This is a genomic window from Synergistota bacterium, assembly GCA_021159885.1.
In the GTDB taxonomy this organism is placed as follows: Bacteria; Synergistota; GBS-1; order GBS-1; family GBS-1; genus AUK310.
In genome coordinates this window covers 1-51813 of sequence record JAGHDO010000087.1, presented here as the reverse complement: position 1 = coordinate 51813, position 51813 = coordinate 1, and the positions used below count along the sequence as shown (strand labels likewise).

Here is a 51813-nt window from a genome sequence, read left to right as displayed (position 1 = left end):
TTTCCTGCTTATTATTACAACCGTTGTGGGAATAATTGGAAGATACATCATTAAGAGGTTAAGCGTGGAGGAAGGAAGAAGCCTTGGATAGGAATGGTAATCTTAAGCTAAGATTGCTTAAAGATAAGCTCTTTAAGATATCGATAATAGCGCTTGCTCTTATATCTGTAGCTCCTTTGGTTCTCATTCTGCTTTACATAGCGCAGAGAGGTCTAAGCGTTATAAACTGGGAGTTCATAACCAGTCTACCAAAGCCTGTGGGAGAAAAGGGAGGAGGAATACTTAACGCCTTGGTTGGAACGGTAATAATAGTCGGTATAGCAAGCCTCTTATCCATACCACCAGGCATAGCAGCTGGAATATATATGGCGGAGCAGGAAAAAAGCAGAATTTCAAGCATAGCTAAGCTATGTATAGAGGTGTTGCAAAGCGTTCCATCAATAGTGATAGGTATTATAGCTTATGTGTGGGTTGTAATGCCTATGCGAGGTTTCTCAGCCCTTGCAGGAGGAGTAGCATTAGGAATAATGATGTTTCCACTCGTAGTACGCTCAACGGAGGAAACCATAAAACTTATACCAGAATCCTTAAAGGAAGCAGCTTTAGCGCTTGGAGTACCATATTATAGAGCCATATTAAGAGTTATTCTCCCCGCAGGATTAAGTGGGATACTAACGGGAATCTTGGTTGGAATAGCAAGAATAGCGGGAGAAACTGCTCCCCTACTTTTTACCGCCTTTGGCAGTCCATATTTGAACATCAATATATTTAAGCCCATGAGTTCACTTCCTCTGCTGATATTTAACTACGCCACAAGTCCATATGAAGAATGGCATAAAATAGCATGGGGAGCTTCCTTCGTACTTGTAATGATGATACTTATACTTAATATAATAGCGAGGGTGATGGCTAAAAGATGGAAAACGAGATTTTAAGGACGGAAAATTTAAAAGCATATTATGGGGAACAGCTGGTTTTGAAGGGCATTAGCCTATCCTTTCCCCAAAATAAGGTTACCGCAGTTATGGGACCGTCAGGATGCGGCAAGACAACTTTTATAAGATGTCTAAACCGTATGCATGAGCTCTCTCCTGACGCTAAGATCGAGGGAAGAGTTCTCCTTCAAGGCAAGGACATATATACCATGGACCCTATGCTTGTAAGGAGGAAAATAGGCATGGTATTCCAACGTCCAAATCCCTTTCCTACCATGAGTATATACGATAATGTTATCGCAGGATATAAGTTAAACGGTATAAAGCTTCCCAAAAGCGAGCTTGATAAAATAGTAGAAGAGTCTCTCAAAAAGGCAGCTCTTTGGGATGAAGTAAAGGATCATCTGCATAAAGTTGGCACTTTCCTCTCAGGAGGACAACAGCAGAGGCTATGCATCGCGAGAGCGCTGGCCATGAATCCAGACGTTCTTCTCTTGGATGAACCTACTTCCGCTTTGGATCCTATAGCCACTTCGAGAATAGAGGAGCTTATTATAGAGCTTAAGAATACTGTAACTGTAATTTTGGTAACGCATAATATAGCCCAAGCTGGCAGGGTATCCGATCTAACTGCTTTCCTTTACTTGGGGGAACTCGTGGAGTTTGGCCCTACGAAAGGCATGTTTACCGCACCAAAAGACAAAAGAACGGAAGAATTCCTAACGGGGAAATTTGGATAAAGATGGAATTCTCTGCTCTTTCATATAGATATCCCTCAAGAAGAAACGTCGTATATGCTAAAAAGGGAATAGTAGCAACATCTGTCCCTTTGGCAGCACAAGCAGGAATAAAGATTTTAGAACGTGGAGGCAATGCTATAGATGCAGCGTTAGCTACCGCAATATGCCTAACCGTGGTTGAGCCAACAAGCAACGGTATAGGAGGAGATGCCTTCGCTATAATTTACCAAGATGGAAAAATCCTTGGGATAAACTCAAGCGGTCCAGCCCCCATGCTTCTTAGCGCTCAGAGACTTCTCGATCTGGGACTGAGGAAAATGCCTAAGTATGGTTTTACACCGGTCACTGTTCCTGGAGCACCTGCAGGCTGGTTCTACATATCCAAAAAGTTCGGCAAGCTTCCTTTTAAAGACCTATTTGAACCTGCCATAGAATACGCTGAAGAGGGCTTTCCCGTATCCCCAGAAGTAGGAAAGGGATGGAAAAAAGCCTTCGATAACTACTCAAAGCTCTCTGGTGAGGAGTTTACCTTCTGGTTTAAGACCTTTTGTCCAGAAGGTAAACCACCGGAACCAGGAATGATAATTAAATTAAAAGATCATGCCAAAACGCTTAGAAAAATTGCCGAGAGTAACTCCAGAGATTTTTATGAGGGAGAGCTCGCTGAAAAGATAGTCTCATTCTCCGAAAGATATGGTGGTTATATAAGAAAGGAAGACTTGGCCTCTTTCAAACCTGAGGAAGTTAATCCCATAAGTATCAATTACAGAGGCTATGAGGTTCTTGAACTTCCCCCTAATTCTCAGGGAATAGTAGTCCTGATAGCTCTGGGAATACTTTCTGGTTTTGATCTTCCGCCAGCAGATACCCCGGAAGCTATTCACCTCCAGATAGAAGCTATAAAGCTCGCTTTTGAAGATGCCTTCACTTTTATATCAGACCCTCGCTTTAAAGAGATTCCTATAGAAGAACTCCTCAGTGAAGAGAGGCTGAAGGCCAGAAGAGCCCTTATAGGAGAAAAAGCTTATATTCCAAAAGCAGATAGGGTCAAGGAGTTCGGAACGGTTTACCTTGCTACTGCTGATTCTGAAGGAAATATGGTTTCATTCATACAAAGCAATTTTACGGGATTTGGCTCAGGACTTGTAGTTCCAGAAACCGGAATAGCCCTTCACAACAGGGGGTATAGTTTTAGTCTAAACCCCAAAGACCCTAATTTCTTAGAGCCAGGTAAAAGACCTTACCACACTATAATCCCCGGTTTTCTGATGAAGGATGAGAAACCTATTGGTCCCTTTGGAGTAATGGGAGCCTTTATGCAGCCTCAGGGACATCTCCAAATTCTATGTAGAGTTATTGATTGGAAAATGAATCCTCAAGAGGCTTTAGATGCCCCAAGATGGCAGTGGAAGGGAGAAAGAAAAATTTACATAGAGAGGGGCTTTAAAGAACACATAGCAGAAGCTCTTTTAAGTATGGGGCATGAGGTCTATTTCAGCGATGATGCCTCCTCCTTCGGAAGAGGACAGATGATCTGGAAGCTCCAAAATGGAGCCTTATTGGGCGCCACTGAACCCCGCGCTGATGGACACATAGCGGTAATTTAATTTTATTTCAGCCTCTATCCTCTATTGACAAAAAAACTTCTCTATGTTATCTTCTGTGCAGAAATTTTTGCAACATATGTGGAGGTGAAGCGTTATGGAAGTGGCTCTGAAAAAGCCCCCTCAGGATGTTGAGGAAATTAGGGAAGCTTTAGATACTCTCTGGAAGGAAAACCCCGAAATTAAGGAGATGCTCTCAGAAAGCAAAACTCTGGAAGAAGCACGAGGAAAGCTCCTAAGGTATCTTAAAGATCTGGAATGGAAGTATAGAAGCGGAGAAATAGAACTTCATAAGCTGGACTACGCACAAGCCCTCGAGAGCATAAAAGCTTTAACCAACATCATATCGCCGAGAAACGAGAGGTTGGCTGGATTTAGCACACTGGAGATACTCCGCAAGTTAGGTAAGGGAGAGCTTGTAGATGATCTGGAACCCGGCTTTGTCAAGGAATTTATATACGCTTTTAGAGGAGCAAAAGGAAGGGCTAACTTCAGCAAGGGATGGATATGGGAAAAGCTTGAGGAAAAGGGAGCCAAGCTCGTAGATTTCAGTAAAATCAAGGGGAGAGCAGCAGGAATAGCTCGCTCAAACTATCTTGATAAGCTTTCAGAAGCAGTTTGGGAGTTCATAAAAAGACACCCATCAGGTCTTGACGAAGAAGTAATAGAAAAAAGAAAGAAAAACAGAGAGAAAATATTAAGCTACTTTGGCGGCAGTGAGGAAGACTGGTACGACTACAGGTGGCACATAAAGCACATAATAAGAGGCAAGGATAGCTTAAAACACCTTAAAGCGCTCGTTCCTCTAACCAAGGAGGATGAAGAAGCGATAAGAATAGCTGTTGAAAACGATATTCCTTTCGGCATAACTCCATATTATCTTTCCCTTTTTGACTTCGAAAGAAGCGATAGAAAATATGACCACCAGGTCCGCTCACAGGTTATTCCTCCACTCCACTATGTAAAACTGATGTCAATGCACAAAGAAGATAGAGAATATTACTTCGATTTTATGGGAGAGCACGATACATCTCCCATCGAGCTTGTCACAAGAAGATATCCTATGATAGCTATACTGAAACCTTATGATACATGTCCTCAAATATGCGTATATTGTCAAAGGAACTGGGAAATAACTGGACCAATGATGCCGGGAGCCCTTCCTCCTAAGGAGGATTTAAACAAAGTCCTCGACTGGTATGAAAATCACCCCCATATAAAAGAAGTGTTAATAACGGGAGGAGATCCTTTCGTTCTTGGGAATTCTCTGATAAAATATTTATTAGATAGATTAGCCAAAATGAACCATATAATTGAAATAAGATGGGGAACCAGAACTCCAGTTACCCTACCTATGCGGATCACTGATGAGCTTGCAGATCTTATCGGTAGCTACATAGAGCCTGGAAGAAGAAATATTTGTGTCGTCACCCATGTTGAAAGCGCATACGAGATCACCCCAGAAACAGCCGAAGCGGTGATGAAACTCAGAAAGAGAGGGATATACGTTTATAATCAGCTTGTATATACGCTTGAAACCAGTAGAAGATTTCAAAATGTAGCAGCCAGAATAGCTATGAAGCTCGTTGGCATAGATCCATACTATACCTTCTATCCTAAAGGCAAGGAAGAAACCAAGGACTATCTTGTTCCAGTAGCAAGAATATGGCAAGAGAGAAAGGAAGAAGCTCGTCTCCTGCCAGGACAGTTTAGAACTGATGAACCAGTCTTTAACGTGCCTCGTCTTGGAAAGAATCATATAAGAGCATGGCAAGATAGAGAGCTTCTTGCTATATATCCTAATGGCAGACGCATCTATATGTGGCATCCTTGGGAAAAAGGCGTTGCGGAAGTTGAGCCGTTCATTTACTGGGATACATCTATAGACAGATATCTTAAAGAAATGGAAAAAAGAGGCGAGGATATCAAGGAATACGAAACGATTTGGTACTATTATTAAATAAGATACTTGGGGATCGATGTGAAAAAATGCATCGATCCCCCTCAGATAAAAGGAAAAGAAAATGTCTTCTTGTGAGATAAAGGCTGTTTTACTGTTCTCAGGCGGTTTAGATAGCATAATAGCAGCTCAGCTTCTTAGAAGTGAGGGAATACAGGTCTTTCCCGTCTTTTGTTCCTCACCCTTTTGGAAAAGCGAGAATGCTAAAAAGGCAGCAAAGGAACTAAATCTTAATTTAAGGATAATTGATGTTGGTGAGGATATCTGGGATAGGGTTAAAAATCCCAAATACGGCAGGGGTAAAGGCGTAAACCCATGCATAGATTGTAAAATTATGATGCTTAAGAAAGCTAAGCAATACATGAAAGAAATTGAAGCTCACTTCGTCGCAACGGGAGAGGTTTTGGGAGAAAGGCCTATGTCTCAAAGAATAGAAGCAATGAAAATTATATCTCGAGAAAGCGGACTTAACAACCTGCTATTGAGACCACTTTCAGCAAAACTACTGCCACCTACTATCCCTGAGGAGAGAGGCTGGATCAAAAGGGAAAATTTATTAGACATCAGTGGAAGATCTCGTAAAAAACAGCTGGAGCTAATAAAACTATGGGGTATCGATTTCTTCCCTTCACCAGCGGGAGGTTGTATTTTAACTGACCCTGTTTTCTCAAAAAGGGTTAGGGACCTTTTAAGACACGATCCTGAAGCTAATCTCAGTGAAGCAATATTACTCAAGTTCGGAAGACATTTCAGATTGATTGGAGATGTAAAGCTTGTTGTTGGAAGAAACAGGGAAGAGAATGAGAAGTTGATGGAGCTCCTTTTACCAGGGGATTTTCTTCTCAAAGTAGAGGGATTTCCAGGACCGATAGCTATCCTAAGAGGCAAGAAGATTTCTCCTTCCGTTCTTGAGTTAGCCTCTGGAATAACTTTAAGATATAGCGATGCTCCTGAAGACACGGTACAGGAAGTCAAGGTAACCAGTAATGGCAAAGAAGCCACCGTTATAACACGCAAGCTATCCCCTGAAGAAGTCAAAAGATGGATGATATAAGCATTCTTGACAAAAATTTCCCTTTATGGTATTTTGTTTGTAGAAAATTTTTCAGTAAAACCACTTTACAACCTCTAAGGAGCTGGATCAGTTGCAACATAAGGAAAAAGAAAAGGACTTACTCACAAGAATAAGAGAGAAGCTTCCAAAGCTGAGTCCCCGCCAGCGAGTTGTTGCAGAGTATATTCTTCAAAACTATACCAAAGCTGCCTTTTTATCAACGTCAGCCTTAGGAAGAGCCACGGGAACAAGTGAATCCACAGTAGTAAGATTAGCCGTGTCCTTAGGATATCCAGGGTATCCGGAAATGCGTGCCGCGATGCAGGACCTTGTAAAGGAAAGATTAACAACCTTGGATAGAATATACTCCCCCGTTGAAAGCAGTGAGGAAAATGTACTATGGGATGTTTTGCAAACAGATTTCGACACGCTGAAGAGAGCCTTTACTGAAATCTCGGAGGAAGATTTCCTTCAGGTTGTGAAGCTTATCCTCAGTGCTAATTCTATATATATTGTTGGACTACGAAGCTCCTATTCATTAGCACATTTCTTAGGATTCTACCTAAGCTGGTTTTTTAAGAATATACACGTTGTAGGGAGCAACATTGAGGGAACTTTTGAGGTAATGGCATCAGTTGAAAAAGGCGATTTGATAATAGCCTTTGGCTTTCCGAGGTATACCCGAAGAACATTAGAACTATTAGCACTGGGAAAGAAAAAAGGGGCTAAAACGGTAGTCATAACAGATGAACATTCCCCTCTCACTCAATACGCCGATATTTCTCTTATAGTCCCATTTGCTCAAATAAGCGTTGTTGATTCCTTCGTTGTTCCCTTTAGTGCGTTAAACGCTATAATTGCTCTTATAGCAGTGGAGTGCAGAGAAAAGATCAAAGGAAAACTCGAAGAGCTTGAGCACATTTGGCAAGAAAACAGGGTCTATTGGGTTGAAAAAGAGGAATAAGGAGGTGATGAGCTGAGCCGAGCACGGGCGTTTTTACTAAAATCAATATGTATATCATGTAAAACCTGAAACGGGAGGTGGGTTGTAGCATGAGGAAGATAGTAGGTATAGCGGTAGCAGTTGCTTTGCTCCTGGGTGCATTGATTCCATTTAGTTCCACTGCAATTGCAGCTTCTAAGTATGAGGTCACCATCTACACCGGATCTGGACCGGGTAGCGTCTACTTCGCAATAGGTTCCATGTTCGCCAAAGTCCTTAATAAGAAGAGTAAGATAATCTCCGCAAAGGGTGTCACGAGTGGAGCAAGCGTCGCGAATGCAAGAGCTATCGGAAAAGGTGAAGCTCAGGTTGCCATCATCCAGAACGATGTTACTTACTATGCGAGGAAAGGAATTGCACAGTTCAAAGGACATCCAGTTAAGGACCTTAGAGGTATTGGAACGCTTTATCCCGAGCCAGTCCAGATAGTCGTTAGAGCGGACAGCAACATTAAGACGCTTCAGGATCTCGTTGGTAAGAGAGTTGTCGTAGGAGCTGCCGGTAGCGGATGTGCGCAGACCGCCGAGAGAGTTCTCAAAGCCGCTGGAATATGGGACAAGATCAACAAGATTTACCAGACCTTTGAGGAAGCCGCTCAGAGCCTTGTGCTTGGCCAGGTGGATGCTGAATTTACCGTTATAGCCTTCCCAGCTCCTGCTATAAGCATGATAGCGGTGAAAGTTCCCGTGCGTCTTATACCCGTTCCCGATAGCGTCATCAACAAGCTCCATAAGCAGGGCTATCCCTTCTACGTAAAGGTAGTTATACCGAAGGGAACCTACAACGGCATGGAGGAAGATACTCCAACGATAGCGGTCAAGTCCACACTTGTTGTGGATAAGGACGTTCCCGATAATATCGTTTATGAGCTGACCAAAGTATTCTTTACCAGCATAGATGACCTTGCAAAAGCACACCAGGTCGCCAAACAGATAAAGATGAGCAAAGCTTTTGAAGGACTTATGATTCCGCTTCACCCCGGTGCCATAAAGTTCTATGAGGAACATGGCCTTAAGGTACCCGCTAACCTCAAGCCGTAAGCAAAAGTTTATAGTAATCTTAATTCTATCGCTCGTCATAATAGCGCTACTGCCAATAAGCGCTTTAAGAATCGAAACTAAAGAGGGGACGTTTTACTGTCCCCTCTTTAGTTCTACTATAACGATGATAATATCTTACACCCACAGCGTATCCCTTACGAAGGTGGTGGATATCTACAAAGTTAATAGCAAGGGAATCTGGGCGGTAGAAGAAAGATGGCAGCAGTTTGATGCAGGACAGCCTCTCGATTTTCAAAAAGCGGAAAACGGTTTTTTTATCAAAAAGCTCAACATGTTCATGGGAAAGGAATGGAAATACTGGTTTATTCCTCTCAATAATGTATCTATAAGAATGAATTCCGATTTTATTGTGCATGATATGAAAAGAGAGGGAATCGTAGACTTTGCGGTAGTCAAAGTCCCTCTTATTTCCATACTTGCTGGGGGGGATTGAAGTGGAAAAAGAACTGGAGAAAATAGAGAAAGCAGAAGAGAAAGTAAAGGTCATCCTTGAAAGAACAAGGACCTTACCGCCTAAGCTTGACTTCATCGTTAAGCTCGCTGCAGTAGCAATGGGAGTTTACGAAATCCTTTTCATTTTTAGATTTAACTTCTCCCTTTACGACCTTTTATCACGTTTAGGATTAAAAATTCAGATTCTCCAACATGGTTTTCAGAATAAGCAAGGAGAAGCTTTCGTTCTCGGAATGATCTTAGTTATAGCCTTTTTACTATATCCGTTCAGACGAAAGGAAAAGTATCTTAAAAAAGTTTATTTCTATGACTATCTCTTCATAATATTGGGTTTAGCAAGTATGTTCTACATGTTTGGCAGATATCCGACTTATATGGTCTACTACTTCGTCCACAAGTGGGATATAGTATTCGGTCTAATAGCTATAGCTCTGGTTCTTGAAGCAACAAGAAGAAGCTTAGGTTGGATACTTCCGACAATAGTTCTCGTCTTCTTAGCGATAGGAATAGATGACACAAACTACAACTGGTCAAGATTCGTTCAATACCTTTATCTTGATCAGGGAATTTTCGGAATTCCATTTTTTGTTATGACGATTTACGTCTTCGCCTTTATCTTCTTTGGTGCCTTTTTGCTTAAGATAGGAGTCAGCGACTATATAACCCAGCTTATGATCTCACTCTTTGGGGCCAGATCCGGAGGACCTGCAAAGGCAGCGGTAGTGTCAAGTGGTTTAATGGGAACAGTAAGCGGAAGCTCTGTAGCAAACGTCTTAACCACAGGGACTTTCACGATACCTCTTATGAAAAAAGCTGGCTATCCTCCGGAAACAGCCGGTGCCGTTGAACCAGTTGCTTCCACAGGTGGACAGCTTATGCCACCTATTATGGGAGCTGCAGCGTTCATAATGTCTCAGTTTTTGGGAATTCCTTATAACAGGATAATAATCGCTGCGGTTTTACCAGCTCTAATATATTATGCCGGTGTTTACATCTTCATAGATCTCGAGACTAAAAGGTTAGGGCTTAAAGGGCTTCCAAGAGAAAATTTAACTCCAGTATCCTATTTCATAAGAAAGCTTTATATACTTCTTCCAATCATAGTTATAACCGTAGCCCTCGTTTGGGGAATAGCTCCACACATAGCAGCAGTTTCTTCACTTGGCATAGCCATATGGGTTGCCTGGATCTCCAAAGATGAGATTCCTGGGCATGAGCAGCTTTACACCACCATCGTCCTAATTACCGTTTTACTCATGTTTACGGGAGCAACCTTGGCTAAAGTCACCTCAATCGTGTTGGGAGTGCTTGCTGTACTTCTCCTCGCTCTGGGATTAAGATCAAAACATGTCCAGTTTAACGAAAAGTTCTTTATAAGCATCCTTTTCTTAGCCTTTATCGCCTTAACTAAGCTCACTGGCATAAGAAAAGAATCCATCTTATTCATGAGCGGAACTTTCGGTATCATATTCTCCCTTCTCGTCGGATATTTCTCAAAGAGTGAAGAAGGCAAAAAGATGTATAAAGCCACATTTGAATCCATGATAGATGCAGGTAAAACAAGCACCTCGGTTATGCTTGCCGCGGCGAGTGCTGGCCTAATACAGGGAGTTCTAACCATGACAGGACTGGTTACCAGCCTTGGCTATAAGCTTATAGACCTTACCGGTGGAATACTTATTCTCCTGCTCATTATGGCAATGGTCTTTAGCCTTATTCTCGGCATGGGAGTGCCTACTACAGCAAATTACGTTATAACATCTCTTGTTGCAGCCCCAGCTATTTACAATGCCGTAGCTAATACGAGCGGAATATATGTTCAGAAAGTGTTAGGATATGGACCCCCAGTAGCACTGCTTGCAGCTCACTTTTTCGTATTCTACTTCGGAATTCTCGCCGATCTCACGCCACCGGTAGCCTTGGCATCATACGCGGGATCAGCCCTCGCAGGCGGAGATTTCTGGCAAACCGCGCGGAACTCGGTAAAATACGCGTTAGCCGGATACATAGGCCCATATATATATTTCATGCATCCTAAGATGTTTCTGATAACGGTGAACTCTTGGAGTTTCTCTATAGCCCTGGAAATAATATATTACCTCTTGGCCACCATACTTGTCATGTACATGTTCGCAATAGCGATCACGGGATACCTGAGAGGAAAGATAAAACTATGGTTACGCTTAGTCATAGGGGCTCTCGCCTTCGCAGCAGCATCATTAAACATAAGTATAGTGCTATTCAGCCTTGCCTTAGTGGGAGGCTTATGGTTCTTCAGAAGGAAAGCGAAAGCAACCGTATAAGGCACCCCAAAAAGGGGACTTCTCAGCAAAGGCGAGAAGTCCCCTCTATTTTTAATATACTAAGTGTGGAATTCCATAGGCGTTGCATTTCTTTACTTTAACCTCATATATATCTTCCACGAGCTCAGGAGTCATAACCTCAAGAGGAGGCCCCAAAGCCTTTATCTCCCCATTTTTAAGGAGCATAACGATAGAGGGGCCCCTAAAAGCCATATTGATATCGTGAAAAACGGATATTATACTCATTCCATCCTTAAGAAGCTCTTTTAAAAGCTCAAGAAGCTTGAGCTGATACTTTAGATCAAGATGACTAAGTGGCTCATCAAGGAGAAGCAACCTTGGCTTCTGAGCGAGAGCTTTAGCTATTATAACCCTCTTAAATTCCCCTCCACTGAGCGAAAGTAGCTTTCTCTTCCGCAATTCCTCAAGACCGAGCTTTTTAATTGCCCACTCTATCTCTCCTATATCCTCTCCACCATGGGGGTACCGTCCCATCGCAACTGCTTCTTCTACCGAAAAGGGAAAGTTAAAATCAATCCGCTGAGGAACCACGGCAACTAATCTCGCTCTTTCCCTCGGCGCCATAGATATTAGATCTCTTCCCTCCAGAGAAACTTTTCCACCCATGGGACGCAGCACCCCAGATAGAACCCTTAAGACAGTGCTCTTCCCAGCACCATTGGGTCCTAACAGAGCCAAAAACTCTCCTTTCCTTAGAGTAAAGCTTATATCTTTTAAAACTATTCTCTTAGCATAACCTGCAAATACTCCCTCAACCCTGAGTATCTCTTCCATAGTGCTTTTTTAAAAGGAAAATGAAAAAGGGAGCTCCCCCAAGCGCCGTTATTATACCTACTGGAATTTCTGCGGGAGATATTAGCTCCCGTGCAAGGAGATCCGCGAGAACCAAGACAGCTCCTCCCAAGATAGCAGAGGCAGGAAGAAGAGTCTTGTGATCTGGACCGAGAGATATCCTAACCATGTGAGGAATAACTAAACCAACGAATCCTATTATTCCGCTTGATGCTACGGAAGAGGCCGTCGCAAGTGAGGCAAACACTATAACGATCTTTTTAACTTTACTGATATCAACCCCCATCTGCACCGCATGCTCATCTCCCCAGAGCATTACATTTAGCTCATCAGAATATCTTAATATAACCAGGGTTGAAAGAATAATAAGCGGAAGAACCTTAAGCAGAGTTTCCCATGAAGAGAGACTTAAGTTCCCCCACAACCAGAAGAGAACTCCATGAATACTCCTTCCAACGAGATATAAAAGGAATCCTAAAACGGCAGATAAAAGGGCATTGACCGCCACCCCTGCAAGGAGAAGCCCCTCTGTTGATAAGAATCCTTCCCTTAATGCTATCCTGTAAACAAAAAAGAGAGAAAGTAGCGCCCCGACAAATGAGCAACCTCCGACTCCCCAGCTCAGTCCAAGCAGGATCCCTACGGAAGCTCCAACAGCCGCTCCCGATGATATACCTAAAAGATAAGGATCAGCAAGAGGATTTCTAAATATAGCTTGTAAAACCGCTCCAGATATGGAGAGTCCAGCACCAACTGAAAAAGCATTGATAACTCGCGGCACTCTGATTTCCCAGAAAATCGGGGAACCGTTAACGATATCCTTAAGCTTTAGATTCACTGCACCCATAAAGAGCGAAGCGAGTATCGAGCTCAGGAGGATTCCTCCGATAATATAAGTGCTCCACCTCTTTATCATCTTATCCTAAAGACTATTCTCTCTCTCACCACGCTTCTTACAGGTTTTCCGTTTCTAACGGCAGGGATAAACTTCCACTTTTTAACCTCTCTAACCGCTGCCTTATCAAGAACCTCATATCCCGACGACTCAACAATCTTGACCTTTCCTACGCTCCCATCTGGTAAAACCTCGATATCGAGTACAACTGCCCCCTCGTATCTCATCTTTCTCGCAATTATGGGATATCTCGGCTTGGTGATTTTAAGCGGTTTTGGAGGAGTCAACCTCGATACTGCCGAGCTTGCCTCACGCTTACCAAAGCTGCCACCCTCCTCCTTTCTCTTTTCGGAGCCCAGCAAAGACGCACCCTTTGAAGCAGCTTTCGCGTCAGCTCCTTTTTTCTTCTTCTTTTCCACAGCGCTTGCTCTCCTTACTTTCGACAAATGACGACGCTTTTGCCTGACCTTAATCTTGAGCTTTAAACTTACCACAGTACTTTTTAGAATATTCCCCTCTAAATGCAAGCTTCGAACCTGCGGCAAATGAACCTTTTCTCCTGCATTGCTTCCTCTACTCACCTCTCCCTTCATCTTAAACTCTCCATTGATTTTTAAGCTCTTAGGCCTTGGAAGCTCTACTACATTAACCCATATCGCCGATGGAGATCGTGCTAACTCAAAGCGTGGCAAAAAGCCCAGGATAATGAGATGACATAGAAGAGACAAACCAAGAAAGAAGCAAAATTTAACGCTCTGGTTCAACGAGTAAGCCCACCTTCCCCACGCCGTTCTTTTTTAGAGCATTAAGAACAGATATGATCAGCCCGTATTGAGCTCCCTTATCTCCCTTTATGAGGTATATCTTTCCTCGCCTCACCCTCACCTTATGAATGAGATCTGGGAGAGACACTCTTTCTTTTCCAAGAAAAATACTACCCTCACGCGTTATCGTAATTATGATTGGCTTTTTCTCCCTCATTGGGGAGGAAATTGCTTTGGGGAGCTCAACCCTGATTGCAAAAGGAATAAAAGCAGTTGTCAGAACGAGAAATATGACGAGTTGAAAGATTATATCTATTAGTGGAGTTAGATCCAGAAAGCCGTTTTCTCTTCCACTCAATCTCTTTCTGCCCATCTTTTAAAGATATTATAAAGATTCTTTATTCCATACACTATCCTCGGTGATAACCTGAAAAGCAAATTTGCCTCGACTTCATACACATCGTCTTTTTCAACCGCTTTTATCCCTCTCCCCTTAAGCATCTTTAAAAGCCTTTCTTTACTTAAGCTCATGCCACCTTTACCCCCAGCGACAATTATTATATCTGGTGATTCTTTAGCGAGATTTTCTATGCTATATAGAGGAAAGGGAGCCGGCAAGGAGGATGTTATGCTCTTTCCTCCCGCTATTCCTATAAGCTCATGAATGTAGCTTCCCCTACCAACTGTAACAAGAGGATTATCCCATATAGCCATGAAAACCCTGGGGTGCTTTCTAAGATGCCTTCCCTTTTCCCTCAATCGATATATCTTTTCCTTGATCCTTCCAACAAGATTTTCCGCGCTTTTTTTCCTCCCAGCGAGCTTTCCAAGCACCTTTATCTCATAATAGAGTCTTGAAAGCTTATCGAAGAGCCTGAAAGTAAAGCAAGGCACCTTTAGTTTTCTTAGGCGCTTTACTATCTCCGCGTGAATATTAGAAATTCCTAAAACTAAATCTGGCTTAAGATAAAGTATCCTTTCCAGATTAGGGTTTGAGAACCCCCCAACTTTAAAGATCCTTTTCACCTCTGGAGGGTAATCATCGAAGGTTGTTACACCCACAACCCTATCACCGGCACCTATTGCAAATAAGGTTTCCGTAATAGAAGGAGCCAAGGAAATTATCCTTCTTGGAGGAGATTCTAATTTAACCACATTGCCAAGAGAGTCTTTTAAAGCAATTGGAAACGTGAAGGCGATTTTTGTAAAGAGCAAAAAAGCGAAAAGTAGAATAGCAATTCTACCTATCAGATTTTGCCTTTTCAATTAAGACCTCCTCTCCTATTTTAAGAAGCTCTTCCTCTCTGCGAGAGACTAAGGAAGAAAGAAAGCCATGCATGAAAACAGCTGGAATGGCAACTGATAGCCCAAATACCGTCGTTATAAGAGCAACCCAGATTCCTCCCGCGAGAGCCTCTGGATCACCAAGCTTTCCTTCAGAAACCTCTTTAAAAACCTCCACCATTCCCAAAACGGTACCAAGAAGTCCAAGGAGAGTGCTTACTCTCGCTATTAAAGAAAGCGCTCCAAGGCCTTTCGAAAGCCTCATTGCTTCCCCTTCAACAAGAACCATTAATATTTCCCTTAATTCCTTAATATCTCCGGAAAGTCCCTCTATTTTTCTTCTAAAACGCTCTATTATTTGACGCCTTTTAAGTAGATAAAACAAGCGTTCTAAGAAAATCGCTAAAGAAAGTATAGAGCAAATAAAAATTGGATACATTAACGGACCGCCCTTTTCAAACCACTCCAATCTTCTCACGTCCTCCCAAAACAGTTTAAGGCAGGGGGGAGGAAAGGTCAAGGAGCTTTCCTCCCCACCCAAAGGGTAATCTATTTTAAAACGGTGAGGAAGTGGTCGTTCGGAGATTAATCAAAGGCTGATATATCAGCAGAATACGGTGGATAGCCCAGATTTTCCTCCGGAATCTGATCGACGATACTCTCCGAGGCAGGATCGTATATAACAAGCCCTCCATCCCCCGCTCCTGTTCCTCTATCAAGTATGAGAAGATATCCAGATACAGGATCATATTTTATCGAAGTTATATATCCTCCACTATAAATGGGATCAGGATCAACTTCACCGGTTTCGAGATTCAGCTTATAAACCTTAAAAACGGCTGACGTTTCCCATTTGCCTCCCAGCAAGTATCCTTTTCCATCAGAAATTATCTCAATGGCATATATATCCATACCCTCATTTTCCAAAGGAGCGCTGATTAACTCATTGACCTCAGCGGAGTTCACATCTATCACATCTATGACATCATCAGAAGCGTCAAAGTAGTTTCCAAGCTCTGTAACATAGAGCTTACCAGCATAGTAATCTATATCCTGAGGATTCTTCCCACTAAGCTCTATTGAGCACGATACCTGATCGCTATTGGTATCTATGGCAACTACCATACCCATATCGTACGAGTAGGTTTCCGAATCCATCCTCTGAAGCGTAACGAAAAGTTTTCCATTAACATAAGCTCCCTTATCCATGTCAGGGATACCATCTGTATCATAGGATGACAAATCTATCTCACCCAGATCATCACCAGTAAGGGGGTTAAACTTCTCAACATATGATTCGCCCCATTGTATCGCATAGGCAACTTCATCGTTCAAGAAAACCACATCGTGAACGTTCTTGCCAAGGTTATACTCCTTAAGAGGAGTTTCCCACGACCCAGCCTCATAAAGATGCACGGGAGATGGAACCGTTCCCCAAGAGGGTCTTTCTATAAGCAGAACATAATTCCCGCGAGTTTTTGCTATTGTGTCCCCACAGAAACCAGAAAGAATGCTTGAAGAAACCGTAAAATCCCCGCTTTTCAGATCCACCGTAGAAACGTTTGCCGAGGTATACCCTGCATCAACGCCAACAACGACAGCAAAAAGATTGCTCGGAATCCATGAACCGCCTCCTGTACCGCAACCCCATAATGCTGTGAACGCTAACAGAACTAAAACCACCAATGACGCTAATTGCTTCTTCATGCTAAAGGAACACCTCCTTTAGAAGCTTTTTATATAGCTTAAGTAAAAGCTCCTTCCGACAGGCGGATAATCCGCCATTCTCTCTGGCCCGAAGGAAGAAGCTGGTATAACTTTGAGGACCTGATTATCTGTAATATTCTTTATAATGAAACTTATTTTTTCTCCCTTAGAGATAAAATATGAGAACCCCAAATCTAAGCTCCACCAATCGCTAAATTTAACCAACCCTCCGGTATCGAAGTAATTCTCCCCCACATATCTTCCTTCTACAAAAGCGTTCCACCTTCCCGAAACACGACTTAATCTCACGCTTAAACTATGTTTGGGTCTATTAGGCAAGGGTTTATTTTCCCTATACCCGGATGACTTATTAACCGCGTTCATGTAGGTATAAGACACGCTGAACATCCACCCGTTTTTAAAAGCCTTGGAAAAACTAAGCTCAATCCCCTCTATTTCCGCTCTTCCTATATTTTTGTAATAAGCGTATCTGGGGTTAGCCATCACGAGCTCAATAAGGTCATCCACATCGCTTCTAAAATAGGTTAGATACCCAGAAAAGAGAGGAGTTCTATACTCTACTCCAAAATCAAAATTTTTCCCTTTCTCATTTTCAAGAGAAGGATTAGGCAGGATAAAAGCTCCATCCCCAAATTTCTCGTAAAAATCAGGGACTCTCACATATTTTCCCCACGTTGATTTCAAACTCCATCTGTCGCTTAAGGAGTATTTCAGCCTCATGCCATAACCAAGGTGATCGCTGCTTGATGAAAGCTTCCCACCGCTCTCACTCGAGCTAAGCCATCTAATCCAAGGTATCAATAGTAAATTGCCAGATGAAAGCGTATACTCAAGAGATAAGATCGACGCTTTCTTGTAATAGCTATGGATCTTATTAAGGGGAGACCATACGGATGAGGTTATATCTCCACCTGGCTTCAGCTCCTCTAAAAAAGTCTCAAAGTGAAACTCAAGCATCGAGTTCTCTCCTAAAACGCGATTTAGAGAAAAATTTAAGCCAATTTTTCCCGAATTGTACCAGTTATGCTTTTGATTGGGCCACCCAAGATCACCTCTCGGGTTCCAGAACTCTTTACGGGAAAGGAGAAAGTAAAACGAAGCTTCTCCAACCGTTTCCTCTGAAAAACTGAAATCTCTCGAAACTTCCCCTATAAACCGGCTTAATGAAAGATTCGAGTGAGACATACAATCTTCCCTATCATCCCCGGGAGCAGGATTAGGGAGCTCTCTGCGCTTAGCAAAATAGGCAAAAAACAGCTTGTTTCCATTTACATCTTTAGAAATTCTTATATCTGAAATTCTATAAGCGTTGTTTTTCCTTCTCGTGTTATAATCGTCATCCGAAGTATAGGGGGTACCGTTATCGTTATGGTAAGGATAGTCTCCCTTGCTGCTTTCCAGATCAAGAGAAAGCAATCCTTTTCTTAGTTTTCTTAAGATCTCAAGTCGGTATGTTCTAAAAGAACCAATCGCAGCTTTAGCAGTATTAAATCTGGCATCCTTCTTCGTTATGATGTTTATCACTCCTCCTATCCCAGCAATGCCAAAACGGACGGGAACGCTTCCCCTATAGACCTCTATTCTTTCAACAGCGTTTAATGGAATCGTTGATAAATCCACCGCATATTCTCCCCCCATATTCATCAAAACTCCGTTAAGATAAACTGCTACTTGTCCTGCTGTGCTTCCCCTTATAGAAATTACGGTATAAGCGCCTCGCCCACCAAGCCTCGTCACTCTGACGCCTGGTATATCAGAAAGCAGATCACCAAGATCCTTAAATTCACCCTTATACTGGTCCGGAAATATCACAGAACATGAGGAAGGCTCATCTTCAAGATAGGAACCATAAACTTCCATCGTGCCAAGCTCAAAGACCTGCGCCTCCGTAGTTTGAGCCCCTGCAAGAAGAATAAAGAAGACACACATCATAGCCATTTTTCTCAAAAGCACGATGTACCATCCTCCTTAAGATCCCAAAGAATAGGGGTCCGGCTCCTGTAAAAGAACGAGAGCCGGACCCCTTACCTTTTGCTCCTTCACCTCCCGCAGGAGCCCCTTTACCTCGCCGAGCCGGTCTCCGGGCTCAGGGATCTACCTACTTAACCCGCCTTCCCAGAAGCACTCACGCTTCCAGTGGCACAACGGGCCTTTCGTCCCCCCTTACCGTGGGCGGGAACCGCGCCGGATTCTCACCGGTCTTCCCGTTCACCCGACAAGGACAATATGTATGCTTTTAGACATGCTTATTATATCACCTATAATCAATTTCGAGAACCCTCTGAAAGAGTGCCCTGACAATCTATACCTCAAGCTCAGCGCCTTCTAAGAAGCATAAAGCTCTCTATTATAACTATTCCGAGAGCCACGGCTGAAACCGCTTTCCAAAACTTTAATCTGCCACTAAGGTCACTTATCTCAGCCTTGAGCCTCGCTATTTTTCTAACTTGGCGTCTGTATGCTTTCACTCCATTTAGCACCTGTTTCAGATTGTGTTTTATCATCTCCACTATGTTTTTAACGCCTGGGAGAGATTCCGGAAAGTTGGTCAAAACCACATGAACCGCTCCTACTTCCGCCGAGATTCTTCTTCCCATTGATATCCCGCTTTGCAAATTATCTATAACTAACATCACCTTTTTGACCCTTCCAACAGCTATAATTCTTTCCACCTGAGAAGCACTCATTCTCTCTGGAGGAGGATAGGTTGCAAGTATGGAAACTCCAAGCCACTTGACAAAAGGAGCTTGCCATTTCATAACAATCGCTTTTATATCTCTCAAGCTTTTCCTCTCTTTACTTACCAACTCTTCAAGTGAATCAAGCTTTTTCAGCACCTTAGATAAATTACTTTCTATCTCTCCCGCATACTCTGGCAGTATAGGTTTCAGAGCATCAGCAATCCTTCTATAAAGCTCCCTTGCAAGCTCTGCGGTATTCCATCCACCACCGATCTTAATAACCTTAGCAGATATCTTTTCTATCCATGGCTCAAACCCATGAGCTAATACTACCCTCGCCTTTTTTATTGCCTCTACGTCACTGGGCTTAAGATCGAAATGAGCAGGACAGGAACCTGGCGGAACCAGCGTTATAACCTTAACCTTCGCTCCAAGGAGATCCTTAACCACACTACCAAGCACGGTAGTAGTTGTAGCAACTATTGCCTTTTCTCCACGCTCCTGTGAATAAGAAACACCACTTATTGAAACGATCAAAAAGAGCATTAGTAAAACCGCTAATGAAACTCTCCCCCTCATTTAATACACCTCCTTAGGATTACCCTATACCTCTTGGGAGAAAGCAAAACCGATCCGAAAAAGAGAGCAGCTGATAAAAGAGCTATAGAAGAGCCAAGGGGGAAATCAAATTTAAAGGAGAGAAAAACTCCTCCCAATACGGCAAATATCGAAAAGAGAGGAGCCATCCAGAAAAGGGTTCTAATTCTGTTACAGAATTGAAGAGCAGACGCTGGAGGAACCACCAATAACGTGTATATTAAAAAACCACCAACAAGTCTTAAAGAAACAGCAACCACTATAGCTATCATAAAAAGAATCGTATAAAAGAAAGGCTTGGTATCGATTCCAGCCGCTTCCGCAAGTCTTCGTGAAATAAGCAGTGCTTCAAATTCCTTAAAGAAGAGAAGAATCACTCCCACTATTATACCTAAAATCCACACGAGAATTATAATCTCATCGTGAGTTATACCCAGGACACTGCCCCAGAGGAGAGAAAGAATTGATCTATCGAAAGCAGAAGAGGGCGATAAGCTTAAAAAGATAAAACCAAGAGCAAGCGAAAGATTAAATAAAACTCCCAGAATAATTTCTGCATGCAACTTAGCTTTCTCACTCAGGGGGCCAAGCGTAAGTGCCATAAATAAAGAAGCGATAAGAGCCCCTGTAAGAGGATTAGATTGGAAAAACAGAGAAATTGCCGCACCAGCAAAAGCAGCGTGCGATGTAGCAAAACCAACTGAGGTAAGCTTCATCCTAACAACGAAAACCCCCAATATAGAGCATGAAATTCCAGCAAGCAGGGATGCAACTATAGCAAACCTTAGTATATCAGACACTTCCTTAATCTCCTACAATCCTTCCAGAATCCATTTTTACAGGCTTTATCTTACTCAGATCGATTTCACCATATATGTGAGAAACGATTACTATAGTCTTCCCCTCCCTATTTAACCTTTCTATAAGCCTAATAGTCTCTCTCCTCGCATTCTTATCAAGATGAGACAAAGGCTCATCCAGAAGGAGAATCTCTGGATCTTTTACAAGAGAGTATGCCAGCAAAGCTTTTTGCTGCTGTCCTCCGGAAAGCTTTCCCACAGGCCTGTGAGCAAGATCTAAGATACCAAGCATGTCCATAACATCATAGACTTTCATTCTTTCAGAGTAAGAGGGATATCTCAGCGGACCATATTTCGCGTTTAATCCCATCATTATCAAATCTTCCACAGTAAAGGGGGTTAGCGGATCGAATTGAAAATCCTGAACAACGTAACCCATTCTTCTCCGCAAGGCATGAGCGTTTCCATTAACCTCGTATCCCTTATATATAACCTTTCCCTTAAAAGGCTTAAGGAGACCATTAATAGTTTCAAGCAAAGTTGTTTTTCCAGCGCCATTAGGGCCATGAACAAGAACAAAATCTCCCTCTTCTATAAGGAGATTTATATCGTAAATGGCAGGGCGTCCCTCTCCCTCATAGGCAACGGATACATCAATAAGCTCAACATGCTTCAACGCTGAAAATCTCCTCCCCAAGTTCCATCGCCCTTTTAGCAGCTTCCTCAACGGAGGTTTCATCGGTCCACTTCCTAAACCTCTCCTGAATTTTGAAGGGAAGGGACAGAAAAATCCTTTTCTTATCACATATAGCCAGCACTCTAATGTCTTTCGAGGAAGATGGAACAAGAACGATGTTCCCCTTGCCAAGCGTGCAGCCAGTTGAAACCTGCAATCCATCTAAAAGACAAGTATAGGGAGTAAAGGCTGGAGACTCAACAATGAGCTTTAAATCAGAGTATCCTCTTGCAGACAGAGCTCGAAGTATATACATACCCATTCTTAAGCCCGCTACCAGGTAGGGTCCCTCATGCCCATGAAAATCGACTGCCTTATGCCATAGCTCATCAAATGAAATTCCACTCTTTTTAAGCCATTTCAAGCGATTCACCTCGCTTTTGTGCTACTCACTAAGCTAAAAATAGCACAAAAGCGAGGGGGTGTCAAGCTTTGCCAAAAGGACAGCAAGGAAAATGACAAATATCACAGAGCCAGCACAAGCCTCCATAACCAAGCTCAGCTATATCTTCAAATGTTACCCTTTCTCCGGCGAGAAGTCGAGGAAGAATTATATCAAAAGCGGTTGTCTCATAGTATATAGCTGCCGCAGGAATTCCTATAACAGGTTTTTTATCAAGGTACCCTAAGAGAGTCATAGCACCTGGTAGAAGAGGAAAACCATATCTTTCCACGTTTACCCCCGCACGCTTGATAGCCGTGGGAGTCATATCCTCTGGATCAACCGACATACCACCTGTACATATCAGAATGTCAGAATCGCGAGCGAAACTAACTATGGCTTCAGCTATTCTTGAGGGATCATCCGGGAATATCCCTACATTTATTACATCAACGCCGTAATTCAAAAGCTTTTTTCTCAGAGTTGGTTCAAAGGCGTCTTTTATTCTCCCCTCGTATACTTCCTTACCGGTTATTATCAGCGAAGCTCTTTTTAAAAGATAGGGCTTTAAATGAATCAGAGGTTTAAATCTTTGTGCTATCTCAATAGCTTCATGAAGATCTTTTCGTTTGCCTATAAGAGGTATAAGTTTTACCGAGGCTATAAGTTGTCCGCTCCAAACAGGAATATTTCCGTGAACTGTGCTTAAAACATAATCTCCAAGCATATTTATCTCTTTAACGGCTTCTCTATTTATCTTTATCAGACCAGAGCACTCTGAGAAAATCGAAACCTTTCCCTCCACAGGCTCACTTATTCTCAAGTTATCACCTATAATAGCCTGCGCTAAGGCAAGAGAAGCATCGTTTTCATGAACTTCATTGTCCGATAATTCAATAACATATATGTATTCCCTTCCCATGCTTCTTAAGATGTCTATATCTTCAGGAGATATAACATGACCTACCCTAAAACGCGGTCCCTTAAACTTACCCGGTATTATCTGCGTTAAATCATGCGCTAAAGGCAGTCCTATAGCGTCCTCAATCTTCACCTTTTTTATCATCGCTGAAATCTCCCCTTACTAAGGAGGATCAAGTCCTCGGGCCGATCTATATCGAAAAGCTCCCCCGAGGGAATTTCAACTCTACCAACCTCTTGAGGATATTTTTTTATTATGCTTCGTCCCCCTTCATCTCCTCCAAGGCGAATAAGCTCCCGCCTCCACTTCATCGAGAAGAGGGTAGGAAGCCCCCCTTTTTGAGGAGCCACTATGCTCCACCTCCCGCTTTCAAAGGCTTCTTTTATCAAAAAGAGCGTCCTTTGTGTTAAAAGAGGTTGATCAATGGGAAGAAAGAAAACCGCATCACACCCTCTTAGACACCTAACCGCAAGCGAGACTGATGAACCTATTCCCCTTTTATAGTGAGGATTGTATACCTTCAGAACCTCTAAAGGAAAGCGAACACTTTTTAGTATCTCTATTAGATAAGCACCAAGCACAACTATCCTTTTTGAGAAGAAATCAGCTCCCCCCACAAGATCCAAGGCTATTTCAAGGAGGCTTTTTCCACCAAGCTTTAATAACTGTTTCGGGGAACCAAACCTTTTTGACTCCCCTGCAGCAAGTATAACAGCAGCATATTTAAAGGTTGGGAAAGATGCCCTCTTTCTCAGCTCTGACGATTTAAATTTACTCCTCAAACTCAAAGGCTACAACTCTGCAGAAAGCAGATTCTCCACCCTCAAACTTCCACGGGAAAACGCCAAGCATCACTCTTTTATTAAGGAGTTTATCTATCTCTCCTCCCACATTTTCAACGTGAAGAACCCCCTTGGGAAAGAGGTAAAGATGCATCATCTGATACATGCTTGGAGGAAAGATCTCATCTAAGGGACGCCCTAACTTTTTCTCCGCCTCGGCTGCTATCTCGGGTTTAAACTTTCTTAGTATGGTATTCATTGGATGATCCGCAGAACCACAATCCACAAGTATCATCTTTATCTTCATATCGAGCACCCAGTCAGCGAACTCCTTATGAGGTCCAGGATGTTTATAGAAATACTTTATCTCGTCAGCTTCAGGCTGATCCCACGCATAGTGATGAAAACCGGTATGAATAACGAGCATATCTCCTTCCCTTATTTCCACCTTTTTAGTAAAGTGCTCAGGCCTATAGATCTCATACTCTCCTACCTCATCACTTATATCAACGATAACCGCTGGCCCGAAAAGCTCATCGAGAGTAAGACTCGCAATATCTCTTCCATTCGGAACGAAATGAAGCTGTCCATCTAAGTGAGTTCCAAGGTGATTGCTTGTCGTGATAAGCTGACCATTAGCCCCATGAAAGCTCAACCTCTTAAAATATTTCACCTGAAGAGGCTCATAAGAGGGCCAAGGTGGAGTATGTATACCAGTGGTTTGGGTTAGATCATACAACTTTACTTTCATAATCTCATCCCTCCTTCGATATATGTTCCTCTATAAACGCCTTTAAGGCGTCTTCAAAGCATTTCATTGGAGCCTCAACTAACCCGGCTCCTACCTGCCCAACTCCGGGATTCTTATGGGCTATTCCTGTATTAATGTTAGGTGTTATTCCCCTTTCCACAACCTTAAGAAGATCTATTCCCGTGGGCGTACCTCTGAAATCCAGATTGGGTATCAAATAGGAGGTGTTTTCAGCAAGGGTTATCTCATACATTCTAAGCGTAAAGTTAAAAGCATCCTTAACGGTTCCTCCCACGAATCTGACAATAGCCGGAGCGGCTGCCATCGCGAATCCACCAATTCCAGCTGTTTCCGTAATAGCGCTATCTCCTATATCTGGATTGGCATCCTCATCCGTGTATCCAGGGAAATACAGTCCTTTTACCTTTGGAGCTGGAGCGGTAAACCACCTATCCGGCATAGAACTAATCCTTATTCCAAAATCGGTTCCATTGCGCGCCATTGCTATAACGAGCGTGCTCCATCTGATCCCCGAAGCCGCTTCTAAGGAACACTTACAAGCAGGCATTGAAAGGTTGAGGAAGAAATGATCATTAGAATTTATGAAATCTAAAACGCTCGAAACTACTTCTGAAGCAAGCCCAGCCTTCACAAGAGCAGGAGCTATCTCTCTTATAAAAAGCGAAGTTCCAGCCTTATTCCTGTTATGACATTCATCTCCCATTTGAAGAGCCTGAGCTATTAAAGTCTTAAGATTTATTCTTCCCCTAATCTTGAGAGCTTCATTGAGTGCTGGTGCCAATGTTTTCTCCATCCACTTCAATCTATCTATTACTTCAGGCGAAAAAGCTCCATATCTTAAAACCTTTCCCAACCCTTCATTCAGGGTACAATAAGCTCTTTTCCCACTACTTTCTTCCTCTATTATCCAGACAGGCATAGAGGGAGTTATAACACCTGCCATGGGACCAACAGCATCGTGGTGATGGCAAGGAGAAAACTTTATTTTCCCTGAAGACGCTATTCTTTCCGCTTCATCCTTATCCTTGGCTAATCCCTCATATATAAGCCCCCCTATTATCGCCCCCTTCATAGGACCACACATTCTATCCCACTCAACTGGAGGACCTGCATGCAGAAAAGTCCTCCCATCCATGTCCGGAATTACCTCGATCGCCTTCCTCAAACCAACAATGGTGGGCTGAGCATCAAGCAAAGCCCTGATAGCTTTATCATTCGCCTCGTTTATCTTGTCCTTATAAGGCTCAAGTCTGTCTAAAAGCTCTATAAGATCCTCATTTCCAAGTGCTGGTGGCTTCCAATCAACGTGAATGACGCTTACTCCCTGCTTCTCCAGGTCTTTTGCAAATCCCTCAAGACCAAGGTTTATAATTTTTAATTCCCTTCCAAAGATGTCCTCTATAGCCATAAAATTAGCACCTCCCCTCCATTAGCTTAGCTATGAATCTCGCAGATCTCGCATTAGACGAAAGCACAATGACCCCTGCATCTTCAAGCTTCTTAACCTGATCACTTAAGACTTGAGGATCTTCTTCTGTGCCACAGACGGAGGCAACGAAAACCATCTCATTATTGGAAATCTCCCTCGCCCTCCTAATGTAAGGAGCGAGCTCACCAGCCATGTCTGGATGCGCTCCATATCCTAAAACTACATCAAAGCATATAATCGCGACTCCTGGATCAGATGCCTCTTCAAGAATCCTCTCCTGTCTTAGCCTGGGATCTATCATTGGGTGAGGTCTACCTTGCGTAAAAACATCGTCTCCAAGGTCAAGAACCGTGTTCTCGAAACTCTTCCATGGATCCTCAAGAGCCCACTCCTCTTTAAGGGGAGTGTTAGAATATATAGGCTTCTTTATAGCTTTGCTGAGTATAAGCATCGTCTCATCACATAGGGTTCCTCCAGAATAAAGCCCACGAACGTATTTTCGAGCCTCGGGAATCGTCTCCCTTACCTTAATAGCCAACCTCTCTTCCTCTTCTGAAAGCGCTTGCCCAGCATAGCTTTTCCCCCTAAGGAGTGCTACTGCTTTAAGAGCGGTTTCTTCAAGCGTTGTGGCGGGTATAGCTCCGTACTTCTCAACAATTTCAGAATCTCCCCCGAGGAAACATACTACGGTTGGTTTCGTAGAGTTCCTAACCTCGGATAGCACTTTCTCGGCAACTTCTTTAGCAGGTGGTTTAGATATTAGAACGATTACTTTTGTCTCTTCATCTTTCTGTAGAGCTCTTAGCCCAGCTATCATCATGAGACCACCGACTTTTGAAGAAAGGTCTCTTCCCCCAGTTCCTATAGCCTGAGTTATGCCTTCTCCAAGCTTAGCAATTATTGTAGTTACTTCTTGTAAACCCGTTCCCGATGCAGCTACCAGCCCTATCCCCCCACGAGGAACTTTATTGGCGAAAGCAAGAGCAATCCCGTTTATTATAGCCGTTCCACAATCTGGACCCATCATCAACAAACCCCGCTTGAGAGCTTCCTTTTTCAAGGAAATTTCCTCTTCGATTGGAACGTTATCACTGAAAAGAAACACGTGTTTTCCCATTCTCAGTGCCTTGCGAGCTTCTCTATGGGCATACTTGCCTGGTAAGGATATAAGAATCAGATTTGCTTCTCCTCCCAGAATTCTATCGGCAGCTTCTATAGACGCGGGTTTCAGGGCTTCCTTTCCCTCTTTCTCTTCCTTTTTCAAAAGAAGTTCATCTACAGCTTTTCTTGCGATTTTAAAGATATTCTCATCCCGAGCTCTTATGGCGATAATCAGATCGTTCGGCGCTTCTTTAACGTTAAAACCTATTCTCTGAAGCTGTTCAACGTTAGCCTGCGTCCCCATAGCAACCATGGCTTCCTCAACGCCTTTTATTTCCCTAAGCTTTGAGGAAACCTGCATAAGGGTAACTGAATCATAGTAAGCGTTTTTCTCCACCCATACTTTGCTAATCAAACACATCCACCTCCTTTAATCACTCTATGGCGTACAGAATCGTTTTAATTCCGCGGAGCATTCCTAAGCCAGAGCTACTACCCAGTGAAAGCACTTTTCTTAGCTTTCTTTCACACGGAGCTATTAAAAAGGTCCTTAAGCTCCATGGTACCAAGCCTGTTGAAAGAAGGAGTATCATTTTAAAGGAATACTCAGCGGTTTTATCTCGAAATCTTAGCATTTCTCTGCGCAAGAAAGATAACGTGTTACTTTCCCTTGTTAAAAGTAGTCCCAGTGCCATACCTCCTATAATGTCATCTGCCAAAGGTGTAGATCCTTCACCAAAGCCCAGCATTGAGATCGCTTCCTCCACGAAAGAAATTTCCCTTCCTTTCCTTAAGCTTTCTTCGCACGCACGACACCATATCTCCAAGGATTCATGAAGAGGAGGAAGATCGGAAAGAACATCTCTAACCTGCAAAAGATGGGTTTTCGATAAAAAGGGCACACGGGGATTCCATATAAAACCTGAATCCAATGGTATTAGGTTATCCCCAAGATAAAGAATTCTATTTTCTAGTCTTGCCCTCATGCCGAGAAATACTGGAAAGGCCAATCCTCCTCTCTTAGCCACAACGCTTAAAGGATGAGAAAGCTCAGGCACAAATAGAATAGAAACGAAAGCGGAGCCAAGCTTAAGCAGTATACCTCTTTTAAAATTACCTATAACATATCCTCTACCAGAAAACCTTAAAAGCACACGGGAAACCGCATATAACTTAAGATTGGACATTAGCTCCGGTGATATCTTAAGAAGTCCTTCGTAGAGGTTTTCTCCAAAACCTTTCACCTTATCCAGGTTTATCTCATCGGAGGAATGAATCAGGATCAAATACCTCCGCTTTCATTATCCCAACTCCCTTAAAAAATTTAAGAGAGGACAGAGGGAAAAACCCCTGCCCTCCCTTAAAAATTCGCGCTTATTTCTTCCAGCCAGTTAACCCTCTTTCCTCATCCGTCCCGGGAATGAGGTTATCAAGTATCAACCCTATTATAGCTGCGACTGCCATTTCAGTAGAAAGTATAGCATTCAAAGCATTTGCTAACCAGGGAGCCCAGCTTATTACTATAGGCTTTGGAGGATAAAGTCCAGGAACCCCTTTTATATAAGCGGGAACGCTAAGAGCCATAAAAAGGGTGAATCCAACTATAAGCAGATTCCTGCCGGACTGCATATCAACTTTGGTGAGCTGCTGAACTCCTATGGCTGATATCATTCCAAAAACAGTACAGTACATCGCTCCAACGACTGGCTCGGGAATACTCGCGACACATGCGCCAAACTTGTTGAAAACGCCCAGCAATATCAGAACGATCGCCCCAATACCTATAACATATCTTGAAGCAACTCTCGTTAAGCCTATAAGACCTATATTCTCAGAATAGCTTGTGGTAGCAAAACCTCCCCATATTCCAGCGAGAAAGCAACCAAGTCCTTCAGTTCCAATTCCCTTATTTATAACCTTGGCAGTTGGCTCCGGAGCTCTCGCCATATAAGCACATGAGAAGTAATCTCCAAATGACTCAATCATAGAAGCAAGGTAACCAGCAAGTATCGTAAGGAAGAAAGCAAGACTAAATTTCGGTGCTCCCCAGGGAAAGATCAGCTTACCGAAAGGTCTAATCCAGGGAGCATGAGCTATGAGTGAAAAGTTTATATGGGCAGGATGCCCTGGCGGGAATATTCCGGTTATACTTCCTATAGCGGCGAAGAGATATCCCACAAGTATGGCCAAAAGTACAGGGAATAACTCAAATACCCTGTGCTTGGTCCTTAGGAATTGAGAAAAGAGGAATATGCAAACTATAACTATTAGAGCCGTGGGCCAGTGGGTTCCAGCCTTAGGAGCTCCCACTCCAAATAACGAAAGCCCTATCATTATTATGACGGGACCTATAACTACAGGGGTGACCCATCTCCTCAGTTTGCCTATAAGCCCACCCCAGCCGATTGCCATCTCAACAAGGCTTCCACTCATTATGGCCCCGGCAACATATTGCATGCCGGTTAAGCCGCCACCAGTCTGCTTAACTATGGAAAGAATAGGACCTATGAAAGAAAAAGACATACTTTGAACGATCGGCAATCTCGTTCCTATGCTTATCTGCAAGAGCGTAGCTACCCCCGCTGTTACCATAACTGCCCCAACGAGGATAGCCATTTGCGGCCCTGTAAATTTCATAGCACCACCAAGTATCAAAGGAACTGCAACCGTGGCTCCAAAGAGAGTGAGAACATGCTGAATACCTAAAAGGATTGCCTCTCCAAAAGGAGGAACCTCATCAACATAATAAAGCATCTCACGTTTAAGATCCCTCTGCCCTACGTTGCTATTCCTCTCCTCTTTCGCCATGCGATCTTTACCTCCCTTCTTTCTTTCGGTTTATTGCCTTCCACACCCTCTCGGGCGTAAGAGGCATATTGCAGATATCGACTCCCGTCGCCAGTTTTACAGCATTTCCAACAGCAGATGCTATGGAAATCATCGGATGTTCAGCAACGCCTCTGACACCAAATGGACCATCCTTCTGAGGGGTTTCTATAAATATAACTTTCATATCATCGGGTATGTCTGAAGCCGTAAAGATCTTATAATCCACAAAGGATTTATTAAGCAAGCGTCCACTTTCATCATGAACTAAAGCTTCTACCATGCCGGCAGATAAACCTTGCACAGCCCCTCCATAAACCTGCCCCACTGCCAAGCGCGGATTAACAACTTTCCCTATATCGAAAGCTCCTACGACCCTAAGAACCCTAATCTCTCCCGTTTCTTTATCTATTTCTATCTCAACGCCATAGCAACCGTAAGTCCAATCAGCAGCAGGGAATCCCTGCCCTGTCTCCGGATCGAGATTAGTGAGTCCCTCGGGTATGAATGATCCTCTTCCTATGACAGGACCTCCTATCGTATGCCCGTCAGGATATGTATATCCCATAACAACGCTCTCAAGCGGTAAACCATAGCCTGGATTATTCCTCTCATAAACTCGACCATAGCCCACTTCAAGTTCCTCAGGTGGTAGCCCAAGAACTTGAGAAGCTATTTCTTTAATCTGCCTTATAGCATCTTCACAGGCTCTTATCACTGCCCTACCATTGGAATAAAGCCCCCTTGAGGCAACAGTCTGCCAGTCGTAGGGGGCAAACTCAGTATCCTTCTCTTTGCTAATCATTACCTTCTCAACAGGCATTTTGAGAACCTCTGCGGCTATCTGCGCGAGAGCCGTTGGGGTACCCTGTCCTATATCCGTGTTGCTTACAAGAAGAGTCACGGTAGCGTCCTCATTAAATTTCACTATAGCACTTGAAGCAGCATTTGTTGGCATTGCAGGAGCCTTATGCAGAGCTGCTATTCCCTTAGCTCTTACTTTAGCACCCATATCTACTACCTTTGGCTCGTCAAACCATTGAATTTCCTTGGCTACAGCTTCTATACACTTATCAACTCTTCCATGATATTCCGTAACCCTCTCACCGGTTATCGTCTCATCACCGGGCTTAAGGACATTTTTCAACCTAAACTCTACTGGATCCATGCCAAGCTTCTCCGCTATAATATCCCTGTGTCTCTCTATTGCCCAGTGGAACTCAACATGTCCAAATCCTCTAAACGCCCCCGAAGAGGGATGATTAGTGTAAACTCCATAGGAATCCACCCAAACATTTGGAACATAATAAGGACCAACAGCGGAATAACCTGTAGCTCTCACTATATTAACGCCATACTGGGCATACGCTCCACAATCCCAGTAGTATTCGATCTTCTCACCCAGGATCTTTCCTTCCTTTGAAACAGCCGTTTTCAGCTTAGCGTAAAGTCCCGTTCTAACGACGGTAGTTTCCATCACTTCTTCCCTTGTTAACACCCACTTTATTGGCCTGCCAGGACACTTAAGAGCCAAAGCAACGGGAACTACCTCATGATTCAAGCCAGCTTTTCCTCCAAAGCCTCCTCCTACATAAGGAATTATCACTCTTATTTTATGAATAGGAATACTAAACGTTTGGGAGAGCAGATATCTCACCGTAAAGGGAGACTGAGCACTCGTCCACACAGTTAGCCTTCCATCGCATCCATAAAGTGCTATAGCAGCATGCGTTTCCATCTGTATGTGATGAACCTGGGGGAGGAAATATTCCCCCTCGACTATAAGATCAGCTTTTTTAAACGCCTCGTTTATATTTCCCTTTCTAAGCTTAAAGTGATTCGCTATATTAGTTCCTTTTTTAGGATAGAAAACGGGGGCTCTCTTATAGGTATGGAGTTCCTCATGTACCAGCGGAGCATTGGGTTTCACCGCCTCCTTGACGTCAAGAACTGGTGGGAGTTCCTCATACTCCACTTTTATTTTGGAAAGGGCCTCCTCAGCTATCTCTTCACTCTCAGCAGCCACAGCAACTACGGGTTCCCCTTCCATCCTTACTTTTCCAAGGGCAAGCACAGGCCTATCTGCGAAATATATACCGATTCTATACGGAAAATCCTCCCCGGTTATAACAGCATGCACACCAGGTACTTTCCATGCTTCAGACGTATCTATGCTCTTAATCTTAGCGTGAGCATAGGGGCTACCTAAGACCTTAACATGCAGCATACCAGGGAAAACAAGATCATGAGCAAATTTAGCCTGACCAGTAACTTTGTCTACCGCATCGTATCTTTCGACACCTTTACCTATAGCTATAAATTCCATGATTACTCTCCTCCTCCCCTCAACTTGGAAGCAGCGTCAAGTATGGCTTCGATTATTTGCTTATACCCCGTGCACCTACACAGGTTACCCGAAATAGCTTCTTTCACTTCCTCCACCGTAGGATTAGGATTTCTCTTTAATAAAGCGTAAGCGGACATAAGCATACCAGGTGTACAAAATCCACATTGCAGTGCATCATGATCTATGAAGGCTCGCTGAAGAGGATGAAGTTTTTCTCCCTCCATAAGAGACTCTACCGTTTGGACCTCCTTGCCATCCACTTCTACAGCGAGCATTAAACATGAGTTTATGGGCTTTCCATCCACGAGTACCGTGCAAGCTCCACATTCCCCCTTACCACAAGCATATTTAGGACTTGTGATATCAAGATCGTCACGTAAAAACTCCAATAACGTTTTATGGGAAGAAACCTCCCTCTCGTAAAGCCTACCGTTAACCTTCACCCTTATCTTATGTTTCAAAACTTACCCACCCCCACATCTCACTCAGAAAGCTCCCTAAGAAGCCTCTTCACCAAAACGACACTCATTTCTCTCCTATATTCGGCACTCCCTCTAAGATCGGTTATAGGGCTAACCGCCTTTTCTATTATTTTCCCGACCTCATCAAGCAAAGCGAGTGTGATCTTTCTCCCCTTTAAGGCCTCTTCTGCATCTAAAACTCTTAGTGGTGTAGGAGCTACAGCTCCTAAAGCGATTCTGTACTCTTCACCAAGCTTAGCGACCGCTATGCCCACGGTAGCAAGATCTACCGATCTTATTCGCGAAAGCTTATAATATCTACCTTTACAATTCTCTATATATGGTATAAAAATTGATGTTACTATCTCTCCATCTTTAAGAGCGGTAGAGCCAGGTCCTCTGAAAAACTCGGTAATGGGCACGCTTCTTCCCCCAAACCTGCTCTTAATATTAACCACAGCATCATAGATTAAAAGCGCTGGTGCAGTATCCGCTGCGGGAGATGCATTGCAAACGTTCCCTACCAAAGTAGCCTTGTTTCTTATTTGATATGAACCGACCTTGGAACAGCATTCAGCAAGCAGTGGAAACTTTTCCCTCACTATAGGGGATTCGGCTATTTCGTTAAGCGTGTTAATCGCCCCTATGGTCAGACCTTTTGTACTTTCATAAGATAGTAAACTTAACTCATCTATCCTCTTTAGATCCACTAAAACCTTTGGAGATATTACACCATCCTTTATCTTGATGAAAAGATCGGTCCCCCCTGCAAATACCTTGGCTTCCTTCTCTGCAAGAAGGTCAAATAAGGAATTTAAGTCGCGGGGAGCATAGTAGTCAAAAGGTTTTAACCTTAACAAGATATTTCACCCCCTTTTTAAATCGCTATTATAGCACTTTTTCAGTTGTCTTTCTTTGTGCTTTCCATACAAATTTTACATCCCACAGCCATAGCCCTTTGGGACTCAAAGCGGAAGAGGAAAGACTCCTATCTCCAAGGTTTAACGCCATTTTTAAGTCATCTTCGCTTTTCTTACCTGTTCCAATATCAATCATGGTTGATACTGTTATTCGAACCATATGTCTTAAAAACGCATTTGCTTTCACCACAAAAATTAAAAACGGAGGTTTATCTTCTATCCTGAACTCCAGAATTTCTCTGATTTTGCTTTTATCCGGAGGCTCACCATCACAAAACGCTGAAAAATCATGAGTTCCAACGAAAAGAGAAGCAGCCCTCCTAACCGCCTCAATGTCAAGATCCTTTTTCAATAGATAGCAATATCTATTTAAAAAGGGAGGTAGAAACTCACCTCTATAGGTGATATACCTGTATTCCCTCCAAACCGCGTTTCTTCGCGCGTCAAACTCTTGGGGAATATTTTTGATCACCTGAAGAACTCTTATTTCGGGGGATAAAATAGCGTTGAGTGATTTTTTCAAGGAGGAGGGGGAGAAATCCTTCGAGGAAAGAAAATTCGCATATTGACGCAAGGCATGAACTCCTCTATCCGTTCTTCCAGCACCTTTAAGACTAATACTTTCATTTAGCACTTTTGAAAGTGCTCTTTCAAGCTCTCCCTGGACAGTAGGTAGCTTCGGCTGTCTTTGCCACCCATAAAATGGGGTTCCATCATAGGAAAGCACGAGAAGGGTATTAACTAACGCCATCCCCAGAGAGAGCTAATGAGCAAAAACAAAAGTAAAATCAAAATCCCTGCATAGTCTAAGCGCTTTAGCTTTAGCTTCTTCATTTTCGTCCTGCCGACATCCCCTCTATAGCACCGTGTCTCCATAGCAATTGCCAGCTCTTCTGCTTTCCTGAAAACACCAACAAAAAGGGGTATAACGAGCGGAATATAGCTTTTTATCCTTTTAGTAAATCCTCCCACTCCAAACTCCGCTCCTCTTGCCATCTGGGCTTTCATTATTCTATCCGCTTCCTCGAACAATGTAGGAATAAATCTTAAAGCGATACTCATGGTCATAGCTATTTCATGAGACGGAACCTTAGCAAACCTTAAAAATTTTAGCAGATCTTCTATACCGTCAGTTATCTCAACTGGAGAAGTAGTAAAAGTTAGAAGATTGGTTAGAAACACGAGGAGGAGCAATCTAAAGCTGATTAGAATTCCTGAATTTAAGCCTTCCTTTGTAATAGAAAGGAATCCCAGCCTGACCAAAACCTCACCAGGTGTAAAAAAGATTTGAAAGATAAATGCAAAGGCGAGAAGAAAGAAGACAGGTTTTATACCTCTAAGAATGGTATAGAAGGATATCTTAGATAGATAGAAAAGCATTATCGTGAAAATGAGATAGGGAATAAGCTTATAGGGCGAGCTTACAAGAAAGAGAAAAGTTAGCAAAACCAGCGTAGACACTATTTTTAAGCGAGGATCAAGGCGGTGGATTGGAGAATCTACGGGAATAAAAGCACCTATTCTCAAGTTAGCTAAATGTGACATTCTTTACTATTTCCTCCTCTAAACCGCTTAAATCTATCGATTTTCCCTTAAAGACGAAGCCCCTCTTTTTAAGTCTACTTAGGAGATCCACGACTGGTATATATCTTTTCAGCTCATCGATATCCAATAAGTCCATAATTTTACCAAAAGCCTTAACTCTGCCATTTTCGAGAAAAAGTACTTTATCTATAAAGCCAATAAGCTCATCGAGGGTATGAGTAACTATTATTAAGGAACAACGTTTCCTCAAGCTCTTAAATAACCTTAAGAGAGCCTTTGATCCCGGATAGTCCAATCCTGCAAGCGGTTCATCAAATATAAGATACTTGGGCTTTCTAACAAGAGCGCTTGCTATAGCTACTTTCCTCTTCTCCCCACCGCTTATCTCAAAAGGGGATTTATTCAAAATATCCTCCGGTAAACCAAGCAGATTAATGGATTCGCGAACTCGCCTATCTACTTCATCCACTGATAATCCCAAGTTCCTCGCTCCAAAAGCCACTTCGTCATACACAGTATCTTCAAAAAACTGATTTTCTGGGTATTGGAAAACCATTCCCACAAGCTTTCTTATCCTTTTTCCATTTTTCCTTTCCTTGGTATTTAACCCATCTACGAGAACATCACCCTCTGTCGGAAGAAGCAAAGCATTAAGGAGCTGAACCAAAGTGGATTTTCCTGAGCCTGTGGGGCCAAGAATGCCAAGATTTTCTCCATGTTCCAGTTCGAAAGAAACCCCACTTAAAGCTCTTACCTCAAGAGGAGAGCCAAGTCCATAGCAAAATCCTACTTCCTTAACTTTAATTGCCATAGCTCATCAGCCAACCTTTCCGCACTAAATACCGGAAAATTTACCTTTATTCCCCTCTTCCTTATACGATAGGCTATATAAGTCATTACAGGTATTTTAACCCCCGCATTCCAAGGAAGCTCAGGATCAGAAAAGAAATCAAATGGCTTTCCATCAAATATTATCCTGCCATCTTTAAGCAATATAACCCTATTAGCGAGAAGAACCTCATCTGGATTATGCGTTGAATAGACTATCGTTAGATTTTCCTTATTGTGAAGATCAAGCAATATCGAGTTAATTTCCTCTCTTGAGGGAGGATCAAGCATAGATGTAGGCTCATCCACCACAAGATATCGTGGTTTCATAGCTAATATACCAGCTATGGCAAGCTTTTGCTTTTGGCCTCCCGAAAGAGCATAGGTAGGAGAGGAACGAAAGCGAGTGAGACGAAGCATCTCTAACGCCTCATCCACTCGCTTTCTTATCTCATCAGGAGGAACCCCAAGATTCTCCGGACCAAAAGCTATATCTTCCTCAACTACAGAAGCGACTATTTGAGTGTCTGGGTTTTGGAAAACTACTCCCACACGCTTTCTAATTTCCCACAGGGAACTCTCGTCTCGTGTATTAAGACCATCTACTATCACATCTCCATCTGTAGGTATCAGGATTCCATTAAGGAGCTTTGCCAGCGTACTCTTACCAGAGCCGTTGGCTCCAACTAATGCGATCCACTCACCATCCTGTATCTCAAGATTAATTCCATCAAAAACAACCTTATCTCCATATGAAAACTTTACGTTTAAAAGCTTGATCATCTAAAACCTTAAACGAGCTCGATCATTGCCATAAAAGCTGAATCCCCACGACGCTCCCCTATTTTAAGAATTCTCGTATAACCGCCATTCCTATCGCTATAACGAGGAGCAAGCTCGTTAAAGAGAACCTTCACTGCTTCCTTATGGGGAATAAAAGCTATGACTTGCCTCCTTGCGTGAAGGGTTCCCTCTTTAGCTTTAGTAATCAATCTCTCAACCACCTTACGCAGCTCCTTAGCTTTAGGCTCAGTCGTTATTATTCTTTTGTTCAGTATCAATGATATAGCGAGATTTCTTAGCAAGAGCCTCCTATGGCTCATAGATCTACTTAACTTTCTACCTCTTTTACGATGACGCATTCCTATTCTCCCTCCTTAGAGATGGCTTTCTTCTCTCCCTTTTGAAGTTCCAAACCAAGCTTCTGCAATCTCGCTTCTATCTCCTTCAACGATTTTTTACCAAGGTTTCTTATCTTTAAGAGCTCCTCGGGGGTCTTTTGAATAAGATCTCCCACCGTTTTTATACCAGCCCTTAAGAGACAATTTTCAGACCTCACAGATAACTCAAGCTCCTTTATGGGAAGGGAAAGTAAATCACTTTCCATAGATTCCGACCCCTTGCCTTCCTTCTCCATTTCAGGGATTGAGACCAGCTTAGAGAACTGAGAAAAGTATCCTACCAAAATATTAGCAGCTCTTGATAGAGCTTCATCTGGTGATACCCTCCCATCCGTCCATATCTCCATAATTAGTTTCTCACATTGCATAAACTGCTCATACCGTGTTTCCTCCACCCTATAAGCCACCTTAGAAACTGGGCTAAAAACGGCATCTATAAGCATAAAGTCAAGAGGTTGATCAGGGTTTCTTTCCCGATCCAACGGAAGATAGCCCATGCCCCTCTCCACATAAAGCTCCATTCGGAATTTCGCATCTTCATCAAGCGTAGCTATATGATGATCTGGATTAACTATCTCAACATCGCTATCGGGTTCTATATCCCCCGCCTTCACTTCACGTTCCCCTTGAACATCGATTCTTAATATCTTGGGCTCGTTGGAGAAAAGCTTCAATTTTATATTCTTAACGTTAAGGAGAATCTCTATGACGTCTTCTCGAACCCCCGGTATAGAGGAGAACTCGTGTAAAACCCCCTCTATTCTAACAGCAGTAATCGCAGCTCCTGGCAAAGATGACAGCAATACCCTTCTTAATGCGTTTCCAAGGGTAACTCCAAAACCTCTATTCAACGGCTCTATGTAAAATAAACCATATTTGGAATCAAGCTGCTTAGTCTCGATGTTAGGAGTCAGCAATTTCATTTTCCATAACCTCCTAACGGGAGTAGAACTCAACAACAAGCTGCATATTCACCATTCTCGCGGTATCTATCTGATCAACCTCAGGTAGGGTTAATACCCTGCCTCTGAAGTTCTGAGCTTCAAGCTCAAGCCATGCTGGAACGGAAGACGAGTTAGAGTCCTCGGGTATGTGTTTAAAGAGCTCAGACTCCCTGCTTTTGGGCTTAATCTCTATTACATCTCCCTGGTCCACTAAGTATGAAGGAACAGTTACCTTCCTTCCATTAACTAATATATGTCCATGGCTAACCGCCTGCCGAGCAGCGCGTCTACTCGGAGCGAAACCGAGTCTATAAACAACGTTATCCAATCTTCTTTCAAGAAGCCTAAGCAAGTTATCACCCGTCATACCCTTTTGTTTAGCCGCTATTTCAAAAAACCTCTTAAACTGTTCTTCTCTCATTCCATAAATCCTCTTAAGCTTTTGTTTCTCCCTTAATCTCATACCATATTCCGTGAGCTTTCTTCTCCTATCCCTTCCATGCATTCCTGGAGGGAAGGGCCTCCTTGAAAAAGGACACTTATCGGTATAGCACTTTTCCCCCTTCAAAAACAGCTTCATTCCCTCGGCCCTGCATAATCTACATACCGGTCCGATATATCTTCCCATCTATCAGCAACCTCCTTTCGATATCAAACCCTGCGCCTCTTAGGGGGACGACAACCATCATGGGGAATTGGGGTAACGTCCTTTATAGTTCTGATCTCCAACCCGGCTGCTTGCAAAGACCTTATAGCCGCCTCTCTTCCCGCTCCTGGACCCTTAACATAGACATCTATTTCCCTCATTCCAAACTGGTCCATAGCCTTTTTAGCTACCTGCTCAGCCGCAAGCTGAGCAGCATACGGAGTAGACTTTCGGGTTCCCTTATATCCAACCGTTCCTCCACTCGCCCAGCACAGAACGTTTCCCTCCTTATCCGTTATAGTAACTATCGTGTTATTAAATGTAGCCTTTATATGCGCTACACCACTGGGAACGTTCTTTTTTTCTTTTCTCTTTCTCTTCCCACGTGATCTCTTACGCGCCATTTTTCACCCTCCTTTATAGTTTTTCATTTTTTCCTCTTAGCACCAACGGTGCGCCTTGGACCTTTTCTGGTTCTCGCGTTGCTTCTCGTCCTCTGCCCTCTAACGGGCAGACCAAGCTTATGTCTCAAACCTCTATAACACCCTATCTCTATCAATCTCTTTATATTCATGACTACTTCTCTTCTCAGCTCTCCCTCAACCTTAAAGTTTTTCTCTATGTATTCCCTTATCTTAGCTATTTCCTCCTCAGTTAAATCCTTCACTCTCTTATCCGGGTTAACTCCCGTATTCCGAAGGATCTCCTTAGAGCGGGATAGCCCTATGCCATAGATATAGGTTAACGCTATTTCCACCCTCTTATTGCGAGGAAGGTCTACACCCGCTATTCTCGCCATTATGTTATTCCCCCCTTATATGTTTATCCCTGTCTTTGCTTATGACGAGGATTAGAACAGATAACCCTCACCTTTCCCCTACGTCTCACGATTTTACACTTCTCACAACGTGGTTTCACAGACGCTCTTACCTTCAAAGTTGTAAACACCTCCTCATTTATAGCGATAGACGATCCTGCCCCGGCTTATATCATATGGAGATATTTGAACCAGAACTCTATCACCTGGCAGGATTCTTATAAAGTTCATTCTCATTTTCCCGGAAACGTGAGCCAAAACCGTATGCCCGTTTTCAAGCTGGACCTTAAACATGGCATTAGGGAGAGGCTCCACCACCCTTCCCACAACCTCGATTACATCTCCCTTAGACATAAATTATTTGCACACCTCCTCTTCCCCAACAAACCTTCTTATACCATTTCTTACCTCCTCATTAAGAACCCTTTGTCCTTTTAGGAGCTTATCTCTGATATCCCATAAATAGTAATTCGTGAACTGAAGATGGATTAAATTCTTGCGTTTTGGCTTTTCTATTTTTCTCTTTTCCCCATCGCATACCAAAACCCTCTCATTCTCCACATCGTAGCCAATTACAACGTACCATTTGCCCTTATCCTTTCCCGCTTTGGAAATCACCACTTTTCCAATTAGGTCCTTTAAACCTCCGTTAATACTAAGGCGTCCTCCTTTCTCACAAGAATCGTATGTTCAAAGTGAGCTGAAAGGGATCTGTCCTTGGTAACTACGGTCCAGCCATCCGACAGAACCTCCACCTCATATCCACCAGCGTTAACCATTGGCTCTATCGCTAACAGCATCCCCTCCTCAAGAACAGGACCGGTTCCTCGTTTTCCAAAGTTAGGAATCTGTGGAGGCTCATGAAGCTCTCTTCCCACGCCGTGTCCCGCATAATCCCGAACAACAGAAAAACCATGTAATTCAACGTAGTTTTGTATTGCCTCACCTATATCCCCGATTCTCGCTCCCTTCTTAGCTACTCCTATACCAACACTCAAGGACTCACGCGTTACTCTAATAAGCTCCCTTGCTTCATCACTCACGTTTCCGACCATAAACGTCCTTGCTGCATCCCCATAATATCCTTTATATTTAACGCCAACATCTATACTTATAATGTCACCCTCCCTCAGAATCTTATCTTGGGATGGTATTCCATGAACTACCTCCTCATTAACCGAAGCACAAATGGTAGCTGGATATCCCCTATAGCCTTTAAACGCTGGTATTCCTCCCCTGCTCCTTATATACCTTTCAGCTATTCTGTCAAGATATAAAGTGCTTACGCCTGGCTTGATTGACTCCTCTATTCTCCTTAGAACCTCCGCCACAATTCTGCACGCCTCTTTAACGAAAGCCAACTCCTTTACAGAGCTAATTACCAGAATTCATCCACCTCTCTATTTCAGCAAGAACCTCTTTTGAATCCTTATTTGCATCAAGCTCAATTAGAATACCTTTCTTTCTATAGTGATCTATAAGAGGCTCAGTTTGATTTCTGTAAACATCAAGCCTTCTTAGAATTGTTTCCTCCTTATCATCGTCTCTTTGGTAAAGCTCCCCACCGCATTTATCACAAACCCCTTCTATCTTCGGAGGTGAATACCTAATGTGATAAAGAGCACCACACTTTTTGCAAACCCTTCTACCGGTAAGGCGTTCAAGAATTGTTTCCTTATTAGCGTTAAAGAGAAATACCGCATTTAGCGATATTCGCTTTTTTTCCAAAAGACGGTCAAGAGCCTCTGCCTGAGGTATGGTTCTTGGAAAGCCATCGAGTATAAATCCCTTCTGCGCGTCTGGTTCAGCAAGCCTTTCCTCTATTATTCCAATTATTATCTCATCCGGTACGAGTAATCCCCTATCCATATACTCTCTAGCCTTTTTACCAAGTTCCGTCCCCTTCTTAACTGCCTCTCTGAGTATATCCCCTGTGGAAATGTGCGCAATTCCATATTTACTTTTCAATAAAGAAGCCTGTGTACCTTTACCGGCACCAGGAGGCCCAAGAAAAACCATTCTAAAAGCCAATTTCTACTCCCTCCTTTAGAATCTAAAAAGCTCTTTACTACCAGTTCTCTTTATAAATCCCTCATAATGTCTCATTATAAGATATGCCTCTATTTGATGAACCGTTTCAAGAGCAACGCCGACCACTATAAGGAGAGCCGTACCCCCAAAGTAAAATGTGGTGACATTTACAAGTCTCATCAAAACTATCGGCAGAAGAGCAATACCAGCTAAGAATATAGCTCCCCCCAATGTTACCCTCGATAGTATTCTCTCTATATAATCTGCTGTCGGCTTACCTGGCCTTATCCCAGGAATAAATCCACCATATTTTTTAAGATTATTAGCTACATCAGCAGGGTTAAATATAACCGCTGTATAGAAGTAGGTAAAGAATATTATAAGAAGCGCATAAGCTACCATATATATAGGATGGCCAGGTCTAAAAATAGACAGCACTCCTTTTGCTCCTTCTGGGAGAAATTGAGCTATAGTACTCGGGAAAACAAGAATAGAAGATGCAAATATAATAGGGATAACTCCTCCCATGTTTACCCTTAAAGGGAGAAAGGTAGTTTGTCCTCCATATATCTGACGTCCTACTATCCTTTTGGCATACTGAATAGGCAATCTTCTCTGTCCTTCCTGGACCATGACAACACCTGCCACAACGAGAATCGCTATAGCCACGAAGAGCAAAACGTTTATAAAACTTAGCTCTCCGACTCTAAGTAGGGACAGAGTCTGGGTTAGCCCTGCGGGAATTCTCGCAACTATACCGGCGAATATAAGTATAGATATGCCATTTCCTACACCGTGGTCTGATATCTGCTCTCCTAACCACATAAGGAAAACGCTTCCAGCAGTTATAGTAGCAACAATGATAAGCCTTGATGCCAAACTCGTATCGTAAAGCACTCCAAGGTGTTCAAGCCAAAAGGTTAGACCAAACGATTGCAAAGCAGCAAAAAGAACCGTTCCATATCTCGTGTATTGAGTTATCTTTTTCCTGCCCTCTTCTCCCTCCTTAGACAACTTTTCAAGGTAGGGAATAACGACCGTTAAAAGCTGCATTACTATAGCAGAGTTTATATAAGGGGCAACGCCAAGAGCGAATATGGAAAATCTCCTTAGGGCTCCCCCCGCAAATAGATCCAGAAACCCAAGGATCCCTCCCTTGGTAAATAGCTTCATCAGAGCAGCAGTATCTATACCCGGTGTTGGAATGTGAACACCAAGCCTATATATAAATAGAACGAAGAGAGTAAACAGTATTCTCCGCTTTAGATCAGGTATTCTAAATAGATTTTTTATAGGCTCAAACAATTATATCACCTCAGCTTTCCCTCCAGCGGACTCTATTTTCCTTATCGCAGATTTACTAAAAGCGTGTGCTCTAACCATGAGAGGCTTTTTAAGCTCTCCCTCTCCAAGAATCTTTACGCCATCTAATATATCCGAAATTATCCTTCTTTGAAGCAAGAGCTCCGGGGTTATAACCGTCCCCTCCTCGAAAACGTTCAAATCCTTAACATTCACGATCGCAAACTCCTTCCTGAACGGACCGTTTCTAAAACCTCTTTTGGGAATTCTCAAAGCCAAAGGGGTTTGCCCTCCCTCAAAACCAAGCCTAACTCCTCCGCCAGACCTCGCCTTCTGCCCCTTATGACCTCTGCAAGATGTTTTCCCGTGACCAGAACCTATACCTATCCCAACCCTTTTAGGAGGTCTTTTTGCTCCCTTTGGCGGACGAAGCAAATGCAGCTTAAGCACTTTCTATCCCCTCCTCAATCTCTATTAAGTGCTTCACCTTATTTATCATTCCCCTGATCTGGGGATTGTCGGGCTTTTCCACCGTCTGATAAAGCCTTTTAAAGCCAAGCGCCTTAATCGTGTCCCTTTGATCCTTTGAATAGCCTATAAAGCTTTTAACCCATTTTATCCTAAGTTTTCTCATAATTTAGCCACTCCTCCTCTTAACCTTTCTACATCCTCCACCGTTCTGAGTTTAAGCAAAGCATCGATAGCAGCCTTGGCCACGTTAATAGGATTGTTGGTTCCCCCTATGGACTTGGTCAAAATATCTTTTATTCCACCAAGCTCGAGAACTGCTCTGACTGCCCCTCCTGCTATAACCCCAGTTCCAGGAGCAGCGGGTCTCATGAACACCTTAGCTGCTCCGTATTCTCCCATCACAGCGTGTGGTATGGTGTTCCCTACCTTTTTGATCTCTATAACATTCTTCTTAGCGTCTTCTATTCCCTTCCTTATAGCCTCCGGCACCTCCTTTGCCTTACCCATTCCAACGCCTACATATTTTTCTCCATCTCCCACAACGACCAGCGCGCTAAACTTATACCTCTTTCCTCCCTTAACTACCTTACAAACTCTATTTATGCTTACGACCCTTTCCTTGAACTCTATCCCGGAAACATCTATGCGTTTTCTCTTCTTTATCATCCCGTTCACACTCCCCCTTTAGAACTCGAGACCTTCGGATCTCGCAGCATCGGCGAGGGCTTTAATAGCGCCATGATATTTATGCCCCCCTCTATCAAAAACAACTTTCTTGATGCCCTTTTCAAGAGCCTTACGCGCTATAAGCTTCCCCACAAGCTTAGCAGCTTCTATATTGCCACCATGCCTTATCTTTCCCTTAAGCTCGGGCGAAAGAGTAGACGCAGATACCAACGTATGTCCCGCATCATCATCTATTATCTGGGTATATATATGGTTTAAGCTTTTGAAAACGGAAAGCCGGGGTCTTTCTGCCGTTCCTCTTATTTTTTTTCTAATCCTCTCGTGCCTAATCTTCCTCATTTCCTGGCGTGGTCGAACCTTGATCAAAGCATGATCACCCCTTTCTTCAAGCTGTCTTAGCGGCTTTACCAGGCTTAAGCTTTACCTCCTCACCCTTATAACGAACGCCTTTACCCTTATAAGAATCGGGTTCTCTGAAAGAACGTATAATCGCAGCTACTTGTCCAACGAGATGCCTGTCTATACCCTTAACCACTATCCGCTGAGGTTCAGGAACCTCTATGGTAATCCCATCCGGAGGTTCGTACTCTACCGGATGAGAGTATCCTAAGGAGAGCACAAGTTTTCTACCCTCCATCTTAGCTCTATAACCAACTCCCACAATCTCAAGTTCCTTCACAAACCCTTTGTGAACCCCCTCTACCATATTTGCTAAGAGAGCACGCATAGTCCCATGGATAGCCCTATGGAACTTAGCATCGGAAGGACGGAACACTCTCAAGGTATTTCCTTCAAGCTTAACCTCTATATCAGGATGAACTTCCATTTCTAGGCTTCCCAGAGGACCAGATACCTTGACTTTTCTTCCTTGAATCTCCACATTAACTCCCTTAGGCAACTCTATAGGCATCTTTCCTATACGCGACAAAGCTTTTCACCTCCATCACCATATATAGCACAAAACCTCTCCTCCAATTCCCTTTTCTCGCGCTTCCTTATCTGTCATAATACCACTTGATGTAGAAATTATGGCTATTCCAAGTCCTCCCATAACCTTAGGAAGCTTGCTTTTCCCAACATATATTCGCAAACCTGGCTTACTGACTCTCTTCAATCCAGTTATAACTCTTTCCTTATCAGGGCCATACTTCAAGAATATCCTTATCATGGGAATCTTGCCTTCTTTTACTATCTTAAATCCCTTTATGAATCCCTCTCTCTTCAATATTTTAGCTATCTCAAGCTTGATCTTTGACAAAGGAATATCCACGCTCTCATGATACGCAGTATTCGCATTCCTTATTCTCGTAAGCATATCGCCTATAGGATCATTAACATACATCTTCTCACTCCCTCCTCACCAGCTCGACTTTATAACTCCAGGAATCTTCCCCTCACGAGCGAGTTTCCTGAAACAGATGCGACACATATTAAACTTCCTTAAAAAAGCACGTGGGCGACCACATAAAGGACACCTATTGTATTTTCTTACCTTGAACTTAGGCTCTTTCTGTGCCTTTACCATTAAAGCTTTTCTTGCCAAAGCATTTCACCTCCGTCTGAAAGGCATTCCAAGATACTCCAGTAGGGCTTTAGCTTCCTCGTCCGTTTCAGCAGTGGTAACTATGGTTATGCTCATTCCACGAACTTTCATTATTTTGTCGTAATCTACCTCGGGAAAAACCAACTGCTCCCTTATACCTAAGGTGTAATTTCCTCTACCGTCAAAGGAGCGAGGAGAAAGCCCCCTGAAATCCTTTATTCTCGGAAGAGCTATGTTTATCAACCTATCAAGAAAATCATAGGCTCTGTCTCCCCGCAGAGTCACAAAGCATCCTATCGGGGCTCCTTCACGAAGCTTAAAACCCGCTATAGATCTCTTTGCTTTAGCCACAACGGGCCTTTGCCCCGATATCATGGCAAGCTCCTCCATAGATGACTCCAGATACCTTATGTCATCTTTTGCCTCTCCAACGCCAATGTTTATAACTATCTTCTCTATCTTAGGAACTTCCATGATGTTTTTATAACCGAATCTCTCCATCATTTTAGGAATGACTTCCTTTTTATACTTCTCTTTCATGCGTGGAACCATGCTAAATCTACCTCCTTAGACACTGTCTATAACCTCTCCGCACTTCTTACACACCCGGACCTTTCTTCCATCCTCTAAAAAGCCATGACCTACCCTTGTGGGATTACCGCAGGCAGGACACACAACCATAACTTTACATACATATATGGGAGCCTCCTGCGATATAATACCGCCCTGAGGCGTTTTCTGTGTAGGTCTTACATGCTTCTTAACGATGTTAACGCCCTCAACCAAAACCTTTCCTTCCCTTGGAAAAACCTTAAGGACCTTTCCTTCCTTTCCCTTATCTTTACCAGAAAGTACCCTCACTCTATCTCCCTTTTTAACGTGCATCCTGAATACCCCCTCAAACGACCTCTGGAGCTAAAGATATTATTTTCATAAAGTTCTTGTCCCTGAGCTCTCTTGCTACAGGACCAAATATCCTTGTTCCTCTTGGCTCACCATACTCGTTTATCAAAACTGCAGCGTTATCATCAAACCTCACGTACGATCCATCCTTCCTACGAATCTCCTTTTTAGTCCTGACTATAACCGCTTTTACAACATCCCCTTTTTCTATACCTGAATTGGGAATAGCTTCCTTAACGGAAGCTACTATGACATCCCCTATCCTTCCAAAGTGTCTTTCGCTTCCTCCTAAAACCCTTATGCACTTTATAAGCTTCGCACCGGAGTTATCCGCAACCTTTAGCACGGTCTCTTGATAGATCATGTTGACTCTGCCACCTCCTCCTCGAGAAGGAGATCTGCAGTTTGGGCTTTCTTAACTATGCTTACAACCTTCCACCTCTTCGTTTTGCTCAAAGGTCTACAAGGCTTTATTTTAACCATATCTCCTACTCTGCATTTATTTTCAGGGTCATGCGCCACAAACTTTGATCTTTTTCTAACCGGTTTACGATAAAGTGGATGAGGTATCATTCTTTCGACCTGCACTATTACGGTTTTATCCATCTTGTCGCTTACAACGACTCCAACGAATTCTTTAGCCATGACGATGTATCACTCCCTTCCCTCTCCAACGAGATTAATTCCAAGCTCCTTTTCTCTCATCACCGTTTTTATGCGAGCTATAGTTCTTTTCACTTCTCTAATTCTCATAGGATTTCCAAGCTGCCCAACCGCTTTCTGAAATCTCAGATTGAAGAGCTCCTCCTTAAGCTCTCTATACTTTTCCCTGAGCTCCTCCATCGTGAGTTCTCTGAGCTCACTCGCCTTCATGAGGCACCACCTCCCGATCCTTCCCTCGTGACAACACGGGTGCGGATGGGAAGCTTTGCATCCGCCTGACGAAACATTTCTTCCGCCTCTTCCTTAGAAACGCCTATGACTTCAAAAATGATTCTCCCCGGTTTAACGACGGCAACCCAGTGATCAACGTTTCCCTTACCTTTACCCATTCGAGTCTCAGCCGGTTTCTTTGTAACCGGTTTATCCGGGAAGATCCTGATCCACATTCTTCCGCCTCTCTTCAAGGAACGAGTAATAGCTATACGGGCAGCCTCTATCTGCTGAGCCGTTATCCAAGCCGGCTCTAAAGCTTGCAAACCATAGTCTCCAAACGCAAGAGTTGTTCCTCCCTTAGAGCGACCTTTCATACGTCCTCTCTGTTGCTTTCTGTATTTTACCCTCTTTGGCATTAGCATTTTAGCTTACCCCCTTATGATTCAGTTTCACCCTCCGCAGATACAAGCTCTTTCTCCTTTGGCTCGGGCAAAACTTCTCCGTGGAATATCCAAACCTTGACGCCTATCTTTCCATAAATAGTATAAGCCTCAGCAAAGCCGTAATCTATATCAGCCCTTATGGTTTGAAGGGGTAGTCTTCCCTCCAAATACCATTCCTTCCTGGCGATTTCCGCTCCACCGAGCCTACCGCTACACATTATCTTTATGCCTTTGGCGCCAGCACGCATCGCCCTCATTATAGCCTGCTTCATAGCCCTTCGGTGAGAAACCCTTTTCTCTATCTGAGATGCTATATGCTCTGCAACAAGCTGAGCATCTATCTCTGGTTTCTTTACCTCCTGAACGTTTATAAAGATGCGCTTACCGCCCGTCATTTCCCTGAGCTTCCTTCTGGCATCTTCTATTTCAGCTCCTTTAGTTCCTATCACTAAACCAGGGCGAGCAGTCAAAACAGTTATTCTAACTATATTAGCTATACGCTCTATTATTATCTTAGAAATTCCAGCATTATACCATCTTTTCTTAAGATAATTTCTGAGCTTGATATCCTCATGAAGCTGTTCTGTATAGGTTCTGCCTTCAGCAAACCATCTTGAATCCCAAGTCTTGATAACTCCTAATCTAAACGCTATAGGATGAACCTTCTGCCCCACAGACTATCCCTCCTTCTCCTTTACGACAACGGTTATATGGCTGGTTCTCTTCCTTATCAAAAAGGCTCTTCCCATCGCCCGGGGCCTTATTCTCTTCAAAGTTGGACCCTGATCTACGAAAATTCTGTGAACGTATAACCTATCTACATCCATCTCAAAGTTATTCTCCGCGTTAGCTATAGCAGATTTAAGGACCTTTTCTACTATTCTCGCTGCCTTCTTAGGCAGAAAACGCAAAATCAAAAGAGCCTCATTGACGGGCTTATTCCTTATAAGGTTTATGACCTGCCGAACCTTTTTGGGTGATATTCTCACATACCTAGCGACAGCCCTTGCTTCCATACTTAAACACCTCACTTAAGAGCCGTTGATCTCTCAGTGGGAGAACCGTGCCCGCCAAATTTCCTGGTGGGCGCGAACTCACCCAGTTTATGTCCAACCATCTGCTCAGTTATATATATAGGTATATGGGTCCTTCCATTGTGAACGGCAATGGTATGTCCTATCATCTCAGGAACTATTGTTGATCTTCTGGACCAGGTTTTTATAACCCTTTTTTCCCCTTTCTGATTCATCTCCAAAATCTTCTTCAGAAGTTTCGGATCAACATAGGGACCTTTCTTTCGAGATCTTCCCACGAAAACGACACCTCCTCATTTACGCCTCTTAATGATCCATTTGTCCGTTGGATGGTTCTTCCTCCTCGTCTTATACCCCTTAGCGGGAACCCCCCAAGGTGAACAAGGCTGCTTATTGCTCTTGGATCTTCCCTCGCCCCCACCCATCGGGTGGTCAACGGGGTTCATCGTCATACCCCTTACATATGGTCTCCATCCAAGCCAACGATACCTTCCGGCCTTTCCTATCACTATGTTCTCATGATCTACGTTACCAACCTGCCCAATGGTAGCCATACAGTCAAGATGAATTAATCTTATCTCCCCAGATGGAAGCCTTATATGAGCATAATCCCCTTCCTTAGCCATTATCTGCGCTGCCGCTCCCGCAGCCCTAACAAGCTGTCCTCCCTTACCCTTTCTAAGCTCTATATTGTGAACCAGAGTTCCATCCGGTATATATCTCAAGGGTAAAGCGTTACCTGGCTTTATATCCGCATCTGGACCAGACATAACGGTTTGCCCGACTTCCAGTCCCACAGGTGCAAGAATATATCTCTTCTCACCATCAGCGTAGTGGAGCAAAGCTATTCTCGCAGATCTGTTGGGATCATACTCTATCGCTGCTACCTTTGCAGGAATGCCTATCTTGTCCCTTCTGAAGTCTATTATTCGGTACATTCTCTTGTGTCCACCGCCTCTATGGCGCACCGTCACACGCCCCATAGAGTTTCTTCCCGCCTTTTTCTTTAAGGGCACGAGAAGCGATTTCTCCGGTTCCGTCTTAGTTATCTCCTCAAAGGTTGAAACGGTCATAAATCTCCGACCAGGAGTTATCGGCTTAAACCCTTTAACACCCATTTAAAGCAACCCCCTCATACTCCCAGATTTTCGAAGAACGGTATTTTATAGCCAGGCGCAAGTGTGACTATCGCCTTCTTCCATGCTGGTTTCCTGCCTCTGTAAACTCCCAATCTCCTTGGCTTCCCTTTCATCCTTATGGTATTTACCTTAACGACTCTAACCTTAAATATCTCCTCAACCGCTTTCTTAATCTCGATCTTGTTAGCGTCTATAGGAACCTCAAAGGTATACTTCCTATCTTTCTCCATAGCCTTAAAAGCCTTCTCAGTAATTATGGGTCTTATTATCACGTCATGCAGCTCTCTCTTCACCACCGTACACCTCCTCAATTCGTGAGAGGGCAGCTCGCGTTATAAGAAGTTTTTCATGCACAAGAATATCGTAAGTGTTTATGCTATCCACATGGATCACATGAACGTTTGGAAGATTGCACGCGCTTTTATATACAACCTCGTCGCTCCTATCCATAACAACAAGAGTTTTCTCCTTCTTAACACCAACTTTATCAAGGAAAGCCAGCATTTTCTTTGTCTTAGGAGGAGCTTCAAACTTTATATCCTCAACGATAAGCAAGTTACCCTCTTTATACTTCGAGGTCAACGCCGCTCTGAGAGCAAGTCTTCTCATCTTCTTAGGAAGCTTTTGATCATAATCTCTTGGCTTAGGTCCAAAGACAACTCCTCCACCTACCCATAGCGGAGATCTAATGCTACCATGACGTGCTCTCCCGGTACCTTTCTGACGCCATGGCTTTCTTCCCCCACCTCTTACCTCCCCGCGTGTCTTTGTACAGGCAGTCCCTTGCCTTCTATTGGCAAGATGAGCTACCACTGCTTGATGAACGACTGCCTTATGAAGAGGAGCCTCAAATAGATAGGAACTTACCTCTATTTCTCCTTTAACCTCTCCACTGTTCGGATCCAAAACAGAAAGCTTCGGCATCGAACTTCACCCCTTCTTCGACTTCTTTATCAACACGATGCTGTTCCTACTTCCCGGAATCCCTCCCCTAACAAGCAATAGGTTTTTCTCCGGGTAAATTTTAACAACCTCAAGGTTTCTCACAGTGACGCGCACACTACCCATGTGCCCAGCCATTCTCTTGCCCTTAAAAACGTGTCCCGGTTCAGTGTGAGCCCCGAGTGAGCTTCCATAGCGATGAAAAGCAGATCCATGACTCGCAGGTCCCCCACTAAACCCATGTCTTTTCATACCGCCCGCGAAGCCCTTTCCCTTAGTGATACCAGTTATATCGACCTTTTCTCCCTCTTTAAATATGTCTACCTTCAGCTCCCGACCAACCTCGAATTTATCCACATTTTCTACCCTGAACTCCCTTAGATACCTTTTGGGTTCCACCCCCGCCTTTTTAAAGACCCCTTTCATCGGTTTATTAACCTTGTGGGGTTTGATATATCCAAATCCAAGCTGGAGGGCAGTATAGCCCTCCCTCTCTTCCGTTCTCTTACTTACAACCACACATGGCCCAGCTTCTATAACCGTAACCGGGACCGCTTCACCGTTAGGCTTAAATATCTGCGTCATTCCAAGCTTTCTCCCAATCAATCCCAAAGGCAATTTCATCAACCTCCTTAAGTCTTTATCTCTATATCAACGCCAGAAGGAAGGTTCAGCTTCATCAGAGCTTCTATAGTTTTAGGAGTCGGACTAATGATGTCTATTAGTCTTTTGTGAACCCTTATCTCGAACTGCTCTCTGGAATGCTTATCCTTATGCGGAGATCTTAAAACGCATATCTTGTGTATCTCTGTCGGTAGCGGTATGGGCCCACTGATTTCCGCATCTGTTCTTTCAGCGGTCTCCACTATCTGAGCCGCTGATTTATCGAGAAGCTTATGATCGTATGCCTTCAACTTTATTCTTACCCTTTGAGTCAAGGGATAATCCCCTCCTTTTAACCCTTTATAGCCTACTCTATGATCTCGGTTACGACTCCCGCACCTACCGTCCTGCCTCCCTCTCTTATCGCAAATCGTAAACCCTTCTCCAATGCAACAGGCGTTATCAACTCCACCTCAAAATTCGTATTATCACCAGGTATAACCATCTCAACCCCCTCAGGTAACT

The 51813-nt window shown here is 43.3% G+C and carries 68 protein-coding genes and 1 riboswitch; of the genes, 9 read left to right on the top strand and 59 right to left on the bottom strand.

Annotated elements, in window-relative coordinates; genetic code table 11:
* Window positions 1–83 precede the first annotated feature (83 nt).
* The 9 genes from pstA (at window position 84) to J7M13_08765 (ending at window position 11113) form a co-directional block, all read left to right on the top strand.
* Window positions 84–935: a phosphate ABC transporter permease PstA gene (pstA, locus tag J7M13_08805; GenBank protein MCD6364075.1), complete on the top strand. Its 852-nt coding sequence runs from the start codon at window positions 84–86 to the stop codon at window positions 933–935.
* A complete protein-coding gene (pstB, locus tag J7M13_08800) occupies window positions 917–1675 on the top strand; it encodes a phosphate ABC transporter ATP-binding protein (GenBank protein MCD6364074.1) in 759 nt (252 codons plus the stop codon). Before pstA ends, pstB begins: the two co-directional genes overlap by 19 nt.
* A gap of 2 nt (window positions 1676–1677) precedes the next feature.
* Window positions 1678–3282: a gamma-glutamyltransferase gene (ggt, locus tag J7M13_08795; protein MCD6364073.1), complete on the top strand. Its 1605-nt coding sequence runs from the start codon at window positions 1678–1680 to the stop codon at window positions 3280–3282.
* A gap of 94 nt (window positions 3283–3376) precedes the next feature.
* Entirely contained in the window at window positions 3377–5239 is a 1863-nt protein-coding gene (locus J7M13_08790) for a KamA family radical SAM protein (protein MCD6364072.1), read from the top strand.
* Between the two features lie 64 nt (window positions 5240–5303).
* Complete coding sequence (locus J7M13_08785) at window positions 5304–6293, top strand: tRNA 4-thiouridine(8) synthase ThiI (GenBank protein ID MCD6364071.1); 990 nt, start codon at window positions 5304–5306, stop codon at window positions 6291–6293.
* 91 nt (window positions 6294–6384) lie between these two features.
* Window positions 6385–7257: a MurR/RpiR family transcriptional regulator gene (locus J7M13_08780; GenBank protein MCD6364070.1), complete on the top strand. Its 873-nt coding sequence runs from the start codon at window positions 6385–6387 to the stop codon at window positions 7255–7257.
* 89 nt (window positions 7258–7346) lie between these two features.
* Window positions 7347–8336 (top strand): TAXI family TRAP transporter solute-binding subunit, encoded by a 990-nt coding sequence (locus J7M13_08775; protein ID MCD6364069.1) that lies wholly within the window; start codon window positions 7347–7349, stop codon window positions 8334–8336.
* Complete coding sequence (locus J7M13_08770) at window positions 8302–8790, top strand: DUF1850 domain-containing protein (protein ID MCD6364068.1); 489 nt, start codon at window positions 8302–8304, stop codon at window positions 8788–8790. The genes J7M13_08775 and J7M13_08770 overlap by 35 nt, the downstream gene beginning before the upstream one ends.
* Entirely contained in the window at window positions 8786–11113 is a 2328-nt protein-coding gene (locus J7M13_08765) for a TRAP transporter fused permease subunit (protein MCD6364067.1), read from the top strand. Before J7M13_08770 ends, J7M13_08765 begins: the two co-directional genes overlap by 5 nt.
* Window positions 11114–11164: 51 nt before the next feature.
* On the opposite strand, the gene J7M13_08760 is transcribed toward J7M13_08765, so the two are convergent.
* The 59 genes from J7M13_08760 to tuf all read right to left on the bottom strand — a co-directional run.
* On the bottom strand, window positions 11165–11908 hold the full coding sequence (locus J7M13_08760) for an ABC transporter ATP-binding protein (protein ID MCD6364066.1): 744 nt from the start codon (window positions 11906–11908) through the stop codon (window positions 11165–11167).
* Entirely contained in the window at window positions 11886–12842 is a 957-nt protein-coding gene (locus tag J7M13_08755) for an iron chelate uptake ABC transporter family permease subunit (protein ID MCD6364065.1), read from the bottom strand. The genes J7M13_08760 and J7M13_08755 overlap by 23 nt, the downstream gene beginning before the upstream one ends.
* Window positions 12839–13414, bottom strand: a complete 576-nt coding sequence (locus J7M13_08750) for an energy transducer TonB (GenBank protein ID MCD6364064.1) — start codon at window positions 13412–13414, stop codon at window positions 12839–12841. The genes J7M13_08755 and J7M13_08750 overlap by 4 nt, the downstream gene beginning before the upstream one ends.
* Before the next feature lie 154 nt (window positions 13415–13568).
* Window positions 13569–13943: a biopolymer transporter ExbD gene (locus J7M13_08745; protein MCD6364063.1), complete on the bottom strand. Its 375-nt coding sequence runs from the start codon at window positions 13941–13943 to the stop codon at window positions 13569–13571.
* Complete coding sequence (locus J7M13_08740; GenBank protein ID MCD6364062.1) at window positions 13940–14851, bottom strand: ABC transporter substrate-binding protein; 912 nt, start codon at window positions 14849–14851, stop codon at window positions 13940–13942. Before J7M13_08740 ends, J7M13_08745 begins: the two co-directional genes overlap by 4 nt.
* Window positions 14826–15347 carry a MotA/TolQ/ExbB proton channel family protein gene (locus J7M13_08735; protein MCD6364061.1) on the bottom strand — a complete coding sequence of 174 codons (522 nt, stop codon included), beginning with the start codon at window positions 15345–15347 and terminating at the stop codon, window positions 14826–14828. The genes J7M13_08740 and J7M13_08735 overlap by 26 nt, the downstream gene beginning before the upstream one ends.
* Window positions 15348–15454: 107 nt before the next feature.
* The gene (locus J7M13_08730; protein ID MCD6364060.1) at window positions 15455–16576 is read right to left on the bottom strand and encodes a hypothetical protein; all 1122 of its coding nucleotides are present in this window, start codon (window positions 16574–16576) and stop codon (window positions 15455–15457) included.
* 18 nt (window positions 16577–16594) lie between these two features.
* Window positions 16595–18550: a TonB-dependent receptor gene (locus J7M13_08725; GenBank protein ID MCD6364059.1), complete on the bottom strand. Its 1956-nt coding sequence runs from the start codon at window positions 18548–18550 to the stop codon at window positions 16595–16597.
* Between the two features lie 100 nt (window positions 18551–18650).
* Window positions 18651–18839: riboswitch (cobalamin riboswitch) on the bottom strand.
* 73 nt (window positions 18840–18912) lie between these two features.
* A complete protein-coding gene (locus tag J7M13_08720; protein ID MCD6364058.1) occupies window positions 18913–19857 on the bottom strand; it encodes a metal ABC transporter substrate-binding protein in 945 nt (314 codons plus the stop codon).
* Entirely contained in the window at window positions 19854–20675 is an 822-nt protein-coding gene (locus J7M13_08715) for a metal ABC transporter permease (GenBank protein ID MCD6364057.1), read from the bottom strand. The genes J7M13_08720 and J7M13_08715 overlap by 4 nt, the downstream gene beginning before the upstream one ends.
* A gap of 4 nt (window positions 20676–20679) precedes the next feature.
* Complete coding sequence (locus J7M13_08710) at window positions 20680–21351, bottom strand: ATP-binding cassette domain-containing protein (protein MCD6364056.1); 672 nt, start codon at window positions 21349–21351, stop codon at window positions 20680–20682.
* Window positions 21338–21775, bottom strand: coding sequence for a formylmethanofuran dehydrogenase subunit E family protein (locus tag J7M13_08705; protein MCD6364055.1), 438 nt, complete (start codon window positions 21773–21775; stop codon window positions 21338–21340). Before J7M13_08705 ends, J7M13_08710 begins: the two co-directional genes overlap by 14 nt.
* Window positions 21776–21836: 61 nt before the next feature.
* A complete protein-coding gene (locus J7M13_08700; protein MCD6364054.1) occupies window positions 21837–22859 on the bottom strand; it encodes a molybdopterin-binding protein in 1023 nt (340 codons plus the stop codon).
* Window positions 22856–23503 carry a nucleotidyltransferase family protein gene (locus J7M13_08695; GenBank protein ID MCD6364053.1) on the bottom strand — a complete coding sequence of 216 codons (648 nt, stop codon included), beginning with the start codon at window positions 23501–23503 and terminating at the stop codon, window positions 22856–22858. The genes J7M13_08700 and J7M13_08695 overlap by 4 nt, the downstream gene beginning before the upstream one ends.
* A complete protein-coding gene (locus tag J7M13_08690) occupies window positions 23487–24248 on the bottom strand; it encodes a cyclase family protein (protein MCD6364052.1) in 762 nt (253 codons plus the stop codon). Before J7M13_08690 ends, J7M13_08695 begins: the two co-directional genes overlap by 17 nt.
* Before the next feature lie 4 nt (window positions 24249–24252).
* A complete protein-coding gene (locus J7M13_08685) occupies window positions 24253–25677 on the bottom strand; it encodes a DUF1116 domain-containing protein (protein ID MCD6364051.1) in 1425 nt (474 codons plus the stop codon).
* Between the two features lie 4 nt (window positions 25678–25681).
* Window positions 25682–27214: an acyl-CoA synthetase FdrA gene (gene fdrA, locus J7M13_08680; GenBank protein ID MCD6364050.1), complete on the bottom strand. Its 1533-nt coding sequence runs from the start codon at window positions 27212–27214 to the stop codon at window positions 25682–25684.
* Between the two features lie 19 nt (window positions 27215–27233).
* A complete protein-coding gene (locus tag J7M13_08675) occupies window positions 27234–28085 on the bottom strand; it encodes a DUF2877 domain-containing protein (protein MCD6364049.1) in 852 nt (283 codons plus the stop codon).
* An 88-nt stretch (window positions 28086–28173) separates the two neighbouring features.
* Complete coding sequence (locus J7M13_08670; protein MCD6364048.1) at window positions 28174–29607, bottom strand: purine/pyrimidine permease; 1434 nt, start codon at window positions 29605–29607, stop codon at window positions 28174–28176.
* A 7-nt stretch (window positions 29608–29614) separates the two neighbouring features.
* The gene (locus J7M13_08665) at window positions 29615–31951 is read right to left on the bottom strand and encodes a xanthine dehydrogenase family protein molybdopterin-binding subunit (GenBank protein ID MCD6364047.1); all 2337 of its coding nucleotides are present in this window, start codon (window positions 31949–31951) and stop codon (window positions 29615–29617) included.
* 2 nt (window positions 31952–31953) lie between these two features.
* Window positions 31954–32433 carry a (2Fe-2S)-binding protein gene (locus tag J7M13_08660; protein MCD6364046.1) on the bottom strand — a complete coding sequence of 160 codons (480 nt, stop codon included), beginning with the start codon at window positions 32431–32433 and terminating at the stop codon, window positions 31954–31956.
* A 20-nt stretch (window positions 32434–32453) separates the two neighbouring features.
* Complete coding sequence (locus J7M13_08655) at window positions 32454–33293, bottom strand: xanthine dehydrogenase family protein subunit M (GenBank protein MCD6364045.1); 840 nt, start codon at window positions 33291–33293, stop codon at window positions 32454–32456.
* A gap of 28 nt (window positions 33294–33321) precedes the next feature.
* Entirely contained in the window at window positions 33322–34104 is a 783-nt protein-coding gene (gene truA / locus J7M13_08650) for a tRNA pseudouridine(38-40) synthase TruA (GenBank protein ID MCD6364044.1), read from the bottom strand.
* Complete coding sequence (locus J7M13_08645) at window positions 34095–34898, bottom strand: energy-coupling factor transporter transmembrane protein EcfT (GenBank protein ID MCD6364043.1); 804 nt, start codon at window positions 34896–34898, stop codon at window positions 34095–34097. The genes truA and J7M13_08645 overlap by 10 nt, the downstream gene beginning before the upstream one ends.
* Window positions 34882–35709, bottom strand: coding sequence for an ATP-binding cassette domain-containing protein (locus tag J7M13_08640; protein ID MCD6364042.1), 828 nt, complete (start codon window positions 35707–35709; stop codon window positions 34882–34884). The genes J7M13_08645 and J7M13_08640 overlap by 17 nt, the downstream gene beginning before the upstream one ends.
* Window positions 35685–36509 carry an energy-coupling factor transporter ATPase gene (locus J7M13_08635; GenBank protein MCD6364041.1) on the bottom strand — a complete coding sequence of 275 codons (825 nt, stop codon included), beginning with the start codon at window positions 36507–36509 and terminating at the stop codon, window positions 35685–35687. The genes J7M13_08640 and J7M13_08635 overlap by 25 nt, the downstream gene beginning before the upstream one ends.
* An 8-nt stretch (window positions 36510–36517) precedes the next feature.
* Window positions 36518–36868 (bottom strand): 50S ribosomal protein L17, encoded by a 351-nt coding sequence (gene rplQ, locus J7M13_08630; GenBank protein ID MCD6364040.1) that lies wholly within the window; start codon window positions 36866–36868, stop codon window positions 36518–36520.
* Between the two features lie 2 nt (window positions 36869–36870).
* The gene (locus J7M13_08625) at window positions 36871–37830 is read right to left on the bottom strand and encodes a DNA-directed RNA polymerase subunit alpha (GenBank protein ID MCD6364039.1); all 960 of its coding nucleotides are present in this window, start codon (window positions 37828–37830) and stop codon (window positions 36871–36873) included.
* A 13-nt stretch (window positions 37831–37843) separates the two neighbouring features.
* Window positions 37844–38479, bottom strand: coding sequence for a 30S ribosomal protein S4 (gene rpsD / locus J7M13_08620; GenBank protein MCD6364038.1), 636 nt, complete (start codon window positions 38477–38479; stop codon window positions 37844–37846).
* Between the two features lie 23 nt (window positions 38480–38502).
* Window positions 38503–38901, bottom strand: coding sequence for a 30S ribosomal protein S11 (gene rpsK / locus J7M13_08615; GenBank protein MCD6364037.1), 399 nt, complete (start codon window positions 38899–38901; stop codon window positions 38503–38505).
* A 23-nt stretch (window positions 38902–38924) separates the two neighbouring features.
* A complete protein-coding gene (gene rpsM / locus J7M13_08610; GenBank protein MCD6364036.1) occupies window positions 38925–39296 on the bottom strand; it encodes a 30S ribosomal protein S13 in 372 nt (123 codons plus the stop codon).
* 23 nt (window positions 39297–39319) lie between these two features.
* Entirely contained in the window at window positions 39320–39433 is a 114-nt protein-coding gene (gene rpmJ / locus J7M13_08605) for a 50S ribosomal protein L36 (GenBank protein MCD6364035.1), read from the bottom strand.
* Window positions 39434–39449: 16 nt separating this feature from the next.
* Window positions 39450–39668, bottom strand: coding sequence for a translation initiation factor IF-1 (gene infA / locus J7M13_08600; GenBank protein ID MCD6364034.1), 219 nt, complete (start codon window positions 39666–39668; stop codon window positions 39450–39452).
* 3 nt (window positions 39669–39671) lie between these two features.
* A complete protein-coding gene (locus J7M13_08595) occupies window positions 39672–39968 on the bottom strand; it encodes a KOW domain-containing RNA-binding protein (GenBank protein MCD6364033.1) in 297 nt (98 codons plus the stop codon).
* Entirely contained in the window at window positions 39953–40702 is a 750-nt protein-coding gene (gene map / locus J7M13_08590; GenBank protein MCD6364032.1) for a type I methionyl aminopeptidase, read from the bottom strand. The genes J7M13_08595 and map overlap by 16 nt, the downstream gene beginning before the upstream one ends.
* Window positions 40689–41333, bottom strand: coding sequence for an adenylate kinase (locus tag J7M13_08585; protein ID MCD6364031.1), 645 nt, complete (start codon window positions 41331–41333; stop codon window positions 40689–40691). Before J7M13_08585 ends, map begins: the two co-directional genes overlap by 14 nt.
* A gap of 27 nt (window positions 41334–41360) precedes the next feature.
* On the bottom strand, window positions 41361–42650 hold the full coding sequence (gene secY, locus J7M13_08580; protein MCD6364030.1) for a preprotein translocase subunit SecY: 1290 nt from the start codon (window positions 42648–42650) through the stop codon (window positions 41361–41363).
* A complete protein-coding gene (gene rplO / locus J7M13_08575) occupies window positions 42651–43097 on the bottom strand; it encodes a 50S ribosomal protein L15 (protein ID MCD6364029.1) in 447 nt (148 codons plus the stop codon). It lies immediately after the preceding gene.
* Window positions 43090–43281, bottom strand: a complete 192-nt coding sequence (rpmD, locus tag J7M13_08570; GenBank protein ID MCD6364028.1) for a 50S ribosomal protein L30 — start codon at window positions 43279–43281, stop codon at window positions 43090–43092. Before rpmD ends, rplO begins: the two co-directional genes overlap by 8 nt.
* Window positions 43278–43784, bottom strand: coding sequence for a 30S ribosomal protein S5 (rpsE, locus tag J7M13_08565; protein ID MCD6364027.1), 507 nt, complete (start codon window positions 43782–43784; stop codon window positions 43278–43280). Before rpsE ends, rpmD begins: the two co-directional genes overlap by 4 nt.
* An 18-nt stretch (window positions 43785–43802) precedes the next feature.
* On the bottom strand, window positions 43803–44171 hold the full coding sequence (locus J7M13_08560; GenBank protein MCD6364026.1) for a 50S ribosomal protein L18: 369 nt from the start codon (window positions 44169–44171) through the stop codon (window positions 43803–43805).
* A 19-nt stretch (window positions 44172–44190) separates the two neighbouring features.
* Window positions 44191–44733, bottom strand: a complete 543-nt coding sequence (gene rplF / locus J7M13_08555; GenBank protein MCD6364025.1) for a 50S ribosomal protein L6 — start codon at window positions 44731–44733, stop codon at window positions 44191–44193.
* 15 nt (window positions 44734–44748) lie between these two features.
* Window positions 44749–45147: a 30S ribosomal protein S8 gene (gene rpsH, locus J7M13_08550; protein MCD6364024.1), complete on the bottom strand. Its 399-nt coding sequence runs from the start codon at window positions 45145–45147 to the stop codon at window positions 44749–44751.
* Window positions 45148–45162: 15 nt separating this feature from the next.
* The gene (locus J7M13_08545; GenBank protein MCD6364023.1) at window positions 45163–45348 is read right to left on the bottom strand and encodes a type Z 30S ribosomal protein S14; all 186 of its coding nucleotides are present in this window, start codon (window positions 45346–45348) and stop codon (window positions 45163–45165) included.
* A gap of 6 nt (window positions 45349–45354) precedes the next feature.
* Window positions 45355–45900: a 50S ribosomal protein L5 gene (rplE, locus tag J7M13_08540; protein MCD6364022.1), complete on the bottom strand. Its 546-nt coding sequence runs from the start codon at window positions 45898–45900 to the stop codon at window positions 45355–45357.
* Window positions 45901–45915: 15 nt separating this feature from the next.
* Window positions 45916–46233: a 50S ribosomal protein L24 gene (gene rplX, locus J7M13_08535; GenBank protein ID MCD6364021.1), complete on the bottom strand. Its 318-nt coding sequence runs from the start codon at window positions 46231–46233 to the stop codon at window positions 45916–45918.
* 13 nt (window positions 46234–46246) lie between these two features.
* Window positions 46247–46615, bottom strand: a complete 369-nt coding sequence (rplN, locus tag J7M13_08530) for a 50S ribosomal protein L14 (protein ID MCD6364020.1) — start codon at window positions 46613–46615, stop codon at window positions 46247–46249.
* Window positions 46612–46896, bottom strand: a complete 285-nt coding sequence (rpsQ, locus tag J7M13_08525) for a 30S ribosomal protein S17 (GenBank protein MCD6364019.1) — start codon at window positions 46894–46896, stop codon at window positions 46612–46614. The genes rplN and rpsQ overlap by 4 nt, the downstream gene beginning before the upstream one ends.
* A 9-nt stretch (window positions 46897–46905) precedes the next feature.
* Entirely contained in the window at window positions 46906–47124 is a 219-nt protein-coding gene (rpmC, locus tag J7M13_08520) for a 50S ribosomal protein L29 (protein ID MCD6364018.1), read from the bottom strand.
* Complete coding sequence (rplP, locus tag J7M13_08515) at window positions 47121–47549, bottom strand: 50S ribosomal protein L16 (protein ID MCD6364017.1); 429 nt, start codon at window positions 47547–47549, stop codon at window positions 47121–47123. Before rplP ends, rpmC begins: the two co-directional genes overlap by 4 nt.
* A gap of 14 nt (window positions 47550–47563) precedes the next feature.
* Window positions 47564–48244, bottom strand: a complete 681-nt coding sequence (gene rpsC, locus J7M13_08510; protein ID MCD6364016.1) for a 30S ribosomal protein S3 — start codon at window positions 48242–48244, stop codon at window positions 47564–47566.
* 3 nt (window positions 48245–48247) lie between these two features.
* Window positions 48248–48586, bottom strand: coding sequence for a 50S ribosomal protein L22 (gene rplV / locus J7M13_08505; GenBank protein MCD6364015.1), 339 nt, complete (start codon window positions 48584–48586; stop codon window positions 48248–48250).
* Window positions 48587–48597: 11 nt separating this feature from the next.
* Window positions 48598–48882, bottom strand: coding sequence for a 30S ribosomal protein S19 (rpsS, locus tag J7M13_08500; GenBank protein MCD6364014.1), 285 nt, complete (start codon window positions 48880–48882; stop codon window positions 48598–48600).
* A gap of 15 nt (window positions 48883–48897) precedes the next feature.
* Window positions 48898–49722, bottom strand: coding sequence for a 50S ribosomal protein L2 (rplB, locus tag J7M13_08495; protein ID MCD6364013.1), 825 nt, complete (start codon window positions 49720–49722; stop codon window positions 48898–48900).
* Between the two features lie 14 nt (window positions 49723–49736).
* Window positions 49737–50036 (bottom strand): 50S ribosomal protein L23, encoded by a 300-nt coding sequence (gene rplW, locus J7M13_08490; GenBank protein MCD6364012.1) that lies wholly within the window; start codon window positions 50034–50036, stop codon window positions 49737–49739.
* The gene (gene rplD / locus J7M13_08485; protein MCD6364011.1) at window positions 50017–50667 is read right to left on the bottom strand and encodes a 50S ribosomal protein L4; all 651 of its coding nucleotides are present in this window, start codon (window positions 50665–50667) and stop codon (window positions 50017–50019) included. Before rplD ends, rplW begins: the two co-directional genes overlap by 20 nt.
* A gap of 6 nt (window positions 50668–50673) precedes the next feature.
* Window positions 50674–51303, bottom strand: a complete 630-nt coding sequence (gene rplC / locus J7M13_08480; GenBank protein MCD6364010.1) for a 50S ribosomal protein L3 — start codon at window positions 51301–51303, stop codon at window positions 50674–50676.
* A 14-nt stretch (window positions 51304–51317) separates the two neighbouring features.
* Window positions 51318–51623 carry a 30S ribosomal protein S10 gene (rpsJ, locus tag J7M13_08475; protein MCD6364009.1) on the bottom strand — a complete coding sequence of 102 codons (306 nt, stop codon included), beginning with the start codon at window positions 51621–51623 and terminating at the stop codon, window positions 51318–51320.
* Window positions 51624–51655: 32 nt separating this feature from the next.
* Window positions 51656–51813: elongation factor Tu (gene tuf / locus J7M13_08470; protein MCD6364008.1), on the bottom strand; the 158-nt coding region annotated here is incomplete at its 5' end.

Excerpts from the sequence above, each read along its gene's own strand:
- J7M13_08730 (MCD6364060.1), bottom strand. The coding sequence starts at position 16,576 with ATGAAGAAGCAATTAGCGTCATTGGTGGTTTTAGTTCTGTTAGCGTTC.
- ggt (MCD6364073.1), top strand. The coding sequence starts at position 1,678 with ATGGAATTCTCTGCTCTTTCATATAGATATCCCTCAAGAAGAAACGTC.
- J7M13_08755 (MCD6364065.1), bottom strand. The coding sequence starts at position 12,842 with ATGATAAAGAGGTGGAGCACTTATATTATCGGAGGAATCCTCCTGAGC.
- truA (MCD6364044.1), bottom strand. The coding sequence starts at position 34,104 with ATGGCGTTAGTTAATACCCTTCTCGTGCTTTCCTATGATGGAACCCCA.
- J7M13_08700 (MCD6364054.1), bottom strand. The coding sequence starts at position 22,859 with ATGATAAAAAAGGTGAAGATTGAGGACGCTATAGGACTGCCTTTAGCG.
- rpsK (MCD6364037.1), bottom strand. The coding sequence starts at position 38,901 with ATGGCGCGTAAGAGATCACGTGGGAAGAGAAAGAGAAAAGAAAAAAAG.
- rplN (MCD6364020.1), bottom strand. The coding sequence starts at position 46,615 with ATGATCTATCAAGAGACCGTGCTAAAGGTTGCGGATAACTCCGGTGCG.
- rpsD (MCD6364038.1), bottom strand. The coding sequence starts at position 38,479 with ATGGGAAGATATATCGGACCGGTATGTAGATTATGCAGGGCCGAGGGA.
- rplB (MCD6364013.1), bottom strand. The coding sequence starts at position 49,722 with ATGGGTGTTAAAGGGTTTAAGCCGATAACTCCTGGTCGGAGATTTATG.
- rpsH (MCD6364024.1), bottom strand. The coding sequence starts at position 45,147 with ATGTATGTTAATGATCCTATAGGCGATATGCTTACGAGAATAAGGAAT.
- rplE (MCD6364022.1), bottom strand. The coding sequence starts at position 45,900 with ATGGTTCCACGCATGAAAGAGAAGTATAAAAAGGAAGTCATTCCTAAA.
- pstB (MCD6364074.1), top strand. The coding sequence starts at position 917 with ATGGAAAACGAGATTTTAAGGACGGAAAATTTAAAAGCATATTATGGG.
- rplV (MCD6364015.1), bottom strand. The coding sequence starts at position 48,586 with ATGGAAGCAAGGGCTGTCGCTAGGTATGTGAGAATATCACCCAAAAAG.
- rplX (MCD6364021.1), bottom strand. The coding sequence starts at position 46,233 with ATGCACGTTAAAAAGGGAGATAGAGTGAGGGTACTTTCTGGTAAAGAT.
- J7M13_08790 (MCD6364072.1), top strand. The coding sequence starts at position 3,377 with ATGGAAGTGGCTCTGAAAAAGCCCCCTCAGGATGTTGAGGAAATTAGG.
- J7M13_08775 (MCD6364069.1), top strand. The coding sequence starts at position 7,347 with ATGAGGAAGATAGTAGGTATAGCGGTAGCAGTTGCTTTGCTCCTGGGT.
- rplQ (MCD6364040.1), bottom strand. The coding sequence starts at position 36,868 with ATGCGTCATCGTAAAAGAGGTAGAAAGTTAAGTAGATCTATGAGCCAT.
- J7M13_08665 (MCD6364047.1), bottom strand. The coding sequence starts at position 31,951 with ATGGAATTTATAGCTATAGGTAAAGGTGTCGAAAGATACGATGCGGTA.
- J7M13_08645 (MCD6364043.1), bottom strand. The coding sequence starts at position 34,898 with ATGTCACATTTAGCTAACTTGAGAATAGGTGCTTTTATTCCCGTAGAT.
- J7M13_08670 (MCD6364048.1), bottom strand. The coding sequence starts at position 29,607 with ATGGCGAAAGAGGAGAGGAATAGCAACGTAGGGCAGAGGGATCTTAAA.
- infA (MCD6364034.1), bottom strand. The coding sequence starts at position 39,668 with ATGTCTAAGGGAGATGTAATCGAGGTTGTGGGAAGGGTGGTGGAGCCT.
- rpmD (MCD6364028.1), bottom strand. The coding sequence starts at position 43,281 with ATGAGAAAACTTAGGATAAAATGGGTTAAAAGCTTTATAGGCTATTCA.
- J7M13_08760 (MCD6364066.1), bottom strand. The coding sequence starts at position 11,908 with ATGGAAGAGATACTCAGGGTTGAGGGAGTATTTGCAGGTTATGCTAAG.
- J7M13_08685 (MCD6364051.1), bottom strand. The coding sequence starts at position 25,677 with ATGGCTATAGAGGACATCTTTGGAAGGGAATTAAAAATTATAAACCTT.
- J7M13_08770 (MCD6364068.1), top strand. The coding sequence starts at position 8,302 with ATGGCCTTAAGGTACCCGCTAACCTCAAGCCGTAAGCAAAAGTTTATA.
- rplP (MCD6364017.1), bottom strand. The coding sequence starts at position 47,549 with ATGCTAATGCCAAAGAGGGTAAAATACAGAAAGCAACAGAGAGGACGT.
- J7M13_08585 (MCD6364031.1), bottom strand. The coding sequence starts at position 41,333 with ATGGTTTTTCTTGGGCCTCCTGGTGCCGGTAAAGGTACACAGGCTTCT.
- J7M13_08750 (MCD6364064.1), bottom strand. The coding sequence starts at position 13,414 with ATGAAGGGAGAGGTGAGTAGAGGAAGCAATGCAGGAGAAAAGGTTCAT.
- J7M13_08635 (MCD6364041.1), bottom strand. The coding sequence starts at position 36,509 with ATGATCAAGCTTTTAAACGTAAAGTTTTCATATGGAGATAAGGTTGTT.
- J7M13_08640 (MCD6364042.1), bottom strand. The coding sequence starts at position 35,709 with ATGGCAATTAAAGTTAAGGAAGTAGGATTTTGCTATGGACTTGGCTCT.
- rpmC (MCD6364018.1), bottom strand. The coding sequence starts at position 47,124 with ATGAAGGCGAGTGAGCTCAGAGAACTCACGATGGAGGAGCTCAGGGAA.
- rplD (MCD6364011.1), bottom strand. The coding sequence starts at position 50,667 with ATGCCGAAGCTTTCTGTTTTGGATCCGAACAGTGGAGAGGTTAAAGGA.
- rpsQ (MCD6364019.1), bottom strand. The coding sequence starts at position 46,896 with ATGGCTAAAGAATTCGTTGGAGTCGTTGTAAGCGACAAGATGGATAAA.
- J7M13_08625 (MCD6364039.1), bottom strand. The coding sequence starts at position 37,830 with ATGAAATTGCTGACTCCTAACATCGAGACTAAGCAGCTTGATTCCAAA.
- rpsM (MCD6364036.1), bottom strand. The coding sequence starts at position 39,296 with ATGGCGAGAATAGCGGGTGTAGACCTTCCTCGCAATAAGAGGGTGGAA.
- J7M13_08785 (MCD6364071.1), top strand. The coding sequence starts at position 5,304 with ATGTCTTCTTGTGAGATAAAGGCTGTTTTACTGTTCTCAGGCGGTTTA.
- J7M13_08720 (MCD6364058.1), bottom strand. The coding sequence starts at position 19,857 with ATGAGGGGGAGAGTTTCATTAGCGGTTTTACTAATGCTCTTTTTGATC.
- rpsE (MCD6364027.1), bottom strand. The coding sequence starts at position 43,784 with ATGATAAAGAAGAGAAAACGCATAGATGTTTCCGGGATAGAGTTCAAG.
- J7M13_08690 (MCD6364052.1), bottom strand. The coding sequence starts at position 24,248 with ATGAAAGTAAAGTTGTATGATCTAACCCAAACCACTGGTATACATACT.